The sequence below is a fragment of the Acetobacter conturbans genome (assembly GCF_011516755.1).
Taxonomy (GTDB): domain Bacteria; phylum Pseudomonadota; class Alphaproteobacteria; order Acetobacterales; family Acetobacteraceae; genus Acetobacter; species Acetobacter conturbans.
The window spans coordinates 54,982-112,398 of record NZ_WOSY01000003.1 but is presented as its reverse complement, the minus strand read 5'-3'; the positions used below and the strand labels follow the sequence as shown (position 1 = coordinate 112,398).

At 59.1% G+C, this 57,417-nt stretch carries 53 protein-coding genes and 1 tRNA gene (1 of these 54 only partly in view); 35 read left to right on the top strand and 19 right to left on the bottom strand.

Features of this window, described 5'->3' with window-relative positions; genetic code table 11:
- The first annotated feature begins 317 nt into the window (after window positions 1-317).
- From GOB81_RS04065 to GOB81_RS04045, 5 genes are all read left to right on the top strand, one after another.
- Window positions 318-3,614, top strand: a complete 3,297-nt coding sequence (locus GOB81_RS04065; RefSeq protein ID WP_173569102.1) for an efflux RND transporter permease subunit — start codon at window positions 318-320, stop codon at window positions 3,612-3,614.
- A gap of 1,014 nt (window positions 3,615-4,628) precedes the next feature.
- Window positions 4,629-5,099: a MucR family transcriptional regulator gene (locus tag GOB81_RS04060; RefSeq protein WP_173569101.1), complete on the top strand. Its 471-nt coding sequence runs from the start codon at window positions 4,629-4,631 to the stop codon at window positions 5,097-5,099.
- 104 nt (window positions 5,100-5,203) lie between these two features.
- On the top strand, window positions 5,204-6,175 hold the full coding sequence (gene sppA / locus GOB81_RS04055) for a signal peptide peptidase SppA (RefSeq protein WP_173569100.1): 972 nt from the start codon (window positions 5,204-5,206) through the stop codon (window positions 6,173-6,175).
- Window positions 6,135-6,491, top strand: a complete 357-nt coding sequence (locus GOB81_RS04050) for an integration host factor subunit beta (protein WP_277876872.1) — start codon at window positions 6,135-6,137, stop codon at window positions 6,489-6,491. The genes sppA and GOB81_RS04050 overlap by 41 nt, the downstream gene beginning before the upstream one ends.
- Window positions 6,492-7,137: 646 nt before the next feature.
- Window positions 7,138-8,589, top strand: coding sequence for a mannose-1-phosphate guanylyltransferase/mannose-6-phosphate isomerase (locus tag GOB81_RS04045; protein ID WP_173569098.1), 1,452 nt, complete (start codon window positions 7,138-7,140; stop codon window positions 8,587-8,589).
- Between the two features lie 117 nt (window positions 8,590-8,706).
- Here the strand turns inward: GOB81_RS04045 and GOB81_RS04040 are convergent, their stop codons facing one another.
- Entirely contained in the window at window positions 8,707-9,591 is an 885-nt protein-coding gene (locus GOB81_RS04040; protein WP_173569097.1) for a LysR substrate-binding domain-containing protein, read from the bottom strand.
- A gap of 95 nt (window positions 9,592-9,686) precedes the next feature.
- Complete coding sequence (gene trxB / locus GOB81_RS04035; protein WP_173569096.1) at window positions 9,687-10,643, bottom strand: thioredoxin-disulfide reductase; 957 nt, start codon at window positions 10,641-10,643, stop codon at window positions 9,687-9,689.
- Between the two features lie 219 nt (window positions 10,644-10,862).
- On the opposite strand from trxB, the gene GOB81_RS04030 reads away from it, so the two are divergent.
- From GOB81_RS04030 to GOB81_RS03980, 11 genes are all read left to right on the top strand, one after another.
- Window positions 10,863-11,363 (top strand): Lrp/AsnC family transcriptional regulator, encoded by a 501-nt coding sequence (locus GOB81_RS04030; RefSeq protein ID WP_173569095.1) that lies wholly within the window; start codon window positions 10,863-10,865, stop codon window positions 11,361-11,363.
- A gap of 77 nt (window positions 11,364-11,440) precedes the next feature.
- A complete protein-coding gene (locus tag GOB81_RS04025; protein WP_338421308.1) occupies window positions 11,441-12,514 on the top strand; it encodes a glycosyltransferase family 2 protein in 1,074 nt (357 codons plus the stop codon).
- Between the two features lie 43 nt (window positions 12,515-12,557).
- Window positions 12,558-14,018, top strand: a complete 1,461-nt coding sequence (locus GOB81_RS04020) for an ArnT family glycosyltransferase (protein ID WP_338421303.1) — start codon at window positions 12,558-12,560, stop codon at window positions 14,016-14,018.
- Window positions 14,019-14,115: 97 nt separating this feature from the next.
- Window positions 14,116-15,315: a flagellar motor protein MotB gene (locus GOB81_RS04015; RefSeq protein ID WP_173569092.1), complete on the top strand. Its 1,200-nt coding sequence runs from the start codon at window positions 14,116-14,118 to the stop codon at window positions 15,313-15,315.
- Between the two features lie 49 nt (window positions 15,316-15,364).
- On the top strand, window positions 15,365-16,231 hold the full coding sequence (gene motA / locus GOB81_RS04010) for a flagellar motor stator protein MotA (protein WP_173569091.1): 867 nt from the start codon (window positions 15,365-15,367) through the stop codon (window positions 16,229-16,231).
- 23 nt (window positions 16,232-16,254) lie between these two features.
- Window positions 16,255-16,770, top strand: a complete 516-nt coding sequence (gene greB, locus GOB81_RS04005; protein WP_173569090.1) for a transcription elongation factor GreB — start codon at window positions 16,255-16,257, stop codon at window positions 16,768-16,770.
- Window positions 16,771-16,838: 68 nt separating this feature from the next.
- Window positions 16,839-17,819, top strand: coding sequence for a glutathione synthase (gene gshB, locus GOB81_RS04000; protein WP_173569089.1), 981 nt, complete (start codon window positions 16,839-16,841; stop codon window positions 17,817-17,819).
- Between the two features lie 587 nt (window positions 17,820-18,406).
- On the top strand, window positions 18,407-19,141 hold the full coding sequence (locus GOB81_RS03995) for a class I SAM-dependent methyltransferase (RefSeq protein WP_173569088.1): 735 nt from the start codon (window positions 18,407-18,409) through the stop codon (window positions 19,139-19,141).
- Between the two features lie 187 nt (window positions 19,142-19,328).
- Entirely contained in the window at window positions 19,329-20,570 is a 1,242-nt protein-coding gene (locus GOB81_RS03990; protein WP_173569087.1) for a heme-copper oxidase family protein, read from the top strand.
- On the top strand, window positions 20,567-21,523 hold the full coding sequence (cyoE, locus tag GOB81_RS03985) for a heme o synthase (protein WP_173569086.1): 957 nt from the start codon (window positions 20,567-20,569) through the stop codon (window positions 21,521-21,523). The genes GOB81_RS03990 and cyoE overlap by 4 nt, the downstream gene beginning before the upstream one ends.
- A complete protein-coding gene (locus GOB81_RS03980) occupies window positions 21,523-21,660 on the top strand; it encodes a hypothetical protein (RefSeq protein WP_173569003.1) in 138 nt (45 codons plus the stop codon). Before cyoE ends, GOB81_RS03980 begins: the two co-directional genes overlap by 1 nt.
- Window positions 21,661-21,792: 132 nt before the next feature.
- Here the strand turns inward: GOB81_RS03980 and rlmB are convergent, their stop codons facing one another.
- Window positions 21,793-22,629: a 23S rRNA (guanosine(2251)-2'-O)-methyltransferase RlmB gene (gene rlmB / locus GOB81_RS03975; RefSeq protein ID WP_173569085.1), complete on the bottom strand. Its 837-nt coding sequence runs from the start codon at window positions 22,627-22,629 to the stop codon at window positions 21,793-21,795.
- A gap of 118 nt (window positions 22,630-22,747) precedes the next feature.
- Between rlmB and GOB81_RS03970 the strand changes: the two genes are divergently transcribed.
- Window positions 22,748-22,833, top strand: a tRNA-Tyr gene (locus tag GOB81_RS03970).
- A gap of 460 nt (window positions 22,834-23,293) precedes the next feature.
- Here GOB81_RS03970 and GOB81_RS03965 read toward each other — a convergent pair.
- From GOB81_RS03965 to GOB81_RS03925, 9 genes are all read right to left on the bottom strand, one after another.
- Entirely contained in the window at window positions 23,294-24,118 is an 825-nt protein-coding gene (locus GOB81_RS03965) for a hypothetical protein (RefSeq protein ID WP_173569084.1), read from the bottom strand.
- Between the two features lie 23 nt (window positions 24,119-24,141).
- Window positions 24,142-25,488, bottom strand: coding sequence for a lipopolysaccharide biosynthesis protein (locus GOB81_RS03960; protein ID WP_242010038.1), 1,347 nt, complete (start codon window positions 25,486-25,488; stop codon window positions 24,142-24,144).
- A 121-nt stretch (window positions 25,489-25,609) separates the two neighbouring features.
- Window positions 25,610-26,320 (bottom strand): nucleoside/nucleotide kinase family protein, encoded by a 711-nt coding sequence (locus GOB81_RS03955; protein ID WP_173569082.1) that lies wholly within the window; start codon window positions 26,318-26,320, stop codon window positions 25,610-25,612.
- Entirely contained in the window at window positions 26,314-27,030 is a 717-nt protein-coding gene (locus GOB81_RS03950) for a nucleoside/nucleotide kinase family protein (RefSeq protein ID WP_173569081.1), read from the bottom strand. Before GOB81_RS03950 ends, GOB81_RS03955 begins: the two co-directional genes overlap by 7 nt.
- A gap of 379 nt (window positions 27,031-27,409) precedes the next feature.
- On the bottom strand, window positions 27,410-28,222 hold the full coding sequence (locus GOB81_RS03945) for a creatininase family protein (protein WP_173569080.1): 813 nt from the start codon (window positions 28,220-28,222) through the stop codon (window positions 27,410-27,412).
- 126 nt (window positions 28,223-28,348) lie between these two features.
- Window positions 28,349-29,050 carry a pirin family protein gene (locus GOB81_RS03940; protein WP_173569079.1) on the bottom strand — a complete coding sequence of 234 codons (702 nt, stop codon included), beginning with the start codon at window positions 29,048-29,050 and terminating at the stop codon, window positions 28,349-28,351.
- Between the two features lie 137 nt (window positions 29,051-29,187).
- Window positions 29,188-30,624 carry a cryptochrome/photolyase family protein gene (locus GOB81_RS03935; protein WP_173569078.1) on the bottom strand — a complete coding sequence of 479 codons (1,437 nt, stop codon included), beginning with the start codon at window positions 30,622-30,624 and terminating at the stop codon, window positions 29,188-29,190.
- Window positions 30,625-30,718: 94 nt separating this feature from the next.
- Entirely contained in the window at window positions 30,719-32,071 is a 1,353-nt protein-coding gene (locus GOB81_RS03930; RefSeq protein ID WP_173569077.1) for a PQQ-dependent sugar dehydrogenase, read from the bottom strand.
- A gap of 123 nt (window positions 32,072-32,194) precedes the next feature.
- Window positions 32,195-34,387 (bottom strand): FUSC family protein, encoded by a 2,193-nt coding sequence (locus GOB81_RS03925; RefSeq protein WP_173569076.1) that lies wholly within the window; start codon window positions 34,385-34,387, stop codon window positions 32,195-32,197.
- A gap of 220 nt (window positions 34,388-34,607) precedes the next feature.
- Between GOB81_RS03925 and GOB81_RS03920 the strand changes: the two genes are divergently transcribed.
- On the top strand, window positions 34,608-34,970 hold the full coding sequence (locus GOB81_RS03920; RefSeq protein ID WP_242010037.1) for a YidB family protein: 363 nt from the start codon (window positions 34,608-34,610) through the stop codon (window positions 34,968-34,970).
- Between the two features lie 33 nt (window positions 34,971-35,003).
- Window positions 35,004-35,516, top strand: a complete 513-nt coding sequence (locus GOB81_RS03915) for a hypothetical protein (protein ID WP_173569075.1) — start codon at window positions 35,004-35,006, stop codon at window positions 35,514-35,516.
- A 48-nt stretch (window positions 35,517-35,564) separates the two neighbouring features.
- Here GOB81_RS03915 and GOB81_RS03910 read toward each other — a convergent pair whose 3' ends face one another.
- The 7 genes from GOB81_RS03910 to GOB81_RS03880 form a co-directional block, all read right to left on the bottom strand.
- Window positions 35,565-36,494 carry a bifunctional riboflavin kinase/FAD synthetase gene (locus GOB81_RS03910; protein WP_173569074.1) on the bottom strand — a complete coding sequence of 310 codons (930 nt, stop codon included), beginning with the start codon at window positions 36,492-36,494 and terminating at the stop codon, window positions 35,565-35,567.
- Window positions 36,491-37,204, bottom strand: coding sequence for an acireductone synthase (mtnC, locus tag GOB81_RS03905; RefSeq protein ID WP_173569073.1), 714 nt, complete (start codon window positions 37,202-37,204; stop codon window positions 36,491-36,493). The genes GOB81_RS03910 and mtnC overlap by 4 nt, the downstream gene beginning before the upstream one ends.
- A gap of 8 nt (window positions 37,205-37,212) precedes the next feature.
- On the bottom strand, window positions 37,213-37,758 hold the full coding sequence (locus GOB81_RS03900) for a 1,2-dihydroxy-3-keto-5-methylthiopentene dioxygenase (protein WP_173569072.1): 546 nt from the start codon (window positions 37,756-37,758) through the stop codon (window positions 37,213-37,215).
- A gap of 2 nt (window positions 37,759-37,760) precedes the next feature.
- Window positions 37,761-38,420: a methylthioribulose 1-phosphate dehydratase gene (locus GOB81_RS03895; protein ID WP_173569071.1), complete on the bottom strand. Its 660-nt coding sequence runs from the start codon at window positions 38,418-38,420 to the stop codon at window positions 37,761-37,763.
- 45 nt (window positions 38,421-38,465) lie between these two features.
- Window positions 38,466-38,729, bottom strand: a complete 264-nt coding sequence (locus GOB81_RS03890) for a twin-arginine translocase TatA/TatE family subunit (protein ID WP_173569070.1) — start codon at window positions 38,727-38,729, stop codon at window positions 38,466-38,468.
- 173 nt (window positions 38,730-38,902) lie between these two features.
- Complete coding sequence (locus GOB81_RS03885) at window positions 38,903-39,406, bottom strand: CHAP domain-containing protein (RefSeq protein ID WP_173569069.1); 504 nt, start codon at window positions 39,404-39,406, stop codon at window positions 38,903-38,905.
- The gene (locus tag GOB81_RS03880) at window positions 39,406-40,056 is read right to left on the bottom strand and encodes a regulatory protein RecX (protein WP_242010036.1); all 651 of its coding nucleotides are present in this window, start codon (window positions 40,054-40,056) and stop codon (window positions 39,406-39,408) included. The genes GOB81_RS03885 and GOB81_RS03880 overlap by 1 nt, the downstream gene beginning before the upstream one ends.
- A 195-nt stretch (window positions 40,057-40,251) precedes the next feature.
- Between GOB81_RS03880 and rplK the strand changes: the two genes are divergently transcribed.
- The 16 genes from rplK to rplV all read left to right on the top strand — a co-directional run.
- A complete protein-coding gene (rplK, locus tag GOB81_RS03875) occupies window positions 40,252-40,686 on the top strand; it encodes a 50S ribosomal protein L11 (RefSeq protein WP_173569068.1) in 435 nt (144 codons plus the stop codon).
- A 4-nt stretch (window positions 40,687-40,690) separates the two neighbouring features.
- On the top strand, window positions 40,691-41,383 hold the full coding sequence (gene rplA, locus GOB81_RS03870; RefSeq protein ID WP_173569067.1) for a 50S ribosomal protein L1: 693 nt from the start codon (window positions 40,691-40,693) through the stop codon (window positions 41,381-41,383).
- Window positions 41,384-41,665: 282 nt separating this feature from the next.
- A complete protein-coding gene (gene rplJ / locus GOB81_RS03865; RefSeq protein WP_173569066.1) occupies window positions 41,666-42,190 on the top strand; it encodes a 50S ribosomal protein L10 in 525 nt (174 codons plus the stop codon).
- Window positions 42,191-42,282: 92 nt separating this feature from the next.
- Window positions 42,283-42,654: a 50S ribosomal protein L7/L12 gene (gene rplL, locus GOB81_RS03860; RefSeq protein WP_173569065.1), complete on the top strand. Its 372-nt coding sequence runs from the start codon at window positions 42,283-42,285 to the stop codon at window positions 42,652-42,654.
- 264 nt (window positions 42,655-42,918) lie between these two features.
- The gene (gene rpoB, locus GOB81_RS03855) at window positions 42,919-47,091 is read left to right on the top strand and encodes a DNA-directed RNA polymerase subunit beta (protein WP_173569064.1); all 4,173 of its coding nucleotides are present in this window, start codon (window positions 42,919-42,921) and stop codon (window positions 47,089-47,091) included.
- A 135-nt stretch (window positions 47,092-47,226) separates the two neighbouring features.
- A complete protein-coding gene (gene rpoC / locus GOB81_RS03850) occupies window positions 47,227-51,408 on the top strand; it encodes a DNA-directed RNA polymerase subunit beta' (RefSeq protein ID WP_173569063.1) in 4,182 nt (1,393 codons plus the stop codon).
- Between the two features lie 520 nt (window positions 51,409-51,928).
- Window positions 51,929-52,300: a 30S ribosomal protein S12 gene (gene rpsL / locus GOB81_RS03845; RefSeq protein ID WP_003621118.1), complete on the top strand. Its 372-nt coding sequence runs from the start codon at window positions 51,929-51,931 to the stop codon at window positions 52,298-52,300.
- 15 nt (window positions 52,301-52,315) lie between these two features.
- On the top strand, window positions 52,316-52,792 hold the full coding sequence (gene rpsG, locus GOB81_RS03840) for a 30S ribosomal protein S7 (RefSeq protein ID WP_173569062.1): 477 nt from the start codon (window positions 52,316-52,318) through the stop codon (window positions 52,790-52,792).
- Between the two features lie 96 nt (window positions 52,793-52,888).
- Window positions 52,889-54,079, top strand: coding sequence for an elongation factor Tu (gene tuf, locus GOB81_RS03835; RefSeq protein WP_173569061.1), 1,191 nt, complete (start codon window positions 52,889-52,891; stop codon window positions 54,077-54,079).
- Window positions 54,080-54,211: 132 nt separating this feature from the next.
- Window positions 54,212-54,520, top strand: coding sequence for a 30S ribosomal protein S10 (gene rpsJ / locus GOB81_RS03830; RefSeq protein ID WP_007282720.1), 309 nt, complete (start codon window positions 54,212-54,214; stop codon window positions 54,518-54,520).
- 10 nt (window positions 54,521-54,530) lie between these two features.
- Window positions 54,531-55,214 (top strand): 50S ribosomal protein L3, encoded by a 684-nt coding sequence (gene rplC, locus GOB81_RS03825; RefSeq protein ID WP_173569060.1) that lies wholly within the window; start codon window positions 54,531-54,533, stop codon window positions 55,212-55,214.
- A 5-nt stretch (window positions 55,215-55,219) separates the two neighbouring features.
- Window positions 55,220-55,834 carry a 50S ribosomal protein L4 gene (rplD, locus tag GOB81_RS03820; protein WP_173569059.1) on the top strand — a complete coding sequence of 205 codons (615 nt, stop codon included), beginning with the start codon at window positions 55,220-55,222 and terminating at the stop codon, window positions 55,832-55,834.
- A gap of 35 nt (window positions 55,835-55,869) precedes the next feature.
- Window positions 55,870-56,166 carry a 50S ribosomal protein L23 gene (locus GOB81_RS03815; protein WP_173569257.1) on the top strand — a complete coding sequence of 99 codons (297 nt, stop codon included), beginning with the start codon at window positions 55,870-55,872 and terminating at the stop codon, window positions 56,164-56,166.
- Window positions 56,167-56,182: 16 nt separating this feature from the next.
- Window positions 56,183-57,013, top strand: a complete 831-nt coding sequence (rplB, locus tag GOB81_RS03810) for a 50S ribosomal protein L2 (RefSeq protein ID WP_173569058.1) — start codon at window positions 56,183-56,185, stop codon at window positions 57,011-57,013.
- A 12-nt stretch (window positions 57,014-57,025) separates the two neighbouring features.
- Window positions 57,026-57,304: a 30S ribosomal protein S19 gene (gene rpsS / locus GOB81_RS03805; RefSeq protein WP_173569057.1), complete on the top strand. Its 279-nt coding sequence runs from the start codon at window positions 57,026-57,028 to the stop codon at window positions 57,302-57,304.
- Window position 57,305: 1 nt separating this feature from the next.
- Window positions 57,306-57,417, top strand: the 5' portion of a protein-coding gene (gene rplV / locus GOB81_RS03800) for a 50S ribosomal protein L22 (protein WP_173569056.1). The gene runs 296 nt beyond the window's last position; 112 of the gene's 408 nt are visible here — the first part of the coding sequence; it begins with the start codon at window positions 57,306-57,308; its stop codon lies beyond the right edge, outside the window.

The window sequence follows — 57,417 nt, the reverse complement described above, 5'->3', positions numbered from 1 at the left end:
GATGAGACTTTAACCAACAAAGCGCGAATTACTCATTTTAGTTCTTTATCGCCAGTCGCGGGGGAAATGCCCCTGTAATCTTTTATCCAACCATAGCATGAAATGCACGCGTCGTATTGTGGACTGTAACGGACCAGTATTGTGGCTCACGAAAAGTATCTTCTGGAACAATAAAACATTTGATTGCCAAAGGTGAGGCACTGTAAGAAGCGCCGGGAATGAGGGAAGCCATTCTTCGACATCTGGATGCCAGTGTGTTGCATGAAGATCGCTGTATGTCGATAAGGGCATAAGGTTCAGAGAAGGAATGAAGACCGGTGAATCTGTGCGCCGTCTTCATCCATCGTCCCGTCGCCACCATCCTCCTGTCCCTGGCCGTGGTCCTTGCTGGCCTTCTGTCTTACCGCGTCATGCCGGTGGCGGACCTTCCGGATGTGTCCATTCCCGTCATCTATGTGATCGCCAGCCAGCAGGGGAGTTCCCCGCAACAGATGGCCAGCGCGGTGACGACGCCGCTGGAGCGCAAGCTGGGCAATATCGCCGGCCTGACGCAGATGACCTCCGACACGACGGACCGCTCTTCCTTCATCCTGCTGTTCTTCGCGGATGATCGCGATGTGGATGGCGCGGCGCGAGACGTGCAGGCAGCCCTTCAGGCGGCCCGGCGAGACATGCCGAACACGCTCATCGACACACCTCAGTATTACAAGGCCAATCCTGCCGATAATCCGGTGATGATCGCGGTGCTGACTTCGGACACGCGCCCCCTGACCGAGCTGAGGAACCTGTTCGAGACACGGCTTTTGCCGCAACTGGCAGGCATCCGGGGCGTGGGGTGGGTGCAGCCGGAAGGGGCCGCCAAACCCGCCGTGCGCGTCGAGATGAATCCTTATCTGCTTTATCATTACGGCATCGGGTTCGAGGATATTCGCTCCGCGCTGGCCTCCGCCAACGCTAATACCCCGAAGGGGATGCTGGATATCGGCCCGCAACGCCTGATGCTGGCGACGAACGATCAGGCACGAAAAGCGGACCAGTATCGTGCGCTGGTTGTGGGTTACCGTAACAACCGCCCCGTGCGCCTGGTAGATGTGGCGGAGGTGCATGACGGTCCCCAGAATGAACGCGAGGCCGCCTGGTTCAATGGACATCCGGCGGTGGTGGCGATCATTCGACCGCAGCCGGGAGCGAACATCATCGATGTGACGGATGCGATCCGCAGCCATGCGCCAAGATTGCAGAATGTTCTGCCCGCAGACGTTCACCTGACGCTGGCGGATGACATGTCGCGCTCGATTCGCGCGGCGCTTGTGGACACGCAGCTGACGCTTCTCATCTCGGTGGCGCTGGTGGTGATCGTCGTGCTGGCGTTCCTGCGCTCGTGGCGCTCCACCCTGATCCCCGCCGTGACGGTTCCCGTGTCGCTCGCCGGCTCACTGGCCGTGATGCATATGCTCGGCTTTTCGCTCGATACACTCTCGCTGATGGCGTTGACGATCGCCACGGGGTTCGTCGTGGACGATGCCATTGTCGTGGTCGAAAACATCGCCCGGCACATGGAGGACGGAATGGAGCGGATGGAGGCGGCGCTCCTCGGTTCGCGTGAGATCGCGTTTACCGTGCTGTCGATCACCATCTCGCTGGTGGCCGTCTTCATGCCGATGCTCCTGCTCTCCGGCATCGCAGGCAAGATCTTCTTCGAGTTTGCGATGACGCTGACGGCAGCCGTCACGATTTCGTTGATCCTGTCGCTGACACTCACCCCGATGATGTGCGCCTATATGCTGGAGGTGCATCATGGCGGTCCGGTTGACGAAGGGCATGGATTCACCCGTCTGGCGCATCGTCTGTTCGATGGAGTGGAGGCAAGCCTCAACGCCATGGTGCGTCTGTATATGCGCACCCTTGATGTGGCGCTGAGGCATCGCTGGTTTGTGCTGCTCTCGCTCCCCGTGAGCATGGCGATCACCATCGGCGTGGTCATCTTCATGCCCAAGACCATCCTGCCGCCGGAAGATATTGCCCTGGTCTCCGCTTATCTCAGCACGGATCAGACAAGTTCCTTCTCAGCCGTTTCGGCCAAGACGACGCATGTTGTCGACGCGATGATGCGTGACCGGGAGGTGACATCGGTTGTCGCGTTCACCGGTGACGATGCGGCCAATGAAGCCTCTGCTTTCGCCTCCCTCACCGACAAAGCGGCACGGTCCGACTCTCCGGAAGACATAGCGGCGCGGATTCAGGCGCGCGTGGCGAATATTGCCGGTCTGGACGCGCATATTTCCAATTCCGGCGATGTGAATGGCGGGGGCGGCCGCCAGCACATGGGCAACTATACCTATGTCTTTCGCAGCAGTGATGCCGACGCTCTTTATACATGGGTTCCGCGTCTGGCTGACACTTTGCGAAGCAGCGCGGTCATTACCGATGTCAGCACCAATGTTCATGACAGTGGTGCCTCTCTGCAAGTGAATATCCGCCGTGATGTGGCAGCGCGTTATCTGATCACGCCGCAACTGATCGGTAATGCGTTGCTGGATGCGTTCGGGGAGCGCACGGCGTCCAATATCTCCACGCCGCTGACTACATATTATGTCGTAATGGAAGCCGCGAAACAGTATCGGGAAAATCCTGAGATGCTGAAGACGCTCTGGGTCTCGACCGCTGGTGGCACGGCGGGTGGTGGCACTGTTTCGAACTCGATCCGTGTGCCGCGTTCGGGAGATTCAAAAGAGGCTGAACTGAGCAGACTGTCTTTCCGTAACCAGATCGCCAACAGGCTGGCCGGTGGGGCCGGAGCATCAAGCGGGTCAGCGGTTTCATCGTCGGCTGAGACAATGGTGCCGCTCATCTCGGTGGCCGATCTGGTGGCGCGATCGACGCCGCTACAGGTCAGTCATGAGGATGGGTTTGTGTCCGGTTCGATCTCTTTCAATCTGCCGAAAGGGAAGGGGCTGACGGATGCTGAATCTGAAATTGTTCGCGTGAGACAGGCGATTCACATGCCCTCCGAGATCACTGGCGGATTTTCGGGTCGCGCGGGGGAATTCACGAAAGCACTGATCAACGAGGGACTGGTCTTCATCGCGGCGCTGGTCACGATGTATGTGACGCTCGGGATCCTTTATGAAAGCTACATTCATCCGCTCACTATTCTTTCGACATTGCCATCCGCGGCTGTCGGAGCGGTCATGGCGCTGTGGCTGGCCGGGCAGTCCTTCTCCCTGATCGCGATGATCGGTGTCATTCTGCTCGTGGGGATCGTGAAAAAGAATGCGATCCTGATGATCGATTTTGCGCTTCATGCCGAGCGGGATCGCAACATGCTTCCGGCGGATGCGATCCGGGCAGCATGTCTCACGCGCTTTCGTCCGATCCTGATGACGACGCTGGCAGCAGCGCTGGGGGCTGTCCCGCTGATTGTCGGCAATGGCTATGGTGCCGAACTGCGTCGCCCACTCGGGATTGCCGTGGTGGGTGGTCTCGCCATGAGTCAGCTTCTGACGTTGTATTCGACGCCGGTGGTTTATCTGTTCATGGGCAGTGTGAGTCGTTGGAGTGCAGGAACGTTCCGACGGATGCGAATGTATTTACGGCCACGTATGGCGAAATGATGGGAAACAGCCGGAATTTTCTCCCATACGCCCGATCATTACCAAACAGTCATCCCTTGAATGGTATTGTTCCGGCGGTGAGCGTGGTAGGGCTGTGGCGGTCGGTGTCCCCGTCTTTTGTTGCGGTTCGCCGTCTTGAGATAGAATAGATCTTGTTAAGGAATTGAGTCGATGGCCAAGGATTGCTGCAATACAGAAGCTGGGTGTGCACCTGTGAAAAAGAAGGGTTGCTGCAGCCTGAAGAAAGTACTGGGACTGGTTGTTGTCGCCGGTGTGGTCAGCTTCCTCTGGAAGAAGTTCAAATAATTCGGGGAAATCCCTCCCCCTTCCCGGACTGCGCTTTCGGGAAGGGGGTAAACGATGTTTTCAAGTGATCGCGCGCTATTCCAATAAATAAATCCATCGCAGAGACGCTCTGAAAACTCAGGCGGACGATCCGTGTGCGTGTTTGGAGGGCGAGAGCTTGTTCCACGTTGAATATGGCTTGCTGCTGTTCTGTGGACATGGTCCAGAATATTCTGACACGCAGCGAGTGCTGTGGCGCTGTTGAACTGAACACAATGAAATCGCGTGCACGTGATGCGGTTCTGTCAATTATGTAATATTGGCGATGTCTGACAGGTCGGGATTGTTTGCGTAAACAATAGGAAGTGCATTGGTTCCGTCATGCATACTTGGTGTCGGATAAAATATTTTTGAACGGCCTGTAGAAGTTTTAACGAAAATTTATATTAGGTGCGTTATCTTTGTTTATCAAAGCCAAACTTCTTGTGATCTTTTGTAAAGTTCAATGTTTATCGACAACCATTTCATCTGAATGTTTTTATTTTCCACTTTCTTTTGTGTTTGCAGGAGGCGAATTCTGTCTTCATGCAAGAGAATTTATTCGGCTATGGTCATTTCAGGTATTGCGTGAAAAACCATGCGTGATTATTTCCAGAGCAGAACCAGAGACGTTCTTTGGTCTCTTTCTAATTTGTGCGCTGAATTGTTTAAAGTGTAACGGAGTTTGTCATGTCGGAAACTAAATCCTCCTCCCCCCTTCTCGAACTGACAGCGCAGATTGTTTCGGCTCATGTTTCGAACAACAGTTTTTCGTCGGAAGCTCTCCCGGGTCTGATCCGTGAAGTCTATACTGCGCTTGAAACTGCCGGGCAGGCCGCGCCTGAGCCAGAGAAGTTGCAGCCAGCCGTTCCGGTGAAGCGCTCGGTGTTCCCGGATTACATCGTCTGCCTCGAAGACGGCAAGAAGCTGAAGATGCTGAAGCGTCACCTGCAGAGTGCTTATGGCATGACGCCTGACCAGTATCGTGAACGTTGGAACCTGCCTGCTGATTACCCCATGGTTGCTCCCAACTATGCTGAGCGTCGTTCCACGCTGGCGCGTGAAATCGGCCTGGGCCGCAAGATCAGCGCAACCCACACGCCGCCTGCGGAAAGCGAAGAAAGCACTGGCAGCCGCCGTCGTGGTCGCAAAAGCCAGTAAGACAACTGGACAATGACATGAGCCTCCCTTGAGGGGGCCATGTCAGAGGCGGGGAGCGTCGGAAGAATAATCTGGCGCTCCCGGTGATATGGAATTGGGATGTTATGGGTTCTGCAGACGACGAGACGATAGCGTATGCTGTTCAGCGCCGGAGACTGCGTCGCTGGCGCATCGGAGCGATCGCGGCTGTGGCCGGAGCGTTTCTCGTGGCGGGCGCCGCAGGGCATAGAGGTGACAATTCCCCTCTCTTCGCCGGTGGCAAGGTAAAGACGCCCCATCTGGTTGAGATAAAAGTTCATGGCATGATTGGCGCCGATGTTTCGCGCTGGACAAAAGCCATTGCCGCCGCAGGAAAAGATACCACCGCAAAAGGGTTGCTGCTCGACATCGACAGTCCCGGCGGTGCTGTGACTGGCGGAGAAGAGTTGCACGATGCCGTCGAGCGTTTTGCCCTGACCAAGCCGGTTGTGGCTTCCATGGGCGGCCTTGGCGCATCAGCCGGATATATGATCGCTCTTCCAGCCAAAAAAATCTTCGCTGAACGCAGCACCCTGACGGGTTCGATCGGTGTCCTGATGGAAGCGCCGGAGTTCTCCGGAATTCTCGGGAAGGTCGGCGTCAATGTTCAGGAACTGGTTTCCGGTCCGTTGAAGGGGCAGCCTTCCTTCAGCAAGCCCATCTCTCCGGAGGGGCGGATCATGCTGCAGGGAGTGGTCGGAAATCTGTACGATCAATTTGTGGCGATGGTGGTGGCGGGACGTCATATGCCGGAAGCGCAGGTGCGGGTGCTGGCCGACGGACGCCCCTATACTGGCGAACAGGCTCTCAAGATTGGTCTGATCGACAATCTCGGGGGGCATGAAGATGCGCAGGCATGGCTTGCTAAAGCCAGCGGAGTGCCTGAGGCGGCAAAAATCGTGGAAATCGGGGCGCAACAGAAAACGTTCAACTGGAAGCGTCGGGTGCTTGGCTGGTTCGGAGGCGTGGTGATGTCCTGGTTTGGTCTTGATGCGGACATTTTTTTGCCGCAGGCCAATGTTGGCATTGACGGCGCAGTTTCGATCTGGAAACCTTAACTCCCAGCGGGGAGGCGAGATGACCAGATCCGAACTTGTCGCTGAAATTGCAGCAGCGAATCCACATCTTTTGCTCAAAGACGTCGAACTGATCGTGCATACGATTTTTGACGAGCTTTCGCAGGCGCTTGCACGCGGAGATCGTATAGAACTTCGTGGGTTTGGCGCCTTTACGGTGAAAAAGCGCAATGCCCGTGCGGGGCGTAATCCTCGTACCGGAGAGGCTGTCGCCGTCGATGAAAAAGTCGTGCCCTTTTTCAAGGCTGGCAAAGAGCTTCGTGAGCGTGTGAACGGCGCCATTCCCAAGGACGAATGAGGTGTGCGACAGCAGGAAGAAGGCGTATGCTCTGTCATGCGCATTTTTCTTGTGTGGCTAGGGGTTATGTCCTAGAATTTTTTTATTGGGATGGCCGAGCGAAGGCCGTTTTATCGGGCATTGCTCTGCTATGGTTCTCGCTCGTTGCTTGTCGGTCTGGATGTGTCCCGCTGCGCTGTGTCGTTCGCATGCGGGATGCTTTTTCTTGGCAGGATGCCTGATGTTTCCATTGCCATCGGTGGCGTGGGCGCGTGCAAAACCTCCTGTAGCCGTGACACGACATAGTGTTCATCCGCCATCTCATCATAAAACCGCGCTGCTGCGTGGCTGTCTCTCGGCGGGGCCGGTGATTGACACGCACGGCCGGAAACTTGGGGCGATTGGAACACGAGGGCGCCTTCTGGCGCCGGTGGGGCACGCTATTTACTACACGGACGGACATCACCGCTGCATGCCGGGCAAGCATGTGCGGCGGCGGGGATAGTCTCTTGGTAGAATACACTATTTTTCTGCTAAAGTTTATGAAAGACTAATCAGGATCGTCGGAAGGTATTGCGTCTGGCCTTGCTCCGGGAAACCGGCACCAGCTCTGAACATGTTTTCCGGCACCTATGTCGCCGTATAACTAGGGATCCAAATGGCTGATATGAGTGATCGGAAACAAGAGCCCGGTCAAACCGGGACGACAATCGTACCCGTCATCCTCTCCGGCGGCTCCGGGACACGGCTGTGGCCGATGTCGCGCGCAAGTTTTCCGAAGCAGTTGTGGCCCCTTCTGAGCGCCCAGTCTCTTCTTCAGGAAACGGCTCTGAGGGCGCGGCAGGTCTGTTTCTCCCCGCCAGTGGTCGTGTGCAATGAAGAGCACCGCTTCCTCATCGCCGAGCAGTTGAGGGAAGCAGGCATCGAGTCTCCGAAGGTTCTGCTGGAACCGGTGGGCCGCAACTCTGCGCCTGCTATCGCCGCAGCGGCTTTGCTGGTGGCCGAGCAGGACCCGCAGGCCATTTTGTGGCTGATGGCGGCGGATGCTGCGATCACCAAGCCGGAAGCATTGCAGGATGCGATGAACCGTGCCGTGGCCGGGGCTGAAAAAGGACTCGTCGTGACGTTCGGCATGAAGCCGACCTCTCCCGAGACCGGATATGGCTATATCGAAGTTGGCCAGCCGATCGCGGGCTTGGAAGGCATCAGTGCCGTTAAGGCGTTCCGTGAAAAACCCGACGCGGAACAGGCTGAACTTTTCGTGAAATCCGGCGATTATCTCTGGAATTCGGGCATGTTCGTATTCCGCGCCGACACGCTCATTCGCGAGATGGAAGAACATGCTCCCGATGTGATGGAGGCTGTGCGTGCTGCCTTTGCAGCACGTAAGGGTGATCTCTTTTTCGAACGTCTCGGAATCGAAGAGTTCAAGAAAGTCCCCGACATTTCGATCGATTACGCCGTCGCGGAGCGCAGCAGCAATGTCGCGGTGGTACCCGCCGATCTAGGCTGGTCGGATGTGGGTAGTTGGGATGCCCTTTGGGATATCAGCAAGAAAGATGCAGAGGGCAACGTCGCAGTTGGCGATGTGCTGATCGAAGATTCGCACAACAGCTATGTGCGGTCGGAAAAGTATCTGACAGCGGTCGCCGGAGTGGATGATCTTGTCGTCGTGACGACCGATGACGCCGTTCTTGTCACTCATCGTGACAGGGCGCAGGACGTCAAGAAGATCGTGGATCGTCTGAAGAAGCAAAAGCGTCCGGAAGCAGCGACACACAACCGCTGCTATCGTCCGTGGGGCTTCTATGAAAGCCTGATCCAGAATGATCGTTTTCAGGTGAAGCGCATTGTCGTGCAGCCTGGCCAGAAACTCTCGCTTCAGAAGCATTTCCACCGTGCGGAGCACTGGATCGTTGTCGGTGGCGTCGCACTCGTGACGCGTGACGCGGACAATGTGCTCGTGCGCGAGAACGAGAGCATCTATCTGCCGCAGGGCTGCGTTCACCGGATGGAAAATCCCGGCAAGATTCCTCTCACTCTGATTGAAGTGCAGACCGGCGCTTATCTGGGTGAGGACGATATTGTGCGTCTGGAAGATACCTATAACCGCGCCTGAATTTTCATTTCAGGGAGGTTGGCAAGCCTCCCTGAAAATGCGGTTTCGTCAATCGAACATGAAAAAACCCCGAAGAGAATATTCTCTTCGGGGTTTTTGTTAGGCTTGCCCGGTTTTTTAAGAACGCAGGCCGAGTTCGCTGGTCAGAAAATCCCGGAAGACCGCGACGCGCTTCGAACTGCGCAGTTCTTCGGGATAAACGAAGAACGCTTCGACCTTGGGCGTTTCCACGTCCGGCAGGACTTTGATCAGTTCCGGATACTCAGAGACGGCATAACCCGGCACCGATCCGATGCCGAGACCGGCTGAAATGGCGTCGGCCATGGCGACCATGCTGTTGACTTCGAGCCGCGCTATGCGGCGACCGCCTTCCGGCAGGCCAGCTTCAAGCAGCCAGTTCACATGAGGAACGGGCGGATGATAGCCGCCGAACGCCACGAGATTGTGGGACGTCAGGTCATTCAGCGAGGCCGGCTTCCCATATTGCTCAATGTATCGCGGTGATGCGAACACAGCGAGCGGGAAGTCAGCAAGATGCCTCTGTATGAGGTCGGGCTGACGCGGTGCATGCATGCGAACGGCGACATCGGCTTCACGCATGCCCAGATCGAGGTCATTGTCCTCGAGAATCAGCGTGATGGAGATGTCGGGGTTCTGCTGCATGAAACGGTGCAGGCGTGGCATGAGCCAGCAACTGCCGAAGCCGGTGGTCGTGGTCACCCGCAGGCGACCAGCCGCCTTTTCCTTACTCTCCGTCAGGAGCGTCTGTGTCATCTCAAGTTTTGAGAAGACTTCACGCACAGTCTGGTTGAGGGTTTCGCCCTGCTCGGTGAGGATAAGGCCCCGAGCGTGTCGATGAAACAGAGGCACCTGAAGAACGTCTTCCAGGGCCGAAATCTGGCGCGATACCGCAGACTGGCTGAGATTCAGCACATCACCCGCGTGGGTGAATGAGCCTGCTTCTGCAACTGCGTGGAATATCCTGAGTTTGTCCCAGTCCACTCCGATCTCCCTTGGTCATATCAGGCGCATATCCGGACCGGACGATACCTGATTGGTTTTGGTGAAGGAAATACTTCGAAACGTCAAGTATTCTGTTATGACTCCGAAATGAATTCGCCGAGGTGCCTTTCTGCATCAAGCGCCGCCATGCAGCCTGTGCCCGCTGCAGTGACCGCCTGCCGGTAAATCTTGTCCTGCACGTCACCTGCCGCGAATACGCCCGGCACGGAGGTGCGCGTGCTGCCCTGCTCGGTGACGATGTAGCCTTCCGCGTCCAGCATGAGCTGATCGTGGAAGAGGCCTGTGTTTGGTGCATGGCCGATGGCGATGAAGACACCATCCACATCCAGCGTGCTCATCGTTTCGGTGAGCGTATTGCACAGGGCGATGCTGCTGACGGCAGGAGGAGTCCCTGTGCTCATGATATCCGCCACGACCGAATTCCAGACGACGGAGACTTTAGGATTCGCCAGCAGGCGATCCTGAAGAATCTTCTCGGCGCGGAGGGAATCGCGGCGGTGGATGAGTGTTACATGCGACGCATGGTGTGTGAGGTAGAGAGCTTCCTCGACAGCCGTGTTGCCACCGCCAACGACGGCGACCTTCTTGCCACGGAAGAAAAAGCCGTCGCAGGTCGCGCATGCCGAGACGCCGGCACCCTGCAAAGCCTTCTCGCTGGGCAGACCAAGCCATCTGGCCTGCGCACCTGTTGCGATGATCACGCTGCGGGCGATGTAGATATCGCCGCCATCAAGGGTGATTCGAAAAGGAGAGCCGTTCCGGAAGTCCACTTCCGTCACGATATCATGGAGGATCTGCGTGCCGACATGCTCCGCCTGAGCCGCCATCTGCTCCATCAGCCACGGGCCCTGAATCGCCGTCGCGAAGCCGGGGTAATTTTCAACGTCCGTGGTGATCATCAACTGGCCGCCGGGCTGGAGGCCAGCGACAAGAACGGGCTTGAGATTGGCTCGGGCTGCGTAGATGGCCGCAGTGTAACCGGCCGGACCTGCTCCGATGATCAGGAGGTCGGTGGTGTGTGTCGTGCTCATGACGCCTTCCGGGCTTGTCCTTCCGCTCCGGCCGGAGAGTGCATGAATCCTGCGGGCTTCCGGCTATGAAGCTGATGGAGAACCGATATGGTCCTGATATCGCTCGGGGGCAAGCACGAAAGGGGTATTTTTCGTTCTTGTGGAGATGGGAGAAGGGGCTTTGGACAGTGCAGGAGGTTCGTCCTATATGCACACCCTGGTGATCCCGCGGGACTGGTAATGGAGAGCAGGGTGGCGGAAGCGGAACTTGATGCGGTGGACCGGCGTATTATTGCCGAGCTTCAGGCGGATGGACGCATGACGAACGTGGAACTCGCCCGGCGGGTGGGAATTTCCGCGCCGCCCTGTCTGCGTCGTGTGCGCCGCCTTGAAGAGAACGGCGTCATCAGGGGTTATCACGCAGATGCTGACCCGGATGCGCTTGGCTGGCCGATCATGCTGTTCGCGCTTATCGGCCTCGACAGTCAGAAAGAAACAGTTCTGACACAATTCGAGGCAATGATGGCTGTGTGGCCCGAGGCTCTGGAGTGTCACATGATCCGTGGAGGCGGCGATTTCCTCGTTCGTCTGGTGGCGCGAAACACCATGCAGGAAAATGAACTTACACGGCGTTTGACGGAAGCCCCGCATGTGGCGCGGGTGCAGACGCTTCAGACCATCAGGACGACGCTCTCCCGGCTTCCGTCGCCGGATGGAGTGGTAAAGGAAAGAACCGCGTGAGCACGTTTGTTACGCAAAAGCCTGCCTTACTTGAGAAGAACGAGACGGCCCTCCCTGTCCGGGCAGGGTGTCCGGAGATCACGGTTGTCGTGCCGTGCTACTGCGAAGCGGCAAATGTCCGGCCACTGGTGGACGCGCTGACCCTGGCTCTTGCCGGGCGGGACTGGGAAGTCGTTTTTGTCGACGACAATTCCCCTGACGGCACGATCGAAGTGGTCAGGAAACTGGCCCGGACAAACTGGCGCGTCCGCGGTATTTCCCGCATCGGACGCCGGGGCCTGTCCACGGCGGTGATCGAAGGGGCGCTTTCGTCTTCCGCGCGTTACGTCGCCGTGATGGATGGCGATCTCCAGCATGACGAGACCCGACTGGGCACCATGATCGACGCCCTGACATCGGGCTGCTGCGATATCGCGGTCGGCAGCCGCCATGTCGAAGGTGGTGATAACAGCGGACTGGCGAATGTGTGGCGTCATGCGCTGTCGGATGGCGGGATCAGGCTGGCGCAGATGATCCTGCCGGTAAAGCTTGGCGATCCGATGAGCGGGTTTTTTGCGTTTCGCCGCGACTGGTTCGTCAATATTGCGCCGAGGCTGTCCGGGGCAGGCTTCAAGATCCTGATGGATATCATCCTGTCGGCCCCTGAGCCCCCGCGCGTTGAGGAAATCGCCTGCACGTTCAAGCCGCGCCTTGCCGGGGAGAGCAAGCTCGACATCATGGTCATGATTCAGTTCCTCGGACTGATGCTGGACAAGATGTTTCACGGATGGTTGCCGATCCGCTTTCTCGTGTTTGCCTCTGTCGGTGCGATTGGCGTGCTGGTGAATATCGCCATCATGAATGTTCTGCGCCTCGCGGGAATGGAGTTCGCCATCGCGCAGTCCGTTGGCACGTTGGCGGCCATGCTGATCAATTTCTGGCTCGACAACACGCTGACCTATCGCGACCGTCGCCTCAAAGGCACCCGACTTTATGGCGGCCTTTTCGTGTTTCTGGTGGTCTGCTCGGTCGGTGCCTGGGCCAATATCGGCATCGCGCAGATCTTTCAGCAAGGTGGTCAGACGTTTGACAAGGCCAGTGCGGCGGGCGCGGTCATTGGCGTGGTATGGAATTACGCCGTCTCCTCCACCCTGATCTGGCGTCGGAAATGAGACTTTCGATCAGGGTATGATGCTGAGGCTTCAGAGGGCGTCCGTGACAGAGCGGATCGCCCTGTATGCGCTGCTCGGGCTGACGGTTTTCCGCCTGATCGTGGCGGTATGGCTGCCCGTGACGCCGGACGAAGCCTATTACTGGACATGGTCGCGGCATCTCCAGTTCAGCTACCTCGACCATCCGCCCATGGTGGCTCTCTGGATCCATTTTGGCACGATGCTGTTCGGCGATACCGCTTTCGGCATTCGTGTCATGGCGCCGCTGGCGGCAGCGGCGGGAACAGTTATCGCCGTTCTGGCCACCAAAGAGTTTCTCGCCTGTCGTAAGGAAGAAACACCTGAAACAGGGGACATCAGGCCCCTCGTCACCGGTATACTTCTGAACGCGATGCTGGCCGTGGGCACCGGCGCCGTGCTGATGACGCCGGATACCCCTCTCCTGTTTTTCGTCACGTTGTTCCTGTGGGCAGCCGGAAAACTTCTGCGAACCGGCGACGCGGGTTGGTGGCTGCTTCTGGGTTTGAACGCCGGACTTGGATTCGACAGCAAATATACGATGGTCCTGCCGATCGCCGGTCTTGGAGCGTGGTGTCTGCTGAGACCAACGGGGCGGCGCTTCCTGTTGACCTTCTGGCCGTGGGTGGGGCTGTGTCTCGCCGCCCTCCTCTCGACTCCGGTGGTCTGGTGGAACGCCACGCATGGTTGGGCGAGTTTCATCCGGCAGGGCGGCCGCACCGGAGACTGGCACCCGGCCCGGGCCTTTTCCTATATCGGTGAGCTTCTGGGTGGTCAGATCGGCTTGCTCACCCCCGGCATTTTCCTGCTCGCGATTGTAGCGTGCGTCCGTGCGGCCAGACGACGCGATGATGCGGACCGTCTGCTCGTCTGCCTGATTGCCGTGCCCTGCGCTGTTTTTCTCCAGCATGCCCTCGGTGATCGTGTGCAGCCGAACTGGCCGGTCATTGTGTATCCGGTGCTGGCGATCGTCATCGCTATGTCGGGTATGAAAGGATGGAAGCCGGCCGTCTGGCTGGGCTACGGCATGTGGGCTGTCGTCATCGTGCAGTCGGCGACGGGTTTGCTGCCTCTGAACCGGCATCTGGACGTCACATTGCGGCAAAGCGGCGGGTGGGAGGCTTTTGCCCAGGACATCGGGCGCGCGTCGAAAGGCGCGGATTTTGTCATGTCTGACGAGTATGGGGTGGCGTCGGAGCTTGCTCTGCGTCTGAAGGGGCGGGAGATCGTGGGCGCGGAACTGTTGCGCTGGCCTTTCTTCGAACTCCCGCTGGCGACGTGCACGAAGGGATGGGTGCTGCTGGTGCATAATGCCCGCCGGTCTTTCACGCCGGGTACCCCCTGGGCCGAAGCAGGGCAGCCTGTGGGTGAGATCATTCGTTCCCGTAACGGGCGCGAGGCGGAGCGCTACGGTCTTTACCGCGTGGTGTGTCCGATTCCCTCGCCAACTGCCGAGTGGCTGCGCGAACTCCCTTCCGCACGTTAAAATCTCAACGAATAACGGCTTCCGGCGGCCATTCCGTCCACTGTTAAGTCTGTTTTAAGCCGCTTCAGCCAGCATGGCGTGAAGGTTGGAGAGGCAGATGCCACGCAGGAATGGGGATAATAAGCCGCGAATCATCGTCGTCCGGCGTGGGGGCGGTGAGGGCGGCGGTCATCATGGTGGCGCGTGGAAGATCGCTTACGCGGATTTCGTGACCGCCATGATGGCGTTCTTTCTGGTCATGTGGCTGATCAACGCCACAACCGAGCAGAGACGCCGCGGAATCGCGAATTTCTTTAATCCGATGGCGACGCCGGGAGATGCGGCTTCGCAAACACTGACGGGTTCCGAAAAATCGTCTTCCGCGAAAGAAGGGGAAGCGCAGAGCGGCACGGGAGCTGCCGGTTCGGCCTCCTCCGTTCAGCAGTCCAAAAAGCAGGTGCCACTTTCTCCAACGGCAAAGAATGCGATTCTGCCTCCCAACAGCATGGCCATCCAGTCTGGAGGAAATCCGGGGCAAAAGGGCGGCCTTGGCTCCGGTATGGCGTCCATCATGGGCGATCAGTCTTCCGGGACAGGGGATAACACGCAGACGCGGGGCGTGTTTGCAGGCCCAAAGTCGGCTTTTCCAGACCGGAGCATCGGCAAGATCGTCGCTGTGCCTCCGACGCTTGCCCGGATCGTCCCCATCGGAGGGCAGAAAAACGGTACGACGGCATCCGTCGGCGATGGGCAGGATCAGGCGCGGAAGGAAGAGGAAGATTTCGAGCGCGATGCGAAGCAACTCGTCGCTGCCATTGCCCATGATCCGGAGGGAGGGCAGGTCGCTTCTCAGGTCAAGGTGGATGTTGCGCCGGAAGGGCTGCGCATTCAGCTTTCGGAAAGCGATCATGTGCCAATGTTTGAAACCGGCTCAGCCCGACTCAACGCACATGCAGAGCATTTACTGAAGCTTATTGCTCCCTATCTCACGGCCATGCCGCAGAATCTTTCAGTCTACGGATACACGGATGGTGCTCTTTATCGAAAGAAGGGCGCATCCAACTGGACCCTTTCTTCCGAGCGAGCCGACTCTGCACGTGAAGCATTGTCTACGGCAGGCTTTCCGGAGCAGCGGCTGGCCGAAGTGGTGGGGCGTGGTGATCGGGATCTAGCCATTCCGGACAGTCCGAGTGACGCCGCGAACCGACGGGTGGTCCTCGTCCTGCATCGTGAGCACGAAGTGACTCTTCCGGATACGCAGGCGGTTCAGCCGGATGGAAATACTCAAAATACATCTGAAAATAATCAGACAAAATAATTGGTGACGGCCGGGGACTCTTCCTGACCGTGAAATGAGGATAGACTGAATGTTGTTAATCGGTGGCCTGGTTTTTCTGCTGCTGTGTGTTTTCGGATCGTTTGCAGCGTCTGGTGGCGCCATCATGCCGTTGGTCAAGTCGATGCCCTTCGAGCTGATCACGATCATGGGGGCGGGGATCGGTACGTTCCTGATGGGCAATTCGATGTCCGATCTCAAGCATGTCCCCGGCGCTTTCAAGACAGCGATCAAGGGGCCGGATTTCGGGCGTCAGGATTACATTGATCTTCTGGGGCTGCTGTTTTTCTTTACCCGTCTGGCGCAGACGCATGGCGTGATGGCGCTTGAAAGCCATATCGAAACGCCGATGGAGAGCACAGCGTTCGCGGCCTATCCCAAGATCCGGGACAACAAACGGGTCAGAAATCTCATCTGCGATTATTTGCGCATGATCAGCATGAACATGGATGATGCATTCCAGTTCGATGAAGTCATGACACGTGAGTTAAGCAAAAATCTGAAAGAAGACACGCACATTGCGCACAGCTTTCAGACGCTGGCCGATGCATTGCCTGCTCTTGGTATTGTTGCGGCAGTTCTGGGCGTCATCAAGACGATGGGTTCAATCAGCCAGCCGCCGGAAGTGCTGGGCGAGATGATCGCCGGCGCGCTGGTCGGAACATTCCTTGGTGTTTTGCTGGCCTACGGTATCGTGGGGCCACTTGCCGTACGCATCAATTCTGTTGTCGAGGAAGATGCTCGTTATTATGACCTTATTCGAGTCGTTTTTGTCGCTTATCTGCAAGGCAATCCGCCCCAGATCAGCGTTGAAATCGGTCGTAAGGATATTCCGGTGCCGTTGATGCCGAGCTTCGAAGAGATCGACACCACGATCAGCGAACTCGCCATCGGATAAGTCGATGAGCAGGGTTCGAGTGCGTGAAGACACAAGATAAGACGGATGAAAACGGAGATCTTACGCGGTACATCACGCCAGCGGGTCTCCGTCGGATGCGGGACGAATTTTCCCGCCTTATCCGTGAAGAGCGCCCGGCAGTCGTTGAGGTTGTGTCCTGGGCAGCGGGAAATGGCGACCGGTCGGAAAACGGTGACTACATCTACGGCAAAAAGCGTTTACGCGAGATCGATCGTCGCATTCGCTTTCTGACGCGGCGTGTAGAGACCGCCATCGAAGTTGACCCCGCGCTTCAGGCCCGGAGAGACAGGGTGTTTTTTGGAGCAACCGTCGTCTACGTGGATCAGGAAGACCGTGAGACGACGGTGACGATTATCGGCGCAGATGAGGCCGTTTCCGAGCGAGGGGAGGTTAGTCTTCTTGCTCCTGTCGCCCGTGCATTGCTCGGAAAAACGGCCGGAGATGAAGTGACGCTGCATACGCCACGCGGAGCGGAGCAGATCGAAATTCTCTCGGTGGCCTATCCTTCGGTTGCCTGACATCTGGCTATTTTCCCTGAGAGCGGAACTGCTTTAAAAGTAGCCCTCTTGCAAAGGGAGTGCGCCCCATGAGTAACGGGCTTGATGTTGCCGTCCAGATGGACCCACTTGAAGGGATCGATATCAATGGCGATTCCACTTTCGCCATGATGCTGGAAGCGCAGGCGCGCGGTCATCGTCTCTTTGTCTATGAAGTGGAGACACTCGCGCTGAGCGAGGGTGGTCATGGCACGGAAAGTCGTCTGACTGCGCAGGTGCGGTCGGTCCGCGTGCAACGCCAGAAAGGTCAGCACGCTGTGTTTGGCGAACCGGAACGGGTGAGCCTGGGGACGATGAATGTCATCCTGATGCGTCAGGATCCGCCATTCGACATGGCCTATATCACGGCGACGCATCTTTTGGAGCATGTCCACGGGGTCGGCCCGGGCCGGGCGCTGGTCGTCAATGACCCGCGTTCAGTGCGCGACGCCCCTGAAAAGCTGCTTGTCACTCATTATCCCGAACTGATGCCACCCACACTGGTGACTTGGGATGTCCGTGAAATTCGTGAGTTTCGCGCGAAATGGAAGGATATCATCGTCAAGCCGTTGTTCGGCAACGGAGGCAGCGGCGTTTTTCGTATTCGTGAGGACGACCAGAATCTGAACGCGCTGCTGGAAATGCATTTCGCGCGGTCTCGGGAACCTCTGATGATCCAGCGTTACGAACCGGCGGTCAGGCAGGGTGACAAGCGGATCATTCTCGCCGATGGCGTGCCGATCGGTGCCATCAACCGTGTGCCCGCGGAAGGTGAGGCGCGCTCGAACATGCATGTCGGCGGCGTTGCCCAGCGCGTGGAGCTCAGTAAGCGGGACATGGAAATCTGCGAAACGATCGGTCCCATGCTGAAGGAGCGGGGGCTCATTTTCGTGGGAATCGACGTGATCGGAAACTGGCTGACGGAAATCAATGTGACATCCCCGACCGGTCTGCAGGAACTTGACCGATTTGAGGGCATCAACGCGGCCGGAATGCTGTGGGACTGCATCGAGGCGCGCCTCGCGTCCTGAACAGGTTCCGCATTCTGTGAAGTAGACGCCCTTTTGTCGCTCAAGGTGATTTGCCAGCGGAAGAGGCGTTTATTTCTTGGTTTTTCTGGACAGGAGACGTTCAAAATCGAGTTTGTTGTCCAGAAAAACATAGATGTCTCTTCTCCAGTAAAAAATCAGGATCGATGCCCATATAATGACGGAGAGGAGGATAAGAAGGACCTGCAAGTTTTTGTTCCTTAGGGCGCAGACGGACGCAGTTCCTGGCAGCGGCAGTCTCCGAAATACAAAACCATGGAGGCCGGTAGCAGGGCTTTCCTCTCTTCTAAGGGAAGCGGACAGCGGACAGAAGAGCGTATGGAGAGAAGCGGCCGTGAAAAGAACGGGGACATAGAGGACAGATCATCTGGTCGTCTGAAGCCGGACTTAATCCCGTTGGGGTAGGTAATTTCGCGCCAAAAACAGCAGGTGATCGGACATCTTTACGCGGTGGGGTTGGTCGTCGCCCTCTCGTGTGCCAATGTGCGGCCACAATGCTGAGCATGGCCATGTTTTCACGATGCCCTGGTCGTGTCTTTGATGTTCAACCGTGGGGCAGATAGGGCGTAATGAGCGAAGTTTTGCAGGGTGTCCGCAGCGAGTCGGCGGAAAACGTGTCTCCCCAGACAGAAGAACAGCACGGTCCTCGCGTAGCTCTGGATGCGGATGCCGTCCGGGCGGCCTATCGGCGCTGGGCAGGTGTATACGATACCGTTTTCGGCAGCGTTTCCACTTTCGGCCGCAAGCGTGCCGTCGCTGCCGTGAACCGGCTGCCCGGCTCGCGCGTGCTTGAAGTGGGTGTGGGTACGGGCCTCGCGCTGCCGCACTACACGGCTGGCAAGCGGATCACCGGCATCGACCTGTCATCCGACATGCTGGCGCGCGCCCGCGAACGCGTGCGTCGTGATCATCTCAGTAATGTTGATGCTCTTCTGGAAATGGACGCGGAAGATACGCGCTTTGCGGACGGTTCGTTCGATATCGCGGTTGCGATGTTCGTGGCATCCGTTGTCCCGCATCCGCGCAAACTCCTTACCGAGCTCAAGCGTGTAGTGCGGCCGGGCGGCTATATCCTGTTCGTTAATCACTTTCTGGCACCCAATGGTGTGCGCGGCGCGATTGAGCGCGGCATGGCGCGGGCATCGCATTCTCTCGGATGGCACCCTGACTTCGCCATGGAAGCCCTTCTTCCGCCGGAAGATCTGGTGCGGGCAAAGATCGAACCGGTCCCACCGGCTGGCCTCTTCACACTCGTAACTCTTGAACGGGATGCAGTGCCTGTCAGTCAGGAAAAGGTCGCCTGACGAACGGTCCGGGTCGCGCTGGAAGCAGGTCTGTGTGTCGTCGGACGAGGGTGGGAACGCTTTTTGTCCGGATGAATTTTCGGTAGGGTGACGTTCCTTGCCGCCGACCGGTGGCTGTGCTTCGCGTCATTGTGATGTTCAGTCTCCGTTCGATGCTACGCATGATCAACGAGAGACGTGGACGCTGATGGCTCTTCTGACTTCCGCCCCTAACAAGACCACTGGAAATCATGCGCTCTTTCCTTCCTTTGCTGTGGGAGGATATCTGGCGTTGTCGTCAGTGGTGGGGCTGATCGCCGGAACCGGCGCGATTCTTCGGCAGGTCGATGTCCTGCCTCCCGCGCTTGCAGAGCGAATCGCAACATTTCATCCCTATGCCATGCTGCTATTCGTCGGTGTTCCAGCCTTTCTTGGCGTGTTCGGGCGTCTGTTTCTTCCCCGTGACCTGAAAGTTGCTGATGTCGCCGGTCTCGCCCGCATAGATGGGATGGCGCTCGGGTTCATGCTGGCGTCTCTGATTGCGTTTCTGGTCTGCGGTTCAGTCGCGACCGGGTTGGGTTTGTGGTCGGCTGGTGCCGTTCTGCTTTCCCTTGCGACGCTGCTCTCCATTTTTAACGCCAGATCCGGTGCGGGCGTCGTGCCTCCTCGCGGGCAGGATCGCGCTGAAACCGCCACACCATTTTCCGTTTTCGTGTGGACGCAATTATGTGCGGCGACGGGCATCCTGATTGTCGCGCCTGTTCTGGCAGCCGGGGTGACCCGTGAACTGCTCGGATGGTCCGGGGATATGCCTTCCTTCGAGAAGCCGCTGACCCTCATCGTTCTGGTGGCGGCCTTCGGGCTGGCGGTCAGGATTTTTGACGCAGCCACGGTATTGGGTCGCAAGGCGCGCATTGTCGCTATTGCTGTCACTGCATTTGCCGCCGATGGAGGCGCAGTCTTCTGGGCGCGGTCAGCGTTCATTCACGCGGCTCCGGCTGATACTGCCCTGATGGGGACGGGTCTTGCTGTCGTGGCGTCTGCCGCGTTCGCGGGCCTGTGGTTGCAGACTTTGTGGCGCGTGAAGGCACGGATCAGTGTGCCGGTGCTGTGGGTGTCGGGCTTCTTCGTTCTGCTGGCAGCCGGATGGGCTGGAAGCGGTGTTCATACAGCGGTCCTGAACGGCGCTGTGTTCGTGCTGTTCGGCGGTTTTTATTGCTGGGTGAATGACGTGACCGGCGGCAGATATGCCCAGAATCTTGCCCGGGCGCAGTTTGTGCTGATGTTTTCGGGTGTTCTGTTGTCAGCCGCCGGAGCGTCCCCGGTGTTGCAGGCGGCGGGAGGTGCTGTGATGGTGGCCTCTCTGCTGGTTCTGGCTTCCGTTTTGGTCAGCATGATGCGGCGTGTAGGTGACGAGACCTTTGCTGGCCCGCAGGAGATCCGGCGATGAGCGGCACGACGGCCGACGCCCGGCCAGCCCGGGTCCGGTTCGAGGCCGCGCGGGTCGGGACCAAGGCGCAGGACTGGGTGCAGCTTCTCAAACCCCGCGTGATTTCGCTGGTGGTGTTTACCGGGGCAGCAGGTCTCTACATGGCGCCGGGTCACATGAACCCGGTCATGGCCGCGATCAGCATCCTGTGCATCTGCCTTGCGTCGGGTGCGGCGGGCGCCATTAACATGTGGTACGATCGCGATATCGATATCATCATGCAGCGGACTGCTACGAGGCCCATTCCCGGTGGCAGGATTCCGGCTGATGAGACACTGGCTTATGGCTTAGGCCTGTCTGTGTTGTCCGTCGTTCTGATGTGGCTGGCGACGAACACGCTGGCAGCCGGTATTCTTGCTTTTTCCATCTTCTTTTATGCCGTGATCTACACGATGTGGCTGAAGCGCTCGACGCCGCAGAACATCGTGATCGGTGGCGCGGCGGGTGCATTCCCGCCGATGATCGGCTGGGCCGCCGCAACGGGAACGATGAATGTGATGCCGGTGGTGATGTTCGCCATCGTGTTCCTGTGGACACCGCCACATTTCTGGTCGCTCTCGCTGTATGCCTGCAAGGATTACGGGCGAGCCGGTATTCCGATGCTGCCCGTTGTAAAAGGGGCGCGTTACACGCGCTGGAATATTCTGGCCTACACGATCATTCTGCTGGCCGTGTCACTGGTGCCTTCCATCCTGCATCTCACCGGCCTTCTCTATACGGTGACGGCGCTCGTGCTCGGACTGGGCTTTATCGCCTGTGCAGTGCGCGTTCTGCTGGAAAAGCAGGATGCGGGCGGTGTGAGCCTGGCAGGGGACAAGGCGGCACGTGTCTCTTTCCGCTTCTCGCTGGCCTATCTGTTTTTGTTGTTCTGCGGGCTTCTGGCTGATCACGCCCTGACATGGTGGATGTCGTGATGACTGTTCCGACGGATCTTACGCAAGCTGAACAGGGTGAACTGCTGCGTCGTCAGCGCGGCAGGATCATGGGACTGGTCGGGTTCACGCTGGCGATGGTGCTGGTGGTCTATGTGGTGGCGCTGATCCGTCTTTGACGGTTGGTGCCGAACACATACTATCCAGCGGCCGCAATGCGGCTATTTATGATGGCAGGCATGGGCATCACCGCTAGACTCCCGAACGAACGGGAACCCTCGGCGGTAAGAGGGGGAAACGTTCCCCCTTGTTCAGGAAGCCCGTGTCAGTTCGTAAAGCCCGATCGCGGCTGCCACTGACACGTTCAGGCTTTCCATGGTGCCCGGCATGGAAAGACCGGCAATCTCGTCGCAATGCTCGCGTGTGAGACGGCGCAGTCCATCACCTTCCGAACCAAGGACCAGTGCCGCCCGGCGCCCCTGAAAGCTTGTGCCGTCAAGGTGTCCGCCACCTGCGTCCAGACCCACCACCCAGCAATCATTCTGCTTCAGAGTATCGAGGCAGCGGGCGAGGTTCACGACGCGGACCAGAGGCACGACTTCCAGCGCGCCTGAGGCCGCTTTCGCCAGTGCGGCGCTTTCTTCCGGTGCATGTCGGTCCTGCATCACCACGCACGCCGCACCGAAGGCGGCTGCGGAGCGAAGGATCGCACCGACATTGCGGGGATCGGTAACCTGATCAAGCACCAGAACGGGGCCGGGTCGCTCCAGCGCATCCTCGATGGCAATGGGTTCCAGCGGTTCGACCAGAACGGCGACCCCCTGATGGATTGCCTCACTACCCAGCAGCGCCGTGAAGCGCGCCTTGTCAGCGCGTTCGGCCGCAGGCGGCGGCGGAACCGTCAGCCGCTCAAGGAAACTTTCCTGCGCCTCGGCGGAAAGAAGAACGCGCTGCACTGTCCGGTGCGGATTTTCAAGCGCCGCCTGACAGGCATGGACGCCTGCGATCCAGTAAGGTCCGCCGGGTTTCGGGCGACCTTTTCCATGTTGACGCTGGCCTCCTCTCGATTCCGGAGAAGAAGCAGGAGGGCCCGAACGCTGATTCTGCGGCGAGGGGGGCTTGGAGGACGTGTGACGGGGTGTGCGCATGATGTTGCTATACGACGGGTGTGAAACGGCGTCATCAGTTCATGCGTGAGATCGACAGAAGAAGTCGCCTAAAGCGGATTGACAGACAGGCTGAAGCCCCTTAATTCCACGGGCCAACGGAAGGGTGCCCGAGTGGCTAAAGGGGGCGGACTGTAAATCCGCTGGCGTACGCCTACGTTGGTTCGAATCCAACTCCTTCCACCATTCTCCTGAAAAACTGTTTTCCGCGACCTGCTGGCAAGACTGCACCAGTGTGGAGCAGAGTGTTTTTTCTCGTCTGCAAAATTGCGCGAAATAAAACCGGCCTTCCAGGTTTTGGCCTGCATGGTAGCCCCCAAATGCCTGTCACCGATGAGAGTGAAAACTGGACGCTAGGGGCGTAATGCCTTCTCACGACGTGCCAGCTTCTTTCCAGTTGCAAGTAAAAGAATTGGATTGTCCGCCCGATCAGGCGCCTTAGAGGCTGTTTCCAAAGCTCTCTTCTGGCGATTCGAAGCGCGTTTTCTGCACTCTGACGCTCACGACCTGCATGGGCGGTTCTGGTGCCCAAAACCAAAAATCATATGGCGTCACCCCGCTCCGAGGCATTCCGGCTCAGTAGAGGACTTTGGAAACAGCCTCTGAAAACCGGACGCTCTACTCCCTCTCCGCGATGCTCCCCGGCTCAGTTTCGGGACAGAAAGAACGAGAGCCTTTCCCGGATGTCGGGCGGACAGGGAAAGGCGTCTTTATGGTAATCGCTTGCGCCCGCGATTTTCTCTTCGATCAGCCGATCATGAAGGCCGCCCATCAGACCATTGAGTGTGGCGAGGAACAGCGAAACCTGATCCAGCGCATCCGATGGCGTGATGACGCGCAGCGTATCGTAGAGAGAGACCCGTCGGCTGACGATCTTCCGCAATTCATGAAACTGCTTACCGGTCAGCAGGTCCTGAGCCATTGCCGCCTGCAAACGCTGGTTTTCCGCCTGAACCCAGTCGCGGAGTTCAGCCGGTGAAGCTGGACTGAAATCCCGAAGTTCGCGCATGACCAGCCGGAATGACGGCGTGGAAAGCAGGCCGATGGTCAATACGGCCTGAAGCCGGGCCTTGATCGGTCGACCGTTCTTGAAGTCATCCTGTAAATGACCGAGTTCCGTCGTCATGAGATTCAGGAGCGGTGGATAACGATGGCGACGATCGAAGTTCGCTTTCGCAAAGCGCACCTGTTTGAAGCGGGCGCGTGCATATTTGAAGGGGAGCCGTTCTTCCGGCGGGACGTCAGCCTGACGCATGACTGTCAGAGCAAAGCCGCGCAGGGCGATCACATCCAGTCGACGTGTGAAAAGCTGCCGGGCCAGACGGTAGGCCGCGATGATGTCCGGCTGAGAGAAATCGAGCGGCACCCTTTGAGGCAGCACACTGGTGTCGGTGACGACATCATTGGCGAGGATATGACTGAAGAGCGTATCGAGCGCATCTTCCGGAAAAGACTGGTCCTTTCCGCTCATCTCCATGTCTGACAACACCGTTTCTAGCTTCCCGTATTGGTGACAGCTTCGACTTCGTTCGTTTCTTCTTCCAGGTCCCGTTGCGTGGGCGGGGAGAGGGTGCGGCGATTGAAGAAGCTTTGCAGGGTGGGAATGAGCGCACAGAGAACCAGCAGGGCAGGCGCTACGATATAGGCTCCCGCCGCACCATAGATCCCATAGTGATGGGTCAGCCAGATCAGCACGGCGAACCACACCGATGTTCCGACGACATGGGACCAGAACAGGGCTCGCGGCCGTCCCACCATGAACAGCAGCGACGGGATCGGGAAGCCGCCCATCGACAGGATGATGGAGGGGGCCATGATCATCAGCAGGGTCGCGGCGACATGGTATTTCTCGCCAAACAGCGCCGTTACGGGACGGGCGAGCACCCAGATGCCAAGCACCATGGCGAGGCCGGTTCCGGCGGCGAGGAGACCGGAACGCACGCCCAGAACCCACGGGCGCACGCTGGTCGGATCAAGGCGCATAATCTCCGGATAGAAGCCTTTTTCCATCAGCAGGGCAGGTTTAACGGCGGAACTGAGGATGGAGGTCGCGATTCTGTAGAGGCCGACGGCGGCCGGTCCAAGCATGCTGCCGAGAATGATGTTGCTTGCCGGTTCCTTGCAGGAATCGAGCGAAGTCGTGAGGTTGGTGGACCACACGAAATTCCACGCCGAAGGCAGGCTGCGCGGTGCGGCGATGAGGCTTGGTCTCAGGGAGGATGTCATGCGTCGGCGATGGAGTTCCGTGATGGACATGGCCCACAGGATGATATCGCCACCCATGTCGGCGATGTACCATGACAACAGAAAGAACGGCATGCTGAGGCCGCAAAGCCAGCACAGGCTGCATCCGATGGCCCGCAGAAGCGGCGTCGCAATCTGCTGGAGGCTGAGCAGGTCGAACCGGTCCATCACGCGCAGAATGCCTGCGGGTGTGCTGGAGGACATGGTGGGAATCAGCGTGCAGTAGCAGATGGCGAGCGGGACAATGTCGGAGGCAATGCCGAAATGCGTACCGAAAAACACGAGTCCGGCAATGGCGAGCAGCATTCCGAACAGCCCGGAGCCAGCATCCAGTCCGCAGGCGAAGCGAATGGCCCGGCTGACCGTGGCTGTGTCGCCCTGCGTCATGGCGGGGGCCGCATAACGCACGATCATCTGCCAGCTCTGGAATTTCGTGAAGGCGGCCACACCGAGAGTGTAGGTGTGGATCAGCATCACCGTGCCGAAGTTCTCGGCACTCATGCCGCGACCGGCGCAGACGAGCGCCAGCAGGCCGACAAGGCCGCCGATTAGTTTGGTGGACGCCAGATAGCCCGCGTTCCGGAGGATGGAACGCATGACACCGTCCCGGAACCAGTTTTTCATCGGGGACGTCGGAAGAAGGACAGTTCAGCCTGCGCTGGTCGGCGGATGGTCCACGCAGAATATCGACGGCTCACCAGATTATCGCTCTTTCGTTTCAGCCGAGAGTCTTGGAACACAGGTCAATGACACGCTTCAGGACGTCTTCATACGGTGCGCGGGCATCCACCGACACCACATGGGCTCCGCCGAAGGTCAGCCTGTCGACCGCTTTGACCTTGGCTTCCAGCATGGCCTGATCATGATCGGGCTTACGGCTGTGAGCCGTCTGGGGGTCAACTTCCAGCTTGATGATCAGGGAGGGCCACACGCGGGCCATCTTCTCATAGAGAGACCGTTCACTGCGTGCCAGCGCGGCAACGAAACGGTCACCCGGGCGCGCGGCCGACAGGCCGGGACCATCGCAAATGCCGGGGATCTCGGTCTGAGGATAGCGGTCCGTTACGATGGTGAAGCCTTCCTGACGGGCGCGCTGCATTTTCCGGAAGCGGGAATAGCGCAGGAGCGAGAAGCCATAGACTACGAGAGCCGTGACGGGACCGGGAATTTTCTGGCCCGGTGAGCGCGTGGTTTTTGCCTTTTTGGTCAGGACACGCTCAAGAAGGGGACCGATCAGCGGCAGGTGGCCAATGCGTCGTCCGAGATCGCCCGAGCCCAGCCCCAGATAACAGGCCATGACGGGCCTCTTCTCTCCCAAAATCCTCGTAAGGTCCGCGGTGAGGGTCGATTTGCCGGAGCCGTCGCATCCAATGAGGGCAATGATCGGGGCCAGTGGCTGACCCTTCGAGGAAGCTGCGGGGTTCAGCATGAGCATGACGGTTCCAGTTTTTGACTATCATGGCGTTGCAGAACATCCGCGATGGCGGCTTCGGCTTTAGAAATCACTGTTGCGGACGGCTCGGTGGCATCAAGGTCCAGAATGGGTGCGCCCCCAAAGTCGATTTGGGGAACATCCGCGATTTTCCGTTCCAGAGAGGCGCGTCGATGGTCCGGCTTTCGGGCAATGGCCGTTTGAAGGTCCACATTCAGACGGATGACCAGATCGGGGCGATAGCTTGCCATCCATGCGTACAGACCGCGTTCGAGGCAGGCCAGCGCCTGAACGACACCGCTGTTTTCTTCCGAAAACACAAGGCCGGGGCCGTCCATCGGGCCGGGCACAACGACCTGCGGATAACGGTCCGTCAGAATGGCGAGCCCTTGACGGTTGAGTTTCAGCATCCGGCGGAAACGGATCACACGCCGCATGGACAGTATGAAAATAATCAGCGCCGGAAAAAAGCGGGTCTTGCCGGAGGTGCGCGCCTTGTCCGTGGTCTGGACGATACGGCGGTCCATGCGGCTGCCCATAAGGGGAAGACGCGCGATGGCGCGGCCCCAGTTTCCCGTCTGCTTGCCGAGATGGCAGAATTCCACCGGACGGTCCTGGCGCATCCATGACAGAAGCGCCGAGCCGGTCGTGGTCTTGCCACTTCCGTCGGCGCCAACGAGGGCGATGATGGGGCCGCGCGGGGTCATCAGGCTCTGTCCGATCCGTGTTGAGGCATAAGCGGCATGACTCCTTCCCCCATCAGGCAGGTCGATCGTTCGCAAATGTGCCCAGAATTGATGCAGGCCGCATTATATGAAATTTATTTTTCTATCAATCGTTGTTGCAAGTTGATGACAGGTCTGCGGTGAGCACTGAAGAGGTCGTGAGAGGGCTGGCATCGGCCCCGAAAGCGCTGCAGAAGCCAGTCTTTCGGGATGGGTGATCTGTCGCTCGCAAGGTGACGATGTTTGCTCGGACATAAACGGCATAAAAAATTGCAGTGGGAGACAGGGCGAGGAAAAGGAAAGAGGATTTCCTGCCCGAGGGATGGTCGATGCTTCTCCGGGCTTTTGCCCAGCCGGAGCTTCAGTGTGCCTGATCCCGCAGTTTTCTGATCTCCGCGACGGCGGCATTCACCTGCATATCCACTCCGATTTGCCCGAGTGCGGCGCTGGCCGGACGTGGATCGCCCCCATACACTCCGTCGGCTTCAGTGGGTTTCGGTGCCGTTTTCAGGGCGCTCATCCGCACCATCGACGGATCCACGGCCAGCATGAGGGAGGTGTCGCTCAGATCGGCATGGGTCCCGACATCCGCTCCCAGACCTTTCTCGCGTAAGGCCTGCGCGTAAGGGCCAGCGATGACAGTATAATAGTCATTGACGCAGGCGGCATGCGCTCCTGTGCCGGACCAGCTTTTGTCGAGCTGCGCTGCGACCTTGCACATCTCGGCGCGATAGCCGCCATGGTCCGCGATGAAGGCGACAAGATGGAAACCCTGCACCCGAAAGCTCTCGGCGGCTGATTTCAGCAGACCATCGAACACTGCAGGCGTCACGCTGATCGTACCGGGGAAGCGCATGTGGGACGTGCGGGGTGAAGTGCTGCCCTCCGGCACATAGGCGATGACGGGCGCCACGAGCGTGTTGCCCAGTTCATGGGCAATGCGATCCGCCAGAGCCTGCGCCCGGACGTTATGCTTGCCGACGGCGATGTAAGGACCGCTCTGCTCCGTGCCACCCACCGGCACAATGATCGTCTCATATCCCGAGCGGATGGCGTCGCGGATTTCCGTCCATGTCAGGCGCTGAAACTCGACCTGCGGCGCGGCGCGGGCAGGTGTCGAAAGTGCTGCCAGCGTGGCGAGGGCGGTGAGGACACGAAGAGGGTGACGGATCATGGCAGGCTCCCTGCGGAAACGGTGAGCCTGCGGTAATGCGCGGCACGCCGGGCGGCAAGAGGCATGCCGCGAACGGCTGCGGTGCATGCCTCTGTGCCGCTGGTTTTCCGAAGGATCAGTCACGCCTCACGGCGCGCTGTCCACCAGCACCATTTCGGCATCCTCGACGGCATGGACCGTGATCTGATCCTCGTCACGGATGGCCACGCCGTCCCGGGCAGCGGCGGCCACACCGTTGACGGTGATCGCCCCATGCGCAGAGACCAGATAAAGGAAGCGGTCCTTCGTGGTCGCGTATGTCGCACTCTCTCCCGCCTTCAGGGTCGCACCCAGCACGCGGGCATCCGCACCGATCCAGAGCGCGTCGCCATCGTTTTCCCGGCCGGAAGCCAGCGGCACGAACTGCCCCGCCCGATCTCCCTTCGGGAAGGGGCGTGCCCCCCAGCGCGGCTTGTGGCCCCGCGCCGTCGGCAGGATCCAGATCTGGAACAACGTCGTCGGCTCGTCTTCGCGGTTATATTCCGCGTGGGTGATACCGGTTCCGGCGGACATGACCTGCACATCCCCGGCTTCAGTGCGGCCCTTGTTACCGAGACTGTCCTCGTGGGTGATGGCGCCAGTGCGGACATAGGTGATGATTTCCATGTCGCGATGGGGATGAGGCGGGAAGCCGTTGTTTCCGGCGATTGCATCATCATTCCACACGCGGAGCGCACCCCAGTGAACGCGCTCCGGATCATGATATCCGGCAAATGAGAAATGATGGTGGGCGTCCAGCCAGCCGTGGCTGGCGGCTCCGATGCCGGCAAATGGCCTGACTTCGATCATGGTCAACTCTCCCTTTCGATGGGAGGCGTCACCCGATGGTGCGCCTGTCTGCTGAAAGACATGGCGCTCCGAAGCGTTCCGGCAAACAGAAGCGATGGAAAGACACTGTTTCCATATGGAGTCACACGAAAGGGACGCTATGCCCCGCGCAGTTCTTTCCATGCCGCCAGCGCCCGCTCCCGAGCTATGCGGTGGTCCACGACCGGGTGAGGATAGTCGCGTCCGAGAGTGACACCACACGCCGCCAGCACCTGCTGGTCGGCAGCCCACGGCGCATGGATCATCGCAGCCGGAACGCGGGCCAGTTCCGGCACCCAGTGACGGATATAGTCGCCGTCCGCATCGAATTTCTCTGATTGCAGAATGGGATTCATGATCCGGAAGAACGGGGCAGCGTCCACGCCTGTCCCCGCATTCCATTGCCAATTCATGGGATTGCTGGCCGGATCATGATCGACCAGCGTGTCGGTGAACCAGCGTTCGCCTTCCCGCCAGTCGATGAGCAGATGTTTCACCAGAAACGAGGCGACCACCATGCGGACGCGATTATGCATCCAGCCGGTATGCCAGAGCTCCCGCATGCCGGCATCGACGAGCGGATAGCCTGTGCGCCCCATCCCCCAAGCCTTCAGGCTGGCAGGGTCCGTGCGCCAGGGGAGGGCATCGAATTCCGGTCGGAGGTTGCGGGTGGCCACGTCCGGGCGCTCGAACAGGATCGACCAGGCAAACTCCCGCCAGCCGAGTTCAGCGAAAAACTTGTCCTTATCGACGGCAGGCGCATCGGCCTGTGCAATGGCGTGCCAGAGTTGCCCCGGTGTGACATGGCCGAACCGCAGATATGGCGAGAGGCGGGATGTTGCAGGAACCGCCGGGTGATCGCGATGGCTGGCATAGTCCGGCAGCAGATCGGACACGAATGTGGTGAGTGCCTGTTGAGCAGGGGCCTCACCGGGTTGCCACGTGTCCCGCAGACCCGAGGCCCAGTCCGGAGAAACGGGCAGTAGGTCACATTGCTGGGGGGATAACTCGCTCGACTGGAAGGCTTCGGGAAGACGGGAGAAGGTCAGTTTTGCGGGAACCGGAAGAGGAGGGCGCGGTTCGCCAAGCTGTCGTGCAGCCTTCCAGAAGGGGGTGAAAACCTGAAAGGGAGTGTTCGTGCGGGTCCGCACCGTCCACGGTTCATAAAGCAGAGCGCCCCCGAAGCTGTGGGCCGGGATGCCACTGGCTTTCAGCGTGGCTTTGACATCCGTGTCGATCTCCCGACCGGTCCTGTCGTATCGCCGGTTCCAGTGGACGGTGCATGCGCCGTTTGCTCTGGCGAGAGCGGGGATCAGTTCACGGGCGCCCCCGCGCAGGATGTGCAGGCAGCCGCCATGTTCGCGCAGGGAGGCGTCGAGACTGCGGAGAGCACCATTGAGCCACCATCGGGCGGCCGCGCCAGGCAGGGCTGCCTCATCGAGGACAAAAACACAGAGGAGGGGCAGGCCGTCCTGAGCAGCGGCGGAAAGGGCAGCATTGTCGGCGAGTCGGAAGTCTTCGCGGAACCAGATGAGAGCAGGGGCAGCAGCAGGCATGAAGGGTCTTGTCGTCCTCTGTCAGGTGCGGGTCATTATGGAATGAAGCCCGCGTTCCGGACGTTTCGGGATTAGAGGGGAGCGCTACGGGCCTTCATTCGTCCGACGCTTTCCCGCTCACCCGCCAGACCGTGTTGCCCACGTCGTCCGCGACCAGCAGGGCGCCGTCCCGGTCGAGCGTGACCCCAACGGGACGACCGTGGACATGATCCTCATCAGGCGTCAGGAAACCTGTCAGCACGTCGCGCGGCATGCCAGTCGGTTTGCCGTTCTCGAAGGGGACGTAAATCACGCGATAACCGCTCTTTGGGCGGCGGTTCCAGGACCCGTGCTGGCCGACGAACAGCCCGCTGCGCCACGTATCGGGAAGCGCTCTGGCATCCATCGAAAAAGCGATTCCCAGCGAGGCGGTATGCGGCCCGATTGCGTAATCCGGCGCGATGGCCTTGCTGACGAGATCGGCGTCCTGGGGTGTTACGCGCGTGTCCACATGCTGGCCGTAATAGCTGTAAGGCCAGCCGTAGAAGGCTCCTTCCTTCACTGCCGTGATGTAGTCAGGCACGAGATCGCTGCCGATTTCGTCTCGTTCGTTGACAGCCACCCAGAGGTCGCCGGTCGTCGGCTCCCACGCCAGACCGTTAGGGTTGCGCAGGCCGGTGGCGTAAGGCGCCAGAGTGCCAGTTGCGAGGTCTAGCCGGTCGATCCGTGCGCGACCTTCTTCCACGGCCATGCCGTTGTCCGCCACATTGCTGTTGGAGCCGATGGTGACGAACAGGGCCTTGCCGTCGCCGGACGCCAGAATGTTCTTGGTCCAGTGATGATTATAACCGGAAGGGAGATCCGTGACCTTCACCCCCTGCGCCTCGATGCGTGTGTCACCCTCGTGATAGGGGAAGCGCAGGATGGCGTTGGCGTTGGCCACGTAGAGATCGTTGCCGATCAGGGCCATCCCGAAGGGGGAATAGAGATGGTCGAGGAAGACCGTCTTCATGTCGGGTGTGCCCGTGCTCTTCGTATCCCGCAGCAGCATGATCCTGTTGGGGCTGTCCCCACCGGCTCCGGCTTTGTCCATGAAGAAACCGGCGATTGTGTTCTTGATGGATTTGACGTCGGTGCCCGGTGATTCGGACTCTGCGACGAGAATGTCGCCGTTGGGCAGCCGGTAAAGCCAGCGCGGATGGTCGAGACCGTTGGCATAGACGGCGACGGTAAGACCGCTTGCGGGCGTAGGCATTTCGCCATTTTTCCATCCCACCGGCGTGGCGAGATTGACTGTCGGGAAGGTCGTGGGGTTGGGCGGCGGCAGTTGCGGCGTGGGGCCGGTTCCCTGCGTGACCTGTAGTCGGGCCGACTCTCCGTGCAGGACCGTCTTCCAGAGGGTCCCACCTAACAGGAAAACGGCAAGGGCCGCGCTGGTTGCAATGTAAACAGAGCGTCTCTCGGCCATCGGGACTTTCTTTCCTGCAGAGTGCCTCCTGCTCTTTCCCAAACAGGGAAAGGCGGGGCGTCGGAGGCATAACGTCTTACCGGAAAGAGGTTTGCCGCAGGAAATATGTTTTGTGGAAGGGGGTCAGTCCTGAACCTTGAAGCGCTTCGAGGCGTCGAGAAAAACCCTGTTGGCGTCCAGTTCGTGTGACACGACGATCAGATAGGCGATGGCGCGGGTGAGTTCGATACGGGTGGAGATGTTTTCCTCCCGTGCCTCGATCTGACGCAGGATGGCCGTCGCGCGACGCGCCGTTGTCGAGGCTCGGTCATATTTACCGGTGAACTGGCTCATGCGGTTCATGGTCGCCATCAGGACCTGCCGGGCCTGCGCTGGGATCTGCTCGCGGGCCAGCACGTTACGCAGGCGGATGATGTTCAGCCCGATGGTCATGGCCGCCAGCGTACCCTGAAGATAGCCCTCGATGGTGGGGGAAGGCGTCGGCCCGGCGTGGCGGATGACACGGGCGAAGCGGTCGATGTTGCGGGCTGTCCAGGCCTGGGTCAGCGGGATGGGGTCCGCCACAGCAAGGGTGCGGAGGTCCTGCAGCATGGCGCGACGCATCCGCCAGCGTTCGTCAGAGGCGTTGAAAGGCAGCACCAGACGGAAGATGGCGACGGCGAACGCAACGCCGAGCAGCACGGCACCGGTGGAGTTGAACCACTGGACTTCGTTCCAGCGTCCCTGATTCCATGTGTGGACGAAGTTAGGCAGCAGCAGCGTGTAGGCGGCTGCATGGAGCGCGGTGGCGGAATTGCGGGCGGCCAGTCCACCGGCGACCATGGGAATGAACAGGGCGGCGATCAGCATCTCGTATTCCGAGAGGCTCGGGACAACGAGAAACACGAGGAAGAAGGAGACGCCCGCTGCCCAGATGCTGCCCTTGAGGAAGTTGGTCGTGGCGAGGACCGGGTTTTCGCGGGTGGCGAACAGGCCGCAGACCAGTGCGACAAAGGTGACGAAGCCGAGGCCCGTCGGCCATGCCGTGATTTCCCACAGCAATCCGGCGCTGATGGTCGCCACAGCCGCGCGGATGCCATTGTAGCTCGCCTCGCGCCAGTCACGGTGCGATTGCAGGCGGAAACGGAAATGGTCGCCGCGGACGATGGTATGGCTGGCTTCAAACTCCGAAAGGGCCACGTCGAGTTCGGTCAGCAGTTCGTCCAGCGCATTGTGGAGAATACGCTGATCGAGCAGCACGGGAATGCGGGGATCCTTGCCGGTCTGGTCGCCGATCGCGATTTCCTCGGTCAGCGCGTCCACGATCCGCTGACGGCATTCGCTGCGCAGCAGGGCCAGATCGTGGCGAAGGTCCTCGATTTCTTCGTCCGTTTCGAGGCGGGAAGGCACGCCTTCGAGAAAGGTTCGCGTCAGAAGGGCCGTGCGTTCGAAAACGGGTTGGATCTTCTGAAGGGACTGCAGGCGCACGGCCATACCCAAACCGCGTGAAAGCAGCACGGACACGGAGGCCAGAGCAGCGCGGGCATGGTCGCCCTCGTGGCCGTGGGGGCCCATCTCGACTTCGCTGAACTCGATCTGGTCGTTGATGGAGAGCAGGGGACCGAACAGTGAACGGGACTGGACGAGAGCCGCCTGCTGCCCCTCCAGCAGGTTGGCGATAGCCTCCGATACGCTTGAAAGAGCGCTCTTCAGCTTCTGGCGCATGTTGAGCCGCGCTGTTTCGGCCAGATTATGGGCGAACAGGCCGGCGAGGAGCGCCTCGCACACGATGCCGAGCACGATGTAGGTGGCGCGCGACATCGCCACCATGAACACATTGTCCGGGTTTGGAACCGCGCCCAGTGCGATGATGGCGGTGGTATAGCCCGCGAGGACGAGCGCATAGGACCGGAAATTGTGGACGAGCGTTGCCAGCATGCAACACATGCCGAGCCACAGCCCCAGCGCGGGGAAGAATAACCATGGGGACTGCGGGAAAGCCGAAATGAGCGTGATGGACATGATCACGCCGATCGCCGTTCCCACGAGACGCCAGCGGGATTTGGACAGGCTTTCTCCGCGCGAACCCTGCGCGACGATCCAGACGGTCATGGCGGCCCATTGCGGGTCGTCCAGTTCCATCCACATTGCGATGACGAGGGCGAGAAGGGCGGCGCACGAGGTGCGGACAGCAAATCCGAGCGAAGCCGGGCTTGGGGCATACAGCCAGCGAAATGCCTGATTCCGGGACTCCCCCGGGCGCTTTATGGGGCGGAGGTGACTCAGGAACGAGACGCGCTTGAGCACGAAAAGCGGGATACCGGGAAGCGCTGGCACGGTTCTGCCTGGGTCAGAGGACGGACGATTCGACTATGGATAACGGAAGTTCTGCCGCTGTCTTGGGGGGCTGGCCGCATATCTGGCATTTCAATCACGAAATCCTGATTGCCGGGACGAAAGCTCAATTGATAACGCGCTCGTGATCGGTCGCCAATCGGGATGGAATGCGGTAGGATAAATGTCTGCGCTCCCCCGTATTCCGGGGAGAATGCCGGCCATGAACACAAGGAACGAAGCGATGGGATTTTTTGACAGTCTGGTCGATAAGGTCGGTAACGCGATCGGTATGGATCTGCATGCGAAGCTCGGCGAACAGCTTCAGACATTGTTGCAGCCTGACACAATCCAGGCAATTGTCTCGAAGGCCGACGAGGCCGGTCTGGGCGACAAGGTGCGTTCATGGGTCGGCAAGGGCGAGAATCTTCCTGTGACACCGGACGAGATCCGCAACATTCTGGGCAATTCCGAAGTTCAGCAGCTGGTGGCGAAAACAGGTCTTCCGGCGGACACACTGCTCCCGGCTCTGGCGCATTTCCTTCCTGCGGCGATCGACAAGAAGACACCGGAAGGAGAGGCTTGAGACGGCTGGACCAGAAGCGCCGGGACACGCGTCATGACAGTCGGTGAAAGCATAACCCGGATTGATCTCTGGGTTCTCGACCGCGTCTTCCAGCCTCTTGCTGATCGCCTGCCCGAACGCCTGCCTGCGTTCGAACTGGGGATGAGCCTTCTGTTCGGTTCGCTGATGCTGTCCGGTGCCGCGACGGCCGCAATGATCTTCCTTCTGGGAATGGACATGTTCAGCGCGGCCTTCGATGTGCTGATCTGGCTGCTGTGGGTGTCGTTTTATCTGGGCGTAAGCCGGACGCGTCCGCTGATCCGTCGCGGGTTCGTCAACCCGCTGCGCAGCATGTTTCAGGGATTGCGACCGATCTCGCTGGTGTTTTTGGTCTATGCGGCCTGGCAGGGCTCCACGGCGGGCTCCCAATACAGCCTCGCGGCGTGGTTCAACACGCTCGCCAATGCCACGTTCGTCATTGGTGTCTATCTGGTGTCGTGCAACGTGACACCACCGCCGGAACGGGCTTCTGTCTGGAGCAAGACTCTGGCTGGCGCCCCGGACTGACCAGCGTTCCGGATTTGTAAGGCGTCCCGCTGTTCTTCAGGCGGGACGTTATGCTGTCAGTAAGGTTCGGGCCTGTTCAGCGTCCCGGCCGATCTGCGCCTTGAGAGCATCAAGACTTTCAAACTTCTTTTCGCCGCGCAACAGCGAGTGGAGCGCGACAGAAATCGTCTGGCCGTAGAGATCGCCCTCGAAGTCGAAAAGATTGACTTCGAGACGGCTTTCGCTGCCGTCGTTGATCGTCGGGCGGCGTCCTATATTCGCCACTCCGAAATGCGCGCTGCCGTCCGATGTGCGCACCGTCGTGGCATAAACGCCCCGCGCCGGTTCCAGATGGCGTCCCAGCGAGACATTGGCTGTCGGGAACCCGAGCAGCCGCCCGCGCTTGTCGCCATGCTGCACGACACCGCGAATCGACCAGGGACGGCCCAGTTCACTGGCTGCACGCTCCGGATAGCCATCCTGCAGGAGGCGACGGATACGTGAAGACGAATAGGGGCCACCGGCATCGCAAAAGGCGGGGACCAGCGTGAAGCCCATGCCGAGTTCCGTCGCCCGTTCAGCCAGAAAATCCGTGTTGCCGCCGCGCCTGTGCCCGAAAGCGAAATCATGCCCGCAAGCGATGTGCTTCAGGTCAAACGCTCCCTGCAGCACATCATCAATGAACCGCTCGGCTGGCATTTCCGAAAAAGCATCGTCGAATTGAAGCTGGAATATATGCTGCACACCGAGAGCACTGAGCGCCGAGAACCGTTCTTCCGACAGAGTCAGGCGGAAAGGCGGGTCCTGCGGTCGAAAAAGTTCACGGGGATGCGGTTCGAACGTCACCACGGCAAGAGGAGCTTCGGGGCGTGTCTGGTGCAGGGTATGCACCAGATGGGCATGACCGAGATGCACTCCGTCGAAATTGCCGAGTGCAGCCACGGCTCCGCGTGCTTCCGGCGGGATGTTCCGCCAGTCAGTGTGAAGCTGCGCTCTCATGGGTGTGCTGCATCTGTCGGAATCGGGAGGCCGAATTGCCGGGCGACATCCGCCATCGTGTGCGCGACAGGATGGCGGTCGCCCGCAACTGTGCCGTCTTCCGGGCGCACCATCTGGCAGGTGAGCATTCCGGCGGTCTGGGCTGCGTCAAGTTCCGCCACGACATCGGACACGAACAGAACGTCGGTCGCCGTCCAGCGCATGTTCGTGAGGATACGCCGATAGCTGTCAGCCTCCTTTTTGCCGCCCATTTCAAGGTCGAGAAAGGCGCTAAACAGCGGTGTCAGATCCCCGTCTGTGGTGTGGCCATAGATGAGACGCTGAGCGGGAGCGGAACCGGACGAATAGACCGCGAGGGTTAGCCCGGCTTTCTTCCAGTCACGCAGGGCACGGGGCACATCAGGAAACAGATCCGCGACGAGAGCGCCGGAAGCATAGCCTTCGGCCCACGCCATGCCTTGCAGGGCTTTCAGTGGCCCAATCTTGGCATCCTCATCCATCCACGCCATCAAACGGTCGAGCGGGTCCATGTCAGGCGCAAGCGTGCGGGTTTCTTCAATCGCGCTGCGCACAGCGGGTTCATCCGCGCGATCCCGGATCAGGGCCGGGAGCGCCGTGCAGGCATAGGGGAAAAGAACCTTGTGGACGAAAGCGACGGGAAGGGTGGTGCCTTCAATGTCGAGCAGGATGACGGACGGAGAAGAGGTCATGCTGTTGGTCACGCGATTTGGGCCGGAAAGCGAAGAGCGATGTCGTCGCCGGTATAGTCGGCGACCCAGCCTTCTTTGTGGGTGAAGATGCGGAGAGCCACGACGTCGGGTGTTTCTCCGGCATCGAACCAGTGCGGAGTCCCGGTGGGGACGGAAATCAGGTCGCCCTGTGTGCAGCCGATGTCATAGACCTTCCCATCCACATGCAGGACAAAATGGCCGCTGCCATGGACGAAAAAACGGACTTCATCTTCGGAATGAATGTGTTCGGACAGAAATTTCTCACGCAGGGCATCGCGGTTGGGCGTGTTGACGTCGATGCTGATCACATCGGCGGAGCCCGCCCCTGTCTCACCCATCAGCCTGTCGAGATAGGGGCGATAGCGCGTCAGAACTGCTTCCTGCCCGGCGTTGCGCACCGGAGGCTCGACATCGTTCCAGCGTTCGAAGCGTACATTGAGCGGCTTCAGGCGTTCGGCGATGGTTCCGGCATCCTGCGTGGAAAATTCCGGCTGCCGGGGATGGGCGTCGTCATAAATCGCGAGGCTGCTCATCTTCACATTCCCTGAAATGAGGGGCTGAGCTTCAGTCGCTCAAGTTCGCAGGCCAGGAGGAATTCCAGCCCTTCGAGCCGCGCCAGAGCTGTGTCCATATCCGGACCCCAGACATACACGCCGTGGCCCTGAATGATGTAACCGGCTTTCATCTCGTCAAGGAACAGTGAGACACTCCGGGCAAGGCGTGCGATGTCCTGATCGTTGGAAAAGATCGGCACGGCCACACGGGTCGCGTGCGTCGACTGCCCCTCGAAGACTTTCAGCACTTCGTAATCCGCCAGATAAAGAGCGCGCTCCTTGGTCCGCATCGACAGAACGGTGGCGGCAATGGAGTGACCATGCAGCACCGCACCCGTATGCGGAAAGTGGGCATAAATCTGGCAGTGAAGCAGGGTCTCGGCGCTGGGACGATCACCCGGCAGCAGAGGATTGCCCGTCAGATCGATTTCAATGACGCCTTCAGGAGTCAGAAAGCCCTTGTGACCGCCGGAGCGGGTCACGGCGATGCGACCGTCCGCCAGCCGGACGCTGATATTACCGGCAGTGGCCGGAACCCAGCCTCTCTGATCCATCCGTTCGCCAGCGCGTATGATCTGCGTGACGGCAGTTTTCCACGCGCCGTCCTGTGCACTGGAAACGGATATCAGCTGTTCAGTCATATGTTCCGGTGTCCCGAGGCCGGACGCAGAGGCGTCCGGTCGCTGTCAGTGCGTATTCGTGCCGTTGGAAGCCGGCGTGGTCGGACGCACTTCGGACTGGAAGTTCGCCGGTGTGGCCGGAGGTGGGGAAATCCGGCTGTCCGCCGCCGAGCCATGCTCCATCGACTCATCGTCTTCCATGTTGCGTTTGAAAGATTTGATGCCTTTGGCAAAATCACCCATCAGCGTGCTGATCTTGCCGCTACCGCCGAACACGATCAGGACCACCGCCAGAACGATCAGCCAGTGCCAGATACTCAAGCTACCCATTGTGTCGACTCCTCATCCTGACCGTCGTGCGACAGCGAGGCGCGGACGGGGCAGTGATGCTGCGGTTATGCGTTTCCTAGAGGGGACATGGCTGCCCCTGAGCGTTCATGCAAGCGCCTGAGCTGATATTTACACGTCAGCGTGCCGGAACGCCAATAAGCTCTTAGGCGGATTTACGATATCCAGCCGTCCGGCGGTCCGGGAAGGATGAAGCCATAGGTGGGATAGACCGTCCGACCCATTGTGTCCGTTGGTGACCACCAGACGCGCACACGGGTCCAGTCGTTGCGAGGGGAGACATCCACCACAGGCACCGCATGGTCGATGCGACCGGGGTTCCAGTTGGCCTGATCCACGAGAATCGCCCGCGAGTCCCTCACAGAGCGCACGACCGAGACATGTCCGTCCGGCAGGCGGGACGTGGAGCGGAACACGAGCACCGCTCCCGGAGCAGGGTGGGCGGCGCGTCCATATTTCCCTTCCGCACCCTGCCACCATGAGGCGGCAGCACCGCGAAGCGCGATAGCGGAATGTTCTCTTGCCCAGGGGGCGCATTGCAGTCTGCCATGCCAGCTGCGCCCGGTGCCGCCCCCTCCGCATCCGATGAGTGCGAGGAGTGGGAGAAAAAGTGCGTAACGTGCACAGTGAAAGAGGGGCTTTCCGGGCAGGCGCGACATTACAGGTTGGCTTTCAACGTGAAAATGCGGGTCTCTGCTTCCTCCGGATCCATGCTGAGGGCTTTTTCCGCGACAGTGTGGGAAAAACCGGCGCGGGCGAAGGCGCTGTAAATCCGGATTTCGTCTTCGGGGGGCATGTCAGCACTCTCTGTGTCCCGCCGGAAAGGCCCCGCCCTGCGTTTGCGGGCGAAAATCAGTGCGGCAGCAAGCTCTGCATCCCGGGCCGCGTCATCGTCCCCGAGTGCCTCTTCCATCGCCTGCGTCGCCTCGTCGGGGGCGATCCCCTTGGCGGCAAGCTGGGCCTGCACCGCACGACGTGAACGGCCGCTGCGCGTCAGTCGGGCGGCACGGGATTTGGCAAAGGCCTGATCATTCACCGCGCCGAGTTCGACCATTTCGTGGGCGATTTCTCCGGCAAGGGGGCGAATCCGGTTCACTGTCTCGGTGACGGTCGTGGAGTCCTGCCCGTCTTCGGCGGCCCGTCTGCCCCAGCGGGTAATCCGACGTTCCAGAACTTGGGCAAGCCCACGTTCCGTCGCTGCGAAACGCGCGATATGAGCTTCGGCTGCTGCACGAAGTGAGGCCCGGTCAGGGGGAGGCCCAACCGGTCGGGGGGGATTGTCCGGGCGTCGCGGCATGGATTTTGACATATCACGGGCGTAATCCTGATGTAATGGCTCTGTTCCTGAGGGCCATCAGGCGTGCTCGCGGACTTGACGCCAGACGGAACCCGGCGTATGGCCCCCGCTCCTACGGAACGCGGGAGAGTCGTTCGTGCGCTTCATGGCGTGCAGAAGGTCTCGCAGGAACCGCGGTTCGGGTTCAACATTTAAGGAGTCCCGGATATGGCCAAAAAGATCGTTGGCTACATCAAGCTGCAGATTCCCGCGGGTAAGGCGAATCCGTCTCCGCCGGTCGGTCCCGCTCTCGGTCAGCGTGGCCTGAACATCATGGAATTCTGCAAGGCGTTCAACGCCAAGACGCAGGGCATGGAGCCCGGCATGCCGATTCCGGTGGTCATCACCGCGTATGCCGATCGTACATTCAGCTTCATCACCAAGACCCCGCCGAACACCTACTTCCTGTTGAAGGCCGCCAAGGTCTCCAAGGGTAGCCAGACGGTCGGCAAGTCTGCCGCTGTGGGCAAGGTGACGATGGCGCAGCTGCGCGAGATTGCCGAGGTGAAGCAGAAAGATATGAACGCCAACGACCTTGATGGCGCCGTTCGTATGCTGATCGGTTCCGCCCGCTCGATGGGCCTGCAGGTTGAGGAGGGCTGAGATCATGGCAAAGAACAAGCGTCTGACCGCTGCCCGCGCCGCTGTTGACAGCGTGAAGCAGTATGCTCTCGATGAAGCTCTGGCCCTCGTGAAGAACAATGCGAAAGCGAAGTTCGACGAGACCGTTGAGATCTCTCTGAACCTCGGCATTGATCCCCGTCACGCTGACCAGATGGTCCGTGGTCTGCTCTCCCTGCCGAATGGCACGGGCAAGACCCTGCGCGTGGGTGTGTTCGCTCGTGGCGCGAAGGCTGAGGAAGCTCAGGCAGCCGGTGCCGATGTGATCGGCGCCGAAGATCTGATGGCGAAGGTGCAGGCTGGCGAAATCAATTTCGACCGCTGCATTGCCACCCCGGACATGATGGGCCTCGTCGGTCGTCTCGGTAAGGTGCTCGGCCCGCGTGGCCTGATGCCGAACCCGAAGCTCGGTACCGTGACGATGGACGTCAAGGGTGCTGTCGAAGCCGCGAAATCCGGTCAGGTCGAATATCGCGCCGAGAAGGCTGGTATCATCCATGCCGGTATCGGCAAGGCGTCTTTCGATACGGACAAGCTGGTTGAGAACATCCGTGCATTCGTCGATGCCGTTCAGAAGGCTCGCCCGACCGGTGCGAAGGGAACCTACCTGAAGAAGGTGGCGCTTTCCTCGACGATGGGTCCGGGTGTGCGCGTTGACGTCGCTGCTTTCGGTAGCTGACGCAAAAGAATGACACCGGAAGATTTCGATCTTCCGGTTTTCTAGGGCGGCGTCATTTGCGTCGTCCGATCCTGTCCAAGACCGGGCGTGGCTGAAAGCTCTAAGGTGATGCGGGGAAACCGGCATCGCGCGACCGGAAGACGAGGATGCTGGTTATGTGGATTTCGATCCGCTTCCCGCGTTTCGTGACATGGACAGGCGAACCGGATTGTCAGTTTCTCTGGCAGTCCTTGGGTAACCGACTTATGCGCTGCGGCGCATGAGTTAAGACGGAGACGGGATGTGAACCGTACGGAGAAGCGCGAATTTGTCGCCTCCCTCGCGTCCGTGTTCGCGGATACGTCGATGGTGGTTGTCACCCGTAATGACGGGCTGACGGTTGCTGATGTGACGGATCTGCGACGCAAGGTGCGCGCGGCGGGTGCGACTTACAAGGTCGCGAAGAACCGGCTGGCCACTCTCGCCCTGGATGGGACCCGATTCGACGGCATTGCGCCGCTGCTGAAGGGACCGACCGCGTTGTCGTGGTCGGCCGACCCTGTAGCTGTGGCGAAAGTGCTCGTCGAGTTCGCCAAGACCAATGACAAGCTGGTGGTGCTCGGTGGCGCCCTTGGGACCCAGACGCTCGACGTCAACGGGATCAAGGCGCTCGCTGAGCTGCCGTCGCTGGATACGCTTCGTGCGCAGTTCGTGGGGCTCATCTCGACGCCCGCGACACGCATTGCAGGCGTTCTTCAGGCGCCGGCCGGCCAGCTTGCTCGGGTCTTTGGTGCCTATGCCAAGACGGGCGAGGCGGACGCAGCCTGACGCGTATCCCCGCAAGGGGAAAGAAAATGCGCGCGACCCGTCTGTTGCGGGTTGTGCATTTATAACCAGTATCTATATTAGGAAGACCAACCATGGCCGATCTGAACAAGCTTGTTGACGAGCTGTCCGCTCTTACGGTCCTTGAGGCTGCTGAGCTTTCAAAGCTTCTTGAAGAGAAGTGGGGCGTTTCTGCTGCTGCTCCTGTTGCTGCCGCTGCTGCTCCGGCTGCTGCTGCTGCTCCGGCTGAAGAGCAGACCGAATTCACCGTTATCCTCGCTGCCGCTGGCGAAAAGAAGATCAACGTGATTAAGGAAATCCGCACGATCACGGGTCTGGGCCTGAAAGAAGCCAAGGATCTCGTTGAGGGTGCTCCGAAGACCGTTAAGGAAGGCGCCAGCAAGGACGAAGCCGCGAAGATCAAGAAGGCGCTGGAAGACAACGGTGCAAAAGTCGAGATCAAATAAGTTCCCGATCTTCGGGCGATGCCTTCGGGCGTCGTGACTGTTTTTGATTTGGTTCTGGGCGGAGACTGCTTGTGGTCTCCGCCTGTTCGTCTGTAGTGCTCTCTGAATCTTGAGTGGCGCTACAGTAGTCTGTGGGCAGGTGGCGTGTCGGTGACGATACGTTCCGCAGGCGATGCATTAAAGGCCGGACCGTCTGGCCGCCCTGGCTCTTTGGTGGAGCGGGGTGGCCGGATGGTCCGACGGCAAGGACGAGGCAGGATAGACATGAACGCAATCACCAAATCGTTCACTGGGCGTAAGAGGATCCGCAAGAGTTTCGGGCGGATTCCCGAAGTTGCGCCGATGCCTAACCTCATTGATGTTCAGCGCTCCTCTTATGAGGCGTTTCTCCAGGCGAACGTGTCGCCTGATGCGCGGACTCAGACGGGTCTGCAGGAAGTTTTCCGCTCGGTTTTCCCGATCAATGATTTCGCGGGTCGCGGTCGCCTTGAGTTCGTTCAGTACGAGTTTGAAGAGCCTAAGTACGATGTGGAAGAGTGCATCCAGCGTGGCCTCACTTATGCGGCGCCGCTGAAGGTCATTCTTCGTCTGATCGTCTGGGATGTCGATGAGGATACGGGCTCGCGCTCAATCCGCGACATCAAGGAGCAGCCTGTCTATATGGGCGACATGCCCCTGATGACGGGTAACGGCACCTTCATCGTCAATGGCACCGAGCGTGTGATCGTCAGCCAGATGCACCGCTCGCCGGGTGTCTTTTTCGATCATGACAAAGGCAAGACTCACTCTTCGGGCAAGTATCTGTTCTCTGCCCGTGTGATCCCCTATCGCGGCTCATGGCTCGACTTTGAATTCGATGCGAAAGACCTGATTTACGTCCGCATCGACCGCAAGCGTAAGCTGCCTGTCACGACCCTGCTCTATGCTCTGGAGGGTATGCATTCCGAAGCTGCCCGCAAGCAGAAGGCGGAAGAGGGTGGTGATGTCGACTCGATGGACATCCGCGGCATGGATGCTGATGAGATCCTTGGTCGCTTTTACGGCACCGTTGTGTTCGTCAAGACAGCCAAGGGCTGGGCGCGTCCTTTCGACGCCGAAGCTTTCCGTGGACAGAAGCTTCTGTCCGACATGGTTGATGCCGAAAGCGGGGAAGTGGTCGCCACAGCCGACACAAAGCTGACGGCGCGCATGGTTCGCAAGATCGCCGAGACCACCAAGGAAGTGCTGGTCAGCGAAGTTGAACTGCTTGGTCGCTTCCTTGCGCACGACATGGTCAACACCGACACGGGTGAAATCTACGGTGAGGCCGGTGAAGAGCTGACGGAAGCCCGTCTGCAGGCGCTGGAAGAAGCTGGTATTTCGGAGCTGCCGACGCTGGCTGTCGATCAGTCGAACGGCCCGTGGATCCGCAACACCATGACGGTGGACAAGAACAGCAGCCGAGACGAGGCGCTGATCGACATTTACCGCGTCATGCGTCCGGGCGAGCCACCGACCGCCGAGACGGCGGAATCCATGTTCCGCAGCCTGTTCTTCGATCCTGATCGTTATGACCTGTCTGCTGTTGGTCGCGTGAAGATGAACATGCGTCTGGGCCTTGAGTGCCCGGATACGGTGCGTGTTCTCCGCAAGGATGACATCCTGCGTACCATCAAGGTCATGTGCGACCTGAAAGATGGCCGCGGACAGATCGACGACATCGATAATCTTGGCAACCGTCGCGTTCGCTCCGTCGGCGAGCTGATGGAGAACCAGTACCGGATCGGGCTGCTTCGCATGGAGCGCGCCATTCGTGAGCGTATGGGGTCTGTCGATATCGACACCGTCATGCCGCACGATCTGATCAACGCGAAGCCGGCTGCTGCTGCGGTTCGCGAGTTCTTCGGCTCCTCGCAGCTCTCCCAGTTCATGGATCAGACGAACCCGCTGTCGGAAGTCACGCATAAGCGTCGTCTCTCGGCGCTTGGCCCGGGCGGTCTGACACGTGAGCGCGCTGGCTTTGAAGTGCGTGACGTTCACCCGACGCATTATGGTCGTATCTGCCCGATTGAGACGCCTGAAGGTCCGAACATCGGCCTGATCAACTCGCTGGCGACCTATGCGAAAGTGAACAAGTACGGCTTCATCGAAACACCTTACCGCCTCGTAAAGGACGGTAAGCTTCAGGAAGGCTGGAAATACCTTTCCGCGATGGAAGAGGAGCGTCTCGTCGTTGCTCAGGCCGACGCGGAGCAGGACAAGGACGGCACGCTGACGGGTGAGCTGGTCTCGGTTCGTCGTGGCGGTGACTTCCGGCAGGTGCTCCCAACCGATGTGACGGCGTGTGACGTTTCGCCCAAGCAGCTCGTGTCTGTCGCCGCGGCGCTGATTCCGTTCCTTGAGAACGATGACGCCAACCGTGCGCTCATGGGATCGAACATGCAGCGTCAGGCCGTGCCGCTGGTGCAGTCTGATGCACCGCTTGTCGGCACCGGCATGGAAGCGGCTGTGGCACATGACTCAGGCGCCACCATCGTCGCCCGTCGCAACGGCGTGATCGATCAGATCGACGGTGCGCGCATCGTTGTTCGTGCGACGGATGCGAATGGCGCCACGCAGGGTGTCGATACGTATCGACTGCGCAAATACTCACGCTCCAACCAGTCCACCTGCATCAATCAGCGTCCGCTGGTTCGCGTGGGTGACAGGGTTGCTGCGGGTGACATTATCGCTGATGGTCCGTCCACGGAGCTCGGTGAACTGGCTCTGGGTCGTAACGTGCTCGTCGCGTTCATGCCCTGGAACGGTTACAACTTCGAAGATTCCATTCTTATTTCCGAGCGTATCGCCCGCGATGACGTGTTCACTTCGATCCATATCGAAGAGTTCGAGGTCATGGCCCGTGATACGAAGCTGGGCCAGGAAGAGATCACCCGTGACATTCCCAATGTCGGCGAGGAAGCCCTGCGCAACCTCGATGAAGCCGGTATTGTTTATGTCGGTGCGGAAGTGAATCCGGGCGACATTCTGATCGGCAAGGTGACGCCTAAGGGTGAAAGCCCGATGACGCCGGAAGAGAAGCTCCTCCGCGCCATCTTCGGGGAAAAAGCATCCGACGTGCGTGATACGTCGCTGCGTCTGCCGCCTGGAACGACGGGCACTATTGTTGACGTTCGTGTCTTCTCCCGTCGGGGTGTCGACAAGGATGAGCGCGCGATGGCGATCGAACGTTCCGAGATCGAGCGTCTTGCGAAGGATCGGGATGACGAACGCTCCATTCAGGAACGTGCGTTCTACAACCGGGTTAGCGAGCATCTGCTGGGTCAGACAGCGGGCGCCGGTTTCAAGGGCCTCAAGTCCGGTACGCCGATCACAGAAGAAGTGCTTGCGGAAATCCCGCGTGGCGCTTGGCGTAACGTCACGGTGTCGTCTGATTCGGTCATGGCTGAGCTGGAAACGCTGCGTCGGGAGTTCGATGCAGCGGTCCAGAAGATTCAGGCGCGTTTTGACAGCAAGGTCGAGAAGCTCCAGCGCGGTGATGAACTGCCGCCGGGCGTGATGAAGATGGTCAAGGTGTTCGTGGCGGTGAAGCGCAAGCTTCAGCCGGGCGACAAGATGGCCGGTCGTCACGGCAACAAGGGTGTCGTTTCCCGTGTTGTCCCCGTCGAAGACATGCCGTTCCTTGAAGATGGCACTTCCGTCGATATCGTGCTGAACCCGCTGGGCGTTCCGTCACGTATGAATGTCGGTCAGATTCTCGAAACCCATCTGGGCTGGGCCTGTGCCAACATCGGTCGTCGTATCGGTAATCTTGTCGATGACTATCAGCGTGATGGCGAAAAGAAGCAGGCACTCCTTGAGGAACTGAAGGACGTGTATGGCGACGAGGTCTTCAACGCCGACATCGCCGACATGACTCATGACGAACTGGTCGAGTTGTCCAACAACCTTCGCAAGGGCGTGCCGATCGCGACGCCGGTGTTCGACGGTGCGTCGATCCCCGACATCGAGAACATGCTTGAGAAAGCGGGAGTGGATCGCTCCGGTCAGTCGCAGCTCATCGACGGACGCACAGGCGAACTGTTCGAGCGCAAGACCACCGTCGGCTACATCTACATGCTGAAGCTGCACCATCTTGTTGATGACAAGATCCATGCCCGTTCGATTGGTCCTTACTCGCTTGTTACCCAGCAGCCGCTGGGTGGTAAGGCGCAGTTCGGTGGTCAGCGCTTCGGTGAAATGGAAGTGTGGGCGCTGGAAGCCTATGGCGCGGCCTACACCCTGCAGGAAATGCTGACGGTCAAGTCCGATGACGTGTCGGGTCGTACCAAGGTCTACGAGTCCATCGTGCGCGAGCAGGATGATTTCGAAGCCGGTATCCCGGAGAGCTTCAACGTTCTGATCAAGGAACTGAAGTCGCTTGGCCTGAATGTTGATCTGGAAAGCAGCGGTGACTGATTTTTCAAAGACCCTTGTCGGGGGATGCAAGTCCCCCGACGTTGACGTGATTTCAATGAAACGGAGCGCAGGGCTGGGCGCCCGGCGCGACGCGGAACGCGGTTGTGTGACACCCGTCCTGGAGGTTTTCGGCACATGAATGAACTCATGAAGATCCTTGGCCAGAGCGGTCAGGCTGCCACCTTCGACCAGATCAAGATCCAGCTGGCATCCAGCGAGCAGATCCGGTCCTGGTCCTATGGCGAGATCAAGAAGCCCGAGACGATCAACTATCGCACGTTCAAACCGGAACGCGATGGCCTGTTCTGTGCTCGTATCTTCGGACCGATCAAGGACTATGAGTGCCTGTGCGGCAAGTACAAGCGCATGAAGTTTCGCGGCATTGTCTGCGAAAAATGCGGTGTTGAAGTCACGCTGGCCAAGGTCCGGCGTGAGCGCATGGGACATATCCAGCTCGCAAGCCCGGTCGCCCATATCTGGTTCCTGAAGTCGCTCCCGAGCCGTATCGGCCTGATGGTCGACATGACCCTGAAAGATCTGGAAAAAGTTCTCTACTTTGAGAGCTATCTGGTTCTGGAGCCGGGCACGTCACCGTTGAAGCAGTTCAGCCTGCTGACGGAAGACCAGTATCTCGACGTGCTGGACGAACATGCGGAAGATGGCATCGAGGTCGGCATTGGCGCCGAGGCCATCAAGAAGCTTCTCGAGCGCATTGATTGCGACGCCGAGAAGGTCAATCTCCGTCAGGAACTGAAGGAGACCACCTCCGAGGCCAAGCGCAAGAAGCTGGTCAAGCGTCTGAAGCTGATCGAGGCGTTTGCGGAAAGTGGCTGCAAGCCCGACTGGATGATTCTGGATATCATTCCGGTCATTCCGCCGGAACTGCGACCGCTGGTGCCGCTCGACGGTGGCCGTTTCGCCACGTCAGATCTGAATGATCTCTATCGTCGCGTCATCAACCGTAACAACCGCCTGAAGCGGCTCATGGAACTGCGCGCGCCGGACATCATTGTCCGTAACGAAAAGCGCATGTTGCAGGAATCCGTTGATGCGCTGTTCGATAACGGTCGTCGTGGCCGTGCCATCGCCGGTGCAAACAAACGTCCGCTGAAGTCGCTGTCCGACATGCTGAAGGGCAAGCAGGGTCGCTTCCGTCAGAACCTGCTCGGTAAGCGCGTCGATTATTCAGGCCGTTCGGTCATCGTGGTCGGCCCGGAACTGAAGCTGCATCAGTGTGGTCTTCCCAAGAAGATGGCACTCGAACTGTTCAAACCGTTCATCTACTCGAAGCTCGAGAAATACGGTCACGCCACCACCATCAAGGCTGCAAAGCGTATGGTGGAAAAGGAGCGTCCGGAAGTCTGGGATATCCTCGAAGAGGTGATCCGTGAGCATCCGGTGATGCTGAACCGCGCGCCGACGCTTCATCGCCTTGGTATTCAGGCATTCGAGCCGATCCTTGTCGAAGGTAAGGCTATCCAGCTTCACCCGCTGGTTTGCACCGCCTTTAACGCGGACTTCGACGGTGACCAGATGGCCGTGCATGTGCCGTTGTCGCTGGAAGCTCAGCTTGAAGCGCGCGTGCTGATGATGTCCACCAACAACATTCTCAGCCCCGCGAACGGTAAGCCGATCATCGTGCCGTCACAGGATATTGTCCTGGGTCTGTATTATCTCAGTCTCGAAACGCCTGAGTTCGGTGCGACTCTGGATCGTAATGAGTATGACGATAAGACCGGTGAACTCCTGAAAAAGGGTGCGTCGTCTTTCGGGTCGATCAATGAAGTTGAATACGCTCTGGCTTCAGGGCTGCTGAAGCTTCACGACAAGATCCGCATGCGTCTGGAAATGACGGGTGAGGACGGCAAGCTTCATGCTGAACACGTCATCACGACCCCGGGGCGTGTGCTGATTGCTCAGATTCTGCCTAAGAGCAGCGCCATTCCGTTCTCCCTGATCAACAAGCAGTTGACCAAGAAGAACGTGTCGGACGTGATTGACGCGGTGTATCGTCACTGCGGTCAGAAAGAAGCGGTGATCTTCTGCGACCGCATGATGGGCCTTGGTTTCCGTCATGCGGCGAAAGCCGGCATTTCCTTCGGCAAGGATGACATGATCATCCCCAAGGAGAAGAAGGAACTGGTTGATCGCACGTCTGCCGAAGTCAAAGAGTTCGAGCAGCAATATCAGGACGGTCTGATCACAGCTGGCGAGCGCTACAATAAGGTGGTGGATGCGTGGTCGCGTTGCACGGACGAAGTGCAGGCCGCGATGACCAAGGAACTCTCCAGAGCTGAAATCGGCAAGCCGATCAACTCGGTCTGGATGATGAGCCATTCCGGTGCCCGTGGGTCACCGGCGCAGATGAAGCAGCTTGCCGGTATGCGTGGTCTGATGGCCAAGCCGTCAGGTGAGATCATCGAGCAGCCGATTATCGCCAACTTTAAAGAAGGCCTGTCGGTTCTCGATTACTTCACTTCGACCCATGGTGCCCGTAAGGGTCTTGCGGATACGGCGCTGAAGACGGCGAACTCGGGTTATCTGACACGTCGTCTGGTCGACGTGGCGCAGGACTGCATCATCGTCGAAGAGGATTGTGGTGCCGAGCGTGGCCTGACCGTTCGCGCGGTCATGGATGGTGGTGAGGTCGTCTCATCTCTGTCCGAGCGTATCCTCGGGCGAACACTGGCGACGGATGTCGTTCATCCGATCTCGGGTGAGATTCTGTTCAAGCGCAACCGTCTCGTGGAAGAGGCTGATGCCGAAATCATCGAGAATGCTGGCGTTGAAACCCTTCTGATCCGCTCCGTCCTGACCTGTGACAGTCGCGTTGGTGTTTGTGGCCATTGTTACGGTCGTGATCTCGCACGTGGCACGCCGGTTAATATCGGTGAAGCTGTGGGCGTTATTGCCGCGCAGTCCATCGGTGAGCCGGGTACACAGCTGACCATGCGTACCTTCCATATTGGTGGTGCGGCACAGCGTGGCGCAGAGCAGTCGATGGTCGAAGCGTCGCGTGACGGTAAGGTGACGATCCGTAATCGTAACGTGGTCCACAATTCGCAGAACGTGCCGATCGTCATGTCGCGTAACTGCGAAATCATCCTCACGGATGAGAACGGGACCGAGCGGGCGCGTTATCGCGTGCCTTACGGTGCGCGGCTGCTTATCGATGAAGGGCAGGCGGTCGATCGTAACCAGAAGATGGCCGAGTGGGACCCGTACACCTTGCCGATCATCACGGAGAAAGCGGGAACGGTCGAATATCTTGACCTCATCGATTCCATCACGCTCGTCGAGCGTATGGATGAAGTGACCGGCCTGACCTCCAAGGTGGTTGTGGATTACAAGCAGGCAGCGAAAGGTGTGGATCTGCGTCCGCGTCTTCAGCTCAAGGACAGCAACAGCAACGTCATTAAGCTGGATAACGGCAATGACGCGCGCTATTTCCTGTCCCCGGACTCGCTGCTCTCCGTTGAGAACGGTGCGCTGGTCCACGCCGGTGACGTGCTTGCACGTATTCCGCGTGAAGGTTCGAAGACGCGTGACATTACCGGTGGTCTGCCGCGTGTGGCCGAACTGTTCGAGGCGCGTCGTCCGAAGGATCATGCGATCATCGCCGAAAACGAAGGTCGTGTTGAGTTCGGTAAGGATTACAAGTCGAAGCGCCGCATCATCGTGAAGAACGATGAAACCGGCGAAGAGACCGAATATCTGGTGCCGAAAGGCAAGCACGTTTCCGTTCAGGAAGGCGATTTCGTCCAGAAGGGTGATCCTCTGGTCGATGGTCCGCGCGTGCCCCATGACATTCTGAAAGTCATGGGTGTCGAGGCTCTGTCCGATTATCTCGTCAACGAGATCCAGGACGTCTATCGACTGCAGGGTGTGAAGATCAACGACAAGCACATCGAGGTGATTGTTCGCCAGATGCTGCAGAAAGTTGAGGTTCTGGAGCCCGGTGACACGACTTACCTAGTGGGTGAGACGGTGGACCGGATCGAGTACGAGACGGAGAACACCAAGCGTCTCAACGCGGGTGAGCGTGCTGCTCTGGCGATGCCGGTGCTGCAGGGCATCACAAAGGCCTCACTGCAGACTCAATCCTTCATCTCTGCCGCCTCCTTCCAGGAGACGACGCGTGTTCTGACAGAGGCAGCAACGGCTGGTAAGGTCGATACGCTGAACGGTCTGAAGGAGAACGTGATCGTTGGACGACTGATCCCGGCCGGAACGGGCAGCTTCATGAACAAGCTGCGCGCAGTTGCGGCTGGTCAGGACCGTCAGCGTCTGGAGAAGAACACCGAAGCCGCCGAATAAAAGCGACAGGTTATTGCGAACAAGGAAAGGCTGGGGAAACCTGGCCTTTTTTTGTGGGCCAATGAATCGGTAGCGTATTGGCGGCAACGCAGATATTGCACGTCGCTTTTAAGAATTCTCGTGAATTTTTAGCGGTTTTCTCTGGTCAAGAGAGGGATTTCGCGCTAAAGAGCGGCCAAATCGTTGCAATGCGACGCTGCGCATCCGGACCTCTCCGGAATGTATCTGGTGCGCAGAACGGGAAATAGAGACGAATCGGGTGGGTTTTATTGACTCACCTGCCTCTCCGCTCTAGTGTCCGCCGCCTTAGCTCCATGCAATTCGACATTGTCATGTCGGTGCAGGTTGTTGCCAGGGTAAGGTTTGAAACATGCGGTTCCACGTATTCTTCGAGAGTACGTTCAGGCCGGATGTAAACATAGGCTCTTCGGACGTGCGTTCGAAGGGGTGATTTTAGATGACAGTCGGCAACCAGAGTAAGGGTTTGCCGGCCGAATTGTGTAAGGATCGGGAAAGGCGCATGCCGACCATCAACCAGCTGATCGCCAAAGGGCGCGAGCCTGCAGCAAAGCGTAACAAGGTGCCGGCCCTTCAGGGTTGCCCTCAGAAGCGTGGCGTTTGCACGCGCGTTTATACGACCACACCGAAGAAGCCGAACTCCGCTCTGCGTAAGGTCGCCAAGGTGCGTCTGACGAACGGCTACGAGGTGGTGAGCTATATTCCAGGTGAAGGTCATAACCTTCAGGAGCATAGCGTCGTCCTGATCCGTGGCGGCCGTGTGAAGGATCTTCCGGGTGTCCGTTACCACATCCTGCGCGGTGTGCTCGATACGCAGGGTATCGCTAAGCGCCGTCAGCGTCGTTCGCTCTATGGCGCGAAGCGTCCGAAGTAAGAGGAATATCGAGGCATGAGTCGCCGTCACCGCGCCGTAAAGCGCGAGATCCTTCCGGATCCGAAATTTGGAGATGTCGTTATCACGCGTTTTATGAATGCGTTGATGTACGATGGTAAGAAATCCACTGCCGAGGGCATCGTTTATGGTGCGCTGGATGTGCTGCAGCGTCGTGGTGGCGCAGCTGCTGATCCTGTCACCATGTTCCATGCTGCCCTTGACAACGTGAAGCCAGCCGTTGAGGTCCGCTCGCGTCGTGTTGGTGGTGCGACATATCAGGTGCCTGTCGAGGTCCGTACGGATCGCCGTCAGGCGCTGGCAATTCGCTGGCTGATTGACGCATCCCGCAAGCGTGGCGAGAGCACGATGCAGGATCGCCTGTCGAACGAACTTCTTGATGCCGTGAACAATCGTGGCGCTGCAGTCAAGAAGCGCGAAGACACGCACCGCATGGCTGAAGCCAACAAGGCATTCAGTCACTATCGCTGGTAAGTGGCGTTTATTTTGCGCGGCACGGCGGTTTGTCCGTTGTGTCGCGAAGAGTTAGCAACCGCATCCCGCAATTTATGCGGGTAACGGAGAGAAACGATGGCAAAGGCTAAATTCGAGCGTAATAAGCCGCACTGCAATATCGGCACCATTGGTCACGTTGATCATGGCAAGACGTCGCTGACCGCTGCGATCACGAAGACGCTGGCAAAATCCGGTGGCGCTGAGTACAAAGCGTACGACATGATTGACGCTGCTCCTGAGGAGCGTGCTCGTGGTATCACCATCTCCACGGCTCACGTTGAGTACGAGACGGCTGCCCGTCATTACGCTCACGTCGACTGCCCTGGTCACGCCGATTATGTGAAGAACATGATCACCGGTGCGGCTCAGATGGACGGTGCGATCCTTGTTGTGTCCGCTGCTGATGGCCCGATGCCCCAGACGCGTGAGCACATCCTGCTTGCCCGTCAGGTCGGTGTTCCGGCTCTGGTGGTCTTCCTGAACAAGGTTGATCAGGTTGACGATCCCGAGCTGCTTGAGCTGGTTGAGATGGAAGTGCGCGAACTTCTTTCTTCTTATCAGTTCCCGGGCGACGAAATTCCGGTGATCAAGGGCTCTGCTCTTGTAACTCTGGAAGATGGTGATCCGGAAATCGGCGAAAACCGCGTTCGCGATCTGATGGATGCTGTTGACAGCTACATCCCGCAGCCGGAGCGTCCGATTGATCGTCCGTTCCTGATGCCGATCGAAGATGTGTTCTCGATTTCTGGTCGTGGAACAGTGGTCACGGGTCGTGTTGAGCGTGGCGTTGTCAACACAGGTGATGAAGTCGAAATCATCGGCATTCGCCCGACGACGAAGACGACAGTGACCGGCGTTGAAATGTTCCGTAAGCTGCTTGATCGTGGTGAGGCTGGCGACAACATTGGTGCTCTGCTTCGTGGCACGAAGCGTGAAGATGTTGAGCGTGGTCAGGTTCTGGCTAAGCCGGGCTCCATTATGCCGCACAAGAAGTTCAAGGCTGAGGCTTACATCCTCACCAAGGAAGAAGGTGGCCGTCACACGCCGTTCTTCACGAACTATCGTCCGCAGTTCTACTTCCGTACGACGGACGTTACAGGCGTCGTTCATCTGCCGGAAGGCACGGAAATGGTCATGCCGGGTGACAACATCGCTATGGATGTCGAGCTGATTGCTCCGATTGCCATGGACGAAGGTCTCCGTTTCGCTATCCGCGAAGGTGGCCGTACGGTCGGTGCAGGCGTGGTCGCTTCTATCACCGAGTAATACGGGGCAGGTGCCCCAACGGGCCCTGAACTGAGTGGCCCCGGTCGGAGTGATCCGGCCGGGGTATTACTTGGCGGTGGGACATCCCGGGCAGACCCTGACCGGATTAGAAAGTTGGACTGAAACAAGACGATGGACAACCAGAACATCCGCATTCGCCTAAAGGCGTACGATCATCGCGTGCTCGATAACAGCACGAAAGAAATCGTCAACACGGCGAAGCGTACAGGTGCGCGGGTTCGGGGTCCTATCCCGCTGCCGACGCATATCGAACGGTTCACAGTGAACCGCTCACCCCACGTGGATAAGAAAAGCCGCGAGCAGTTCGAAATTCGGACTCATCGCCGGCTGCTCGACATTGTCGAGCCGACCCCGCAGACCGTGGACGCCCTCATGAAGCTCGACCTCGCCGCTGGCGTTGATGTCGAGATCAAACTCTAAGGTCCAGACGATGCGTACCGGATTGATCGCAAGAAAGCTGGGTATGACCCGGCTATTCAAGGAAGATGGCACTCATGTGCCTGTCACTGTCCTGCATCTTGATGATGTGCAGGTGGTCGATACCCGTACCGAGGAGCGAGACGGTTATACCGCTGTGCAACTCGGTCTTGGTAAGGCCAAGGTGAAGAATGTCACGAAACCGAATCGCGGCCATTTTGCCCGCGTGAAGGTCGAGCCGAAGAAAGCTGTGCGCGAATTTCGCGTTGCCGCTGATGCCGTTCTCGAGCCTGGGTCCCGTATTCTGGCCTCCCACTTTGTGGTTGGACAGAAGGTGGATGTCACAGGAACGAGTAAGGGTAAGGGGTTCGCAGGCGCGATGAAGCGCTGGAACTTCGCTGGTCTCGAAGCTTCTCACGGTGTGTCCGTCTCTCACCGTTCTCATGGTTCTACCGGCAACCGTCAGGATCCGGGCAAGACCTTCAAGAACAAGAAGATGGCTGGTCATCTCGGCGACGAGCGCGTGACGACGCTGAACCTGGAAGTGGCTGCGGTCGATCCGGAAAAGAATCTGGTCATGATTTGTGGTTCCATCCCGGGCGCGAAGAACGGACTGGTCATGGTCCGTGACGCGATCAAAAAGGCCCGTCATGCAGAGGCGCCGTATCCGGCAGCCCTTGCGACGGCGGAGGGCTGAGGACGATGGAACTCGATATCAAGACCCTGGACAACGGTAGCGCCGGCACGGCCACGCTCCCGGATGAAATTTTTGCTACGGCGCCGCGTGCCGATATCATGGCACGTGTCGTTCATTGGCAGCTCGCGAAGCGTCGCGCCGGTACCCACAAGGTAAAGGGTATGGGCGAAGTTTCGGGCACGACGAAAAAGCCTTTTCGCCAGAAGGGCACAGGCTCGGCTCGTCAGGGCTCGCTGCGCTCTCCGCAGTATCGTACGGGTGGTGTGGTTCATGGGCCGGTCGTTCGCGATCATGGCTATGATCTGCCGAAGAAGGTCCGTCGTCTCGGCCTGATCTCCGCACTGTCGCAGAAGGCGAAGGACGGCAAGCTGATCGTTCTTGACGCGGCTGATGGTGTGACGAAGACGGCTGAGCTGGCTGTAAAGCTTAAGGCTCTGGGCTGGACTTCGGTGCTGATCGTTGATGGCTCGGTCAATGAAGGCTTCATCCGCGCGGCCCGCAACCTGCCGAAGATTGACGTCCTGCCGACCATCGGTGCGAACGTCTATGACATTCTCAATCACGACGTGCTTGCGATCACGCGGGCTGGCGTCGAAGGCCTGAAGGAGCGGCTGGCATGACGAATGTGCTTGCGATCCGCAAGAAGGCGGAAAAGATGTCGCGCGAGGCGCTGTATGACATCGTTCGTGCGCCGCTGATCACCGAAAAAGCGACAGCGATGTCCGAGAAGAACCAGGTGGCCTTTAAGGTTGCCATCTCGGCTACAAAGCCTGAGATCAAGGTCGCGGTCGAGGCACTGTTCGGCGTCAAGGTCGTCAGCGTCTGCACGCTGGTTCAGAAGGGCAAGGCGAAGCGTTTCAAGGGGCGTGCCGGACAGCGCTCCGATATCAAGAAGGCGTTCGTGCAGCTGGCGGAGGGTCAGTCCATTGACCTGACCGCCAAGCTGGCGTGACGCGGGGTATCTACACATGGCACTGAAGCACTTTAATCCCGTCACGCCGAGCCTTCGTGGCACGGTGCTGGTGGACCGGTCTGACCTGTGGAAGGGCAAGCCGGTCAAGCAGCTGACCGAGGGCAAGAACAAGTCTGGTGGTCGTAACAACCACGGTCGCACGACGTCACGTTTTCGTGGCGGCGGTCACAAGCAGTCCTATCGCTATGTCGACTTCAAGCGTCGTAAGCTGGACGTGCTGGGCACCGTTGAGCGTCTGGAATACGATCCAAACCGTACGGCGTTTATCGCACTGATCAAATACGAAGATGCCGAGCTTGCCTACATTCTGGCACCGCAGCGTTTGAAGGTTGGTGATCAGGTCATTGCTGGCACCCGGGTAGACATCAAGCCGGGTAATGCGATGCCGCTGGCTTCGATCCCGGTAGGCACGATCGTGCATAACATCGAGATGAAGCAGGGCGCTGGCGGAAAGCTGGCCCGTTCTGCCGGGACTTATGCGCAGCTGGTCGGCAAGGATTCGGGTTATGCCCAGATCCGTCTGCAGTCCGGTGAGCTGCGTGTCGTTCGTGGTGAATGCTTCGCGACTGTTGGTGCGGTATCCAACCCGGACAACATGAACCAGCACATGGGCAAGGCGGGTCGTTCTCGCTGGCTCGGTCGCCGTCCGCACAACCGTGGTGTTGTCATGAACCCGGTCGACCATCCGCATGGTGGTGGTGAAGGCCGTACCTCTGGTGGCCGTCACCCGGTTACGCCGTGGGGCAAGCCGACCAAGGGTTACAAGACACGGGTCAACAAGCGTACGGACAGTCTGATCATCCGTCGCCGGAAGACCGGCAAGTAAGGGGCAAAAGAGATGGCACGTTCCGTCTGGAAAGGCCCGTTCGTCGACGGGTATCTACTGAACAAGGCCGAGACGTCCCGCGCGTCGGGTCGTAACGAAGTGATCAAGATCTGGTCACGTCGTTCCACGATCCTTCCGCAGTTCGTTGGTCTGACGTTTGGTGTTTATAACGGTCACAAGTTCCTTCCGGTACAGGTGACCGAGAACATGGTTGGCCACAAGTTCGGCGAGTTCTCACCGACACGCACCTTCCACGGTCATGGTGCGGACAAGAAGTCGAAGCGGGGCTGAGATGAGCAAACCAAAGCATCCTCGCACACTGGCCGAGACCGAGGCGCAGGCAATCACGCGGAATATCCGCGTGAGTCCCCAGAAGCTGAATCTCGTAGCTGGTCTGATCCGCA

Excerpts from the sequence above, each read along its gene's own strand:
- rplK (WP_173569068.1), top strand. The coding sequence starts at position 40,252 with ATGGCCAAAAAGATCGTTGGCTACATCAAGCTGCAGATTCCCGCGGGT.
- GOB81_RS03915 (WP_173569075.1), top strand. The coding sequence starts at position 35,004 with ATGACAGTCGGTGAAAGCATAACCCGGATTGATCTCTGGGTTCTCGAC.
- GOB81_RS03955 (WP_173569082.1), bottom strand. The coding sequence starts at position 26,320 with ATGCTGAACCCCGCAGCTTCCTCGAAGGGTCAGCCACTGGCCCCGATC.
- rpsL (WP_003621118.1), top strand. The coding sequence starts at position 51,929 with ATGCCGACCATCAACCAGCTGATCGCCAAAGGGCGCGAGCCTGCAGCA.
- GOB81_RS03950 (WP_173569081.1), bottom strand. The coding sequence starts at position 27,030 with ATGACCCCGCGCGGCCCCATCATCGCCCTCGTTGGCGCCGACGGAAGT.
- GOB81_RS03900 (WP_173569072.1), bottom strand. The coding sequence starts at position 37,758 with ATGAGCAGCCTCGCGATTTATGACGACGCCCATCCCCGGCAGCCGGAA.
- GOB81_RS03960 (WP_242010038.1), bottom strand. The coding sequence starts at position 25,488 with ATGCGTTCCATCCTCCGGAACGCGGGCTATCTGGCGTCCACCAAACTA.
- GOB81_RS03935 (WP_173569078.1), bottom strand. The coding sequence starts at position 30,624 with ATGCCTGCTGCTGCCCCTGCTCTCATCTGGTTCCGCGAAGACTTCCGA.
- GOB81_RS03980 (WP_173569003.1), top strand. The coding sequence starts at position 21,523 with ATGACTGTTCCGACGGATCTTACGCAAGCTGAACAGGGTGAACTGCTG.
- motA (WP_173569091.1), top strand. The coding sequence starts at position 15,365 with ATGTTGTTAATCGGTGGCCTGGTTTTTCTGCTGCTGTGTGTTTTCGGA.
- GOB81_RS04050 (WP_277876872.1), top strand. The coding sequence starts at position 6,135 with ATGTTGGCATTGACGGCGCAGTTTCGATCTGGAAACCTTAACTCCCAG.
- rpoC (WP_173569063.1), top strand. The coding sequence starts at position 47,227 with ATGAATGAACTCATGAAGATCCTTGGCCAGAGCGGTCAGGCTGCCACC.
- rpoB (WP_173569064.1), top strand. The coding sequence starts at position 42,919 with ATGAACGCAATCACCAAATCGTTCACTGGGCGTAAGAGGATCCGCAAG.
- GOB81_RS04015 (WP_173569092.1), top strand. The coding sequence starts at position 14,116 with ATGCCACGCAGGAATGGGGATAATAAGCCGCGAATCATCGTCGTCCGG.
- GOB81_RS03815 (WP_173569257.1), top strand. The coding sequence starts at position 55,870 with ATGTCGCGCGAGGCGCTGTATGACATCGTTCGTGCGCCGCTGATCACC.
- GOB81_RS03965 (WP_173569084.1), bottom strand. The coding sequence starts at position 24,118 with ATGAGCGGAAAGGACCAGTCTTTTCCGGAAGATGCGCTCGATACGCTC.
- rpsS (WP_173569057.1), top strand. The coding sequence starts at position 57,026 with ATGGCACGTTCCGTCTGGAAAGGCCCGTTCGTCGACGGGTATCTACTG.
- GOB81_RS04045 (WP_173569098.1), top strand. The coding sequence starts at position 7,138 with ATGAGTGATCGGAAACAAGAGCCCGGTCAAACCGGGACGACAATCGTA.
- GOB81_RS03940 (WP_173569079.1), bottom strand. The coding sequence starts at position 29,050 with ATGATCGAAGTCAGGCCATTTGCCGGCATCGGAGCCGCCAGCCACGGC.
- GOB81_RS03880 (WP_242010036.1), bottom strand. The coding sequence starts at position 40,056 with ATGTCAAAATCCATGCCGCGACGCCCGGACAATCCCCCCCGACCGGTT.
- GOB81_RS03910 (WP_173569074.1), bottom strand. The coding sequence starts at position 36,494 with ATGAGAGCGCAGCTTCACACTGACTGGCGGAACATCCCGCCGGAAGCA.
- rplA (WP_173569067.1), top strand. The coding sequence starts at position 40,691 with ATGGCAAAGAACAAGCGTCTGACCGCTGCCCGCGCCGCTGTTGACAGC.
- GOB81_RS03920 (WP_242010037.1), top strand. The coding sequence starts at position 34,608 with ATGAACACAAGGAACGAAGCGATGGGATTTTTTGACAGTCTGGTCGAT.
- rplD (WP_173569059.1), top strand. The coding sequence starts at position 55,220 with ATGGAACTCGATATCAAGACCCTGGACAACGGTAGCGCCGGCACGGCC.
- tuf (WP_173569061.1), top strand. The coding sequence starts at position 52,889 with ATGGCAAAGGCTAAATTCGAGCGTAATAAGCCGCACTGCAATATCGGC.
- rlmB (WP_173569085.1), bottom strand. The coding sequence starts at position 22,629 with ATGCGCACACCCCGTCACACGTCCTCCAAGCCCCCCTCGCCGCAGAAT.
- cyoE (WP_173569086.1), top strand. The coding sequence starts at position 20,567 with ATGAGCGGCACGACGGCCGACGCCCGGCCAGCCCGGGTCCGGTTCGAG.
- GOB81_RS03885 (WP_173569069.1), bottom strand. The coding sequence starts at position 39,406 with ATGTCGCGCCTGCCCGGAAAGCCCCTCTTTCACTGTGCACGTTACGCA.
- GOB81_RS03890 (WP_173569070.1), bottom strand. The coding sequence starts at position 38,729 with ATGGGTAGCTTGAGTATCTGGCACTGGCTGATCGTTCTGGCGGTGGTC.
- GOB81_RS03930 (WP_173569077.1), bottom strand. The coding sequence starts at position 32,071 with ATGGCCGAGAGACGCTCTGTTTACATTGCAACCAGCGCGGCCCTTGCC.
- GOB81_RS03945 (WP_173569080.1), bottom strand. The coding sequence starts at position 28,222 with ATGATCCGTCACCCTCTTCGTGTCCTCACCGCCCTCGCCACGCTGGCA.
- mtnC (WP_173569073.1), bottom strand. The coding sequence starts at position 37,204 with ATGACCTCTTCTCCGTCCGTCATCCTGCTCGACATTGAAGGCACCACC.
- rplB (WP_173569058.1), top strand. The coding sequence starts at position 56,183 with ATGGCACTGAAGCACTTTAATCCCGTCACGCCGAGCCTTCGTGGCACG.
- GOB81_RS04060 (WP_173569101.1), top strand. The coding sequence starts at position 4,629 with ATGTCGGAAACTAAATCCTCCTCCCCCCTTCTCGAACTGACAGCGCAG.
- rplC (WP_173569060.1), top strand. The coding sequence starts at position 54,531 with ATGCGTACCGGATTGATCGCAAGAAAGCTGGGTATGACCCGGCTATTC.
- GOB81_RS03995 (WP_173569088.1), top strand. The coding sequence starts at position 18,407 with ATGAGCGAAGTTTTGCAGGGTGTCCGCAGCGAGTCGGCGGAAAACGTG.
- GOB81_RS04030 (WP_173569095.1), top strand. The coding sequence starts at position 10,863 with ATGGAGAGCAGGGTGGCGGAAGCGGAACTTGATGCGGTGGACCGGCGT.
- gshB (WP_173569089.1), top strand. The coding sequence starts at position 16,839 with ATGAGTAACGGGCTTGATGTTGCCGTCCAGATGGACCCACTTGAAGGG.
- rpsG (WP_173569062.1), top strand. The coding sequence starts at position 52,316 with ATGAGTCGCCGTCACCGCGCCGTAAAGCGCGAGATCCTTCCGGATCCG.
- GOB81_RS03895 (WP_173569071.1), bottom strand. The coding sequence starts at position 38,420 with ATGACTGAACAGCTGATATCCGTTTCCAGTGCACAGGACGGCGCGTGG.
- rpsJ (WP_007282720.1), top strand. The coding sequence starts at position 54,212 with ATGGACAACCAGAACATCCGCATTCGCCTAAAGGCGTACGATCATCGC.
- trxB (WP_173569096.1), bottom strand. The coding sequence starts at position 10,643 with ATGAGCACGACACACACCACCGACCTCCTGATCATCGGAGCAGGTCCG.
- GOB81_RS03990 (WP_173569087.1), top strand. The coding sequence starts at position 19,329 with ATGGCTCTTCTGACTTCCGCCCCTAACAAGACCACTGGAAATCATGCG.
- rplL (WP_173569065.1), top strand. The coding sequence starts at position 42,283 with ATGGCCGATCTGAACAAGCTTGTTGACGAGCTGTCCGCTCTTACGGTC.
- sppA (WP_173569100.1), top strand. The coding sequence starts at position 5,204 with ATGGGTTCTGCAGACGACGAGACGATAGCGTATGCTGTTCAGCGCCGG.